Consider the following 55,612-nt stretch of genomic DNA (forward strand, 5'->3'; position numbering starts at 1 on the left):
TTTCGACTTCGGCGATCGTGACCGCGGCCTGTGCGCCGATGCCGTCCTTGGTGCCGTTGCCCGCGATCACCGCCCATGGCGTCAGGCCACCTCCGGCCGCGCCCTCGACGGTCGAGATTCCGTTGGTCAGCAACAGCTTGCCTCCGCCGCGCAGATCGTCGGCGTGCGCCGGCGTGACAGCGAACAGGCCGATCGCGGCGGCGGATGTGTAAATTGCGTGTTTCATCGCGACGCATCGCTATCATCGTCTGGTTAACGCCGGGTAAGCCAGCCACGCTCCGCGTCATCCCGTGGCTTCGCATTAACGCGAAGTTGAGCATTTTGTCCGATATGGCGGCAATGTTCGCCCGAATTGCGCTCGCCGCGGCCACCGCCGCCCTGTTCGCCATGCCCGCGCACGCCGGAGGTCTAATGGTCAAGCTGATCGACCAGGCAGGCCGTCCCGTTCCCGACGCGGTCATCACGGTCAAGCCGTCGGCCGGTATCCCGCGCGGGCCGATCCGCTTTCCCTGGGGCACGTCGATCGTCCAGCAGGGCATCGCGTTCAACCCGCACGTCCTGATCGTTCCGGTCGGCGCCACCGTCGCCTTTCCCAACAAGGACAAGGTGCGTCACCATGTCTACTCCTTCTCCAAACCGGCGCGGTTCGAGCTCAAGCTCTATGGCCGCGACGAAAGCCACAGCTACACGTTCAAGACCGCCGGCGCGGTCGCGATCGGCTGCAACATCCACGATTCGATGAGCGGCTTCATCAAGGTCGTCGATACGCCCTTCGCCGCCAAGTCGGCCGCCAGCGGCGTCGCCAGCATCGCCGCGATCCCTGCCGGGCCGGCGACGGTGACGGTGTGGCATCCGCGCCTGCGTGCGCGCGGCAATGAAATGACGTGGACGGTGCCCATCTCGGCTACCGGCGACGCGTCGCGCCAGGCGACGCTGCAGCTGCGATGATGCCGGTGCCGCTCCCCGAGGCGCTGCTGCGCGGCTGGAGCCGGTTTCATCCGCTCGCGTCCTTGTCGCGCAAGCTGACGATCTTTTACGCGGTGCTGTTCGGCGCTGCCGTCGCACTGATCCTGGGCGGCGCGCGTTGGGGTATCGAACGCTATGCCGAGCGGATCGTCAACGCGGAGATGGCGTCGGGTAGCGCGGTGTTCGATCGCATCACCGCGATGCGCTACACGCAATTGGGCGACGCCAGTCGCGTGCTCGCCAGCGATTTCGGCTTTCGCTCCGCCGTGGCGACCGGCGATGCTCCCACGATCGCATCGGCGCTCGACAGCCTGCAGCAGCGGCTCGGCCTCGCGCAGGCGTTCCTGGTCGGCACCGACGGCAGCGTGGTCGGCTATCGCGGGACGCTGACCGATCGCGACGCTGCGGCGCTGTTCGATGCACTCGATGCCGGCGCGCGGCGCGGCGTGCTGCGCATCGGCGATACCGATTTCAGCGCGGCGGCGACGCCGGTCAAGGCACCGGTGCTGGTCGGCTGGGTGGTGTTCGCCAACCGCCTCGACGCCGCCGAACTTGGCAGCCTCGCGCAATTGTCGGCGATCGATCTCAAGCCCAGCATCGTCTCGGCAGGCGCGCTTCCCGCCGGCGTGCCGCTCAGCACCGATGCCGACAGCCCCGCGACCGAACGGCTGGTCGATGGCGAGCGCATGCTGGCGCATGCAACGCCGATCCCGGCATTCGGCGGTGGCGAGGCGCCGGTGCTGCTGCTCGAATACAGCCTTACCCGAGCCCTTCGCGACTATGCGCCGATGCTGTGGCTGGTGCTGGCGTTCGGCATCATCGGCATCGCCGTCGCGATCGTCGGCAGCTGGTTCCTCGCCCAGGCATTGACGCGCCCGATCAAGGCGCTCGAACGCGCCGCGCGCAAGGTTTCGGCGGGCGAACATGCGCAGGTCACAGTCACCACCCGCGACGAGATCGGCACCCTCGCGACCAGCTTCAACCGGATGGTCGACGACATCGCCGAACGCGAACGCCAGATCGCGCACATGGCGTTCCATGACGATCTGACCGGCCTCGCCAATCGCACGCTGCTGCGCGAGCATCTGGCGATGGCGCTGGCGCGGCTCGGTGACGACCGCAAGCTGGCGCTGCTCTGCCTCGATCTCGATAATTTCAAGGTGGTCAACGACACCCTCGGCCATCCCACCGGCGACGCGCTGTTGTGCATGGTCGCGGAGCGGCTGGGGCAGGTCGTCGGCGACGGGTTCGTCGCGCGGCTCGGCGGCGACGAATTCGCGGTGGTTACGTCGGACGACGGCCGCCCGCTCGACCGGCTCGCGCGCGAGATCATCCAGGTCGTGTCATCACCGTGCACCGTCAATGGCCACCGCGTCGTGCCCGGCACCAGCATCGGCATCGCCATCGCCCGCCAGGACGGCGACGATCCGACCGATCTGCTCAAGAATGCCGACCTCGCGCTGTACCGTGCGAAGCAGGACGGAAAGGGCGGCTTCCGCTTTTTCGAGGCCGCGATGGACGCCGAGGCGCAGAAGCGCCGCCAGATGGAACTCGACCTCCACGACGCGATCGCCAATGGCGAACTGCACCTGATGTTTCAGCCTTTGTTCAATCTGGGCGAAGGTCGCGTCAGCGCGTTCGAAGCGCTGCTGCGCTGGAACCATCCGGTGCGCGGGCTGGTATCCCCGGTCGATTTCATCCCGCTGGCGGAGGATACCGGATTGATCCTGCCGATCGGCGAATGGGTGATCCGCGAAGCGTGCCGCGCGGCGATGCGCTGGCCCGATCACGTCCGCGTCGCCGTAAACGTCTCGGCGGTGCAGTTCCGCAACCCGGGCCTCAACGCCGTCGTCCTGCAAGCGCTGGGCGAAAGCGGCCTCGCGCCGCAGCGGCTCGAGCTCGAGATCACCGAGAGCCTGTTCATCGAGAATGTCGAAGGCGTGCTGGCGTCGCTGCATTCGCTGCGCGCGATGGGCGTGCGCGTCGCGCTCGACGATTTCGGCACCGGCTATTCGTCCTTGAGCTATCTGCGCGCCTTCCCGTTCGACAAGATCAAGATCGACCGCAGCTTCATCATCGACCTGATGTCGTCCAAGGGCGCGACCGCGATCATCAAGTCGATCACGACGCTGGCCGACGCGCTCGGCATGGAAACCACCGCGGAAGGCGTGGAGAACGAAGGCCAGCTCGACATCTTGCGCGAGCAGGGCTGCTCCCAGATCCAGGGCTTCTATTTCAGCAAGCCGTTGGTGGAGGCGGACGTCGCCGCGCTGTTCCTGCCCGGCGGCGGCGAAATGCCCGAGAGTGCGCAGGCGGCGTAGTTAGTTGAGCGGCACCGGCCCACTGCCCCACCCGGCCACCCATACAGAATATGCTAGATGGGTGGCCGGGTGGGGGGAGTGGGCCGGTGCCACTATCCGCGTGAGCGGATCAAAGGCACCGACTCCACCGCGCAAAAATGGCGGTCGGCAGTACCAGCCCGCGTGCCTCCTCGCGCACGCCCAGTTCGCCCGCCTCGACCGTCCCGCCCAGGTCGCCGAAATGCTGGCGCACCAGCTCGCCGATCGCCAGCGCGGACATCCGCACCGCATAGACCGTCAGGAACAGGAATCGCGATTCGGCATCGAGCAGCCGCCGGCAATCGCCGATCAGGTCGGGCAGCCCTTCCTCCAGCTTCCACACCTCGCCATTCGGCCCGCGGCCCCATTTCGGCGGGTCGAGAATGATCCCGTCGTATCGCCGCCCGCGCCGCACCTCGCGCGCCACGAAGCGTTCGGCGTCCTCGACCAGCCAGCGGATCGGCGCATCGGCCATCCCCGACGCCGCGGCATTGGCACGCGCCGCCTCGACCGATTTCTTCGACGCATCGACATGCACCATCCGCGCGCCCTTCGCCGCCAGCGCCAGCGTGCCGACGCCGGTATAGCCGAACAGGTTCATGCATTCGGGGGAGGGATGATCCGCAATCTTTCCCCGCATCCACTCCCACACCGGCGCCATGTCGGGAAAGAACCCCAGATGCCGGAACGGCGTGTTGCTAGCGGTGAAGCGTGCCTCGTTCCACGACAGCTCCCAGCCATCCGGCACCGGCTTGTCGAAGCGCCACTTCCCGCCGCCATCCTCGTCCGCGCCGGGCACGAACTCGCCATGCGCATCCCAGGCGTCGGACGCGGGCGCCCACAGCGCCTGCGGCTCGGGCCGGATGAAGCGATAGGGACCATAGCGTTCGAGCTTGCGGCCATGGCCGGAGTCGACCAGGCCGTAATCGGTCCATGGTTCGCCAGTAAGGGTAACAAGGTCCACAGATTATCCGTTCGTTTCGAGCGAAGTCGAGAAACCGCCACGGTGTACTGCTTGAGCGTTTCTCGACTTCGCTCGAAACGAACGGAAGGACGAATATTTCACGGCGCCACCGCCCGCTCGGCGACATAGCCGCTCACCGCCTCGAACGTCGCTGCCACGCTGTCGAACCGCTCCTCGCGCTCGAACAGGTCGCCGATCCGCGCCGGCAGTGCCGGCCGCACTCCGGTTGCGCGCTCGACCGCGTCCGGGAATTTGGCCGGATGCGCGGTCGCCAGCGTCACCACCGGTATCGTTGGATCGAGCTCCAGCTCGCGCGCCGCCGACAGGGCGATCGCGGTGTGCGGGTCGATCACCTGCCCGGCGCGCTCCGACGCCCAGCGCATCGCCTGCGCCATCGCCTCCCCGTCGACCGACGCGCTGGCGAACAGCCCGGCCGCCCCCTGCGTCTGCGCATTGGTCAGCCGCATCGCCTTGCTCGCCTCGAATCCCGCCATCTGCCCTGCCAGCGCCGCGCCGTCGCGCCCGCCGACGTCGAACAACAGCCGTTCGAAGTTCGAGCTGACCTGGATATCCATCGACGGCGTCGCGGTCGGGGTCACGCTCGCGCTCGAATAATCGCCGCTCGACAGCGCGCGGTGGAGGATGTCGTTGACGTTGGTCGCGACCAGCAGCCTGGCGATCGGCAGCCCCATCCGGGCGGCGACATGGCCTGCGAACACATCGCCGAAATTACCGGTCGGGACCGAAAAGGCGACCGTCCGCTCGGGCGCGCCCAGCCGGGCCGCGGCGTAGAAATAATAGACCACCTGCGCCATCAGCCGCGCCCAGTTGATCGAATTGACCGCCGACAGGGTGAAGCGCCCGGCGAAATCGCGATCGTTGAACATCGCCTTGACCAGCGCCTGCGCCGTATCGAAATCACCGTCGATCGCGATATTGTGGACGTTGGGCGCGAGCACCGTCGTCATCTGCCGCCGCTGCACGTCCGACACGCGGCCGGCCGGATGCAGCATGAAGATGTCGATGCCCTTGCGGCCCGCTACCGCATCGATCGCCGCCGACCCGGTATCGCCCGACGTCGCGCCGATGATGGTCAGATGCCTGTCGGTGCCGCTCAGGAAGCGTTCGAACAACTGTCCCAGCAGTTGCAGCGCGACGTCCTTGAACGCCAGCGTCGGCCCATGGAACAGCTCGAGCAGCCAGTGGCGCTGGTCGATCTGGACCAAAGGCGTCACCGCATCGTGCGCGAACCGGCCATAGGCGGCGGAGCACAGGTCGCGCAGTTCGTCCTCGGACAAGCTGCCCGCCACGAATGGCGCCATGACCCGGACGGCGGTCTCGACATAGGAAAGCCCAGCCAGCTCGGCGATTGCGTCGCGGGTAAAGCTCGGCCAGGCTTCGGGCACATACAACCCGCCATCCCCGGCAAGCCCCGCCAGCGTCGCCCCCTCGAAATCGAGGACCGCCGCATTCCCCCTGGTGCTGATGTAGCGCATGGCGCTCGCCGATAGCGGGGCGGGAAGGAGGGGGCAAGGAAGCGACGGATCACTCCCGCGCAGAATTAGGGATCGGTGACGATGTGCGCTATGCCATTGGCACCGCCGCACCATGCCCAAGCACAGCGCCGGCCGAGAGACACTGGTGCTCCCGCTTGTCCGGGAGAATGTCGCGTGCCGATTCACACCTACCACAGCCGCCGCGAACGCACGGAAATAGTGATGGCGGCCGATGCCGACAGCGCCGTCGCGCGGATCGCGCATCGCAAGCTGGCGGCGTTGCACGCGCTGTCGGCGGACCGGGCGGTGGAAGCGGCCGTCTGGCGGGCGCGGGGCGAATCGCCGATCGCCCAGCCGACCGTGTTGTGACGGTCGGCACCGATCCACCGCACGCCAGCAAGATCGCGGTCGTGGGAGTGGGTCATGTCGGCGCGACCGCGGCCTATGCGCTGATGCTGCGCGCCTTGTGCCACGAGATCGTTCTGATCGACAGCGACTCCGCGCTGGCCAGCGCCGAGGCGGCGGATCTGTCGGACGCCAATGCCTTGGCCCGCCCCACGCGGATTCGGGCGGGATCTTTTGCCGATGCGGCCGATGCGGCGATCGTGGTGCTGACGGCTGGGGCGGCATCGCATGGTGATCAGTCCCGGCTGTCGCTGGCGACCGAAAGCGCGCCGATCGTTACGCAATGCGTGCGCGATCTGGCAGCCCACGGGTTCGGCGGTATCCTGGTGGTCGCGGCGAACCCTGTGGATCTGATGACGCTGCTGGCGATCCGGCACTCAAAGCTCGAGCGCAAGCGCGTCGTCGGCACCGGCACGCTGCTCGATACCGCCCGCATCAAACAGGCGCTCGGCGCCCAGGTCGCCATCGCCCCTAGCGCGATCGAAGCCTATGTAATCGGCGAACATGGCGACAGCGAAGTGCCGGTGTTCTCCACCGTCCGGATCGGTGGCCAGCCGATCGGACGTCGCGTCAATCGCAGTCAGCGCAACGCGCTGGCAGTCGGCGTGCGCGATGCCGGATATCGCATCGTCGAGGGCAAGGGCTTCACCTCCTTCGGCATCGCCACCGCGATCGTCCGCATCTGCGAAGCGATTCTGCGCGACGAGCGGTCCGTACTTCCGGTCAGCAGCTGGGTCGGCAAGACCTATGGCCCGATCGACCTGTGCCTCAGCCTGCCCTGCGTCATCGGCGCGGACGGTATCAAGGAAATCCTGTTCCCGATGCTCGATGACGAGGAACAGGTCGCACTGGTGGCTTCGGCGGCGCAACTTGCGGACGCGCTGGCCGTGCTCGACCGGGTGGTGTGAACCCAGTTCGGCTTTAGCGACCACCCCGCCGCCGAACCGCCAGCAGGTAGATCACCCCCGCGATCCCCGCGAACAGAAACCACTGCACCGCGTACGCCAGGTGGTTGTTCGGTATCCCCGATGGATCGGGCCGCCTGCTCGCTTTCAGCCCCGCGACCGGTTCGGTCGCGACCAGCATCAGCCGCCGTTCGCTGCCGCCGCCCAGCATCCGCTGGACCACCGGGGTGGGGTCGGGGGCGTAGGTGATCGTGCCGGTCACCACTCCGCCCGGCCAGTCGGGTGCGGGCTGGCTTGGGTCGCTCGCCACGCCCAGTTCGACCACCGCACCGTTGGCGCAGGTCGCCAGGTGGCGGTATCCGTTGCTGCCGTCCGCCGCACGGCCGCCCTCGCGGCGCCAGTCGCCGGGGGATCGGCAGTCCAGCCGGGCGGTGCGGAACAGCACGCTCTCGTCGGCCGCGCCAAGCGGAAACGCGATCGCCGGCAGCGCGTCATTGCTGGCATAGCGCGCGAGCAGCGCTTCCTTGCCCGCGCGGCGGTCGAGTTGCCACACGCCCAGCGCGATCATCAGCGCGATCGCCGCGACAACGACGATCGTGGACAGGATCGGCAGTCGCCTCATTGCCCGTCACTCCGGTGCTCGCGCGCCTCGTTGCGCCATTCCAGCGCGAGCAGCGCCCCCTTGGCGGCGCGCAGCGAGAGCAGCACGCCGATCGCGGTCAGCGGCAGCCACAGCAGCACATGCACCCACCATGGCGGCCCCACCGCCAGCTCCAGCCAGATCGCCAGCACGGTGATGATCGTGCCGATGCCCAATGTCAGGAACGCCGCCGGTCCGTCGCCGACGTTGAAGCTCGCGAAATCGAGGCCGCATTTGCTGCACGCCGGCGCGAACCGCGCCCACCCGTCGAACAGGGTCGGCGCACCGCAGCGCGGGCACAGCCCCCGAAATGCGACTTGGGCGGGAGTGGGGGTGCCCACTCCCGCCCGTGCGGCATCCGAAGGATCGGTCGGGTCAGCCACCGTGAATGGGTGCGCCCCAGCTGCCCCAGACATAGACGGTGACGAACAGGAACAGCCACACCACGTCGACGAAATGCCAGTACCAGGCGGCCGCTTCGAAGCCGAAATGCTGGCGCGGGGTGAAATCGCCGCGATAGGCGCGGACCAGGCAGACGATCAGGAAGATCGTGCCGATCGCGACGTGGAAGCCGTGGAAGCCCGTCGACATGTAGAAGGCCGCGGCATAGTTGGTGCCGGTGAAGGCGAACGGCGCGTGCGCATATTCATATGCCTGGATGCTCGAGAACAGCAGTCCGAGCAGGATCGTCGCCCACAGCCCCTTGAGCACACCGTCATTCTCGCCGACGCCGATCAGGCCCCATGCCCCGCGCTTGGCACCGCCGCGCTGACCGTGGATCAGCGCATGATGCGCCCAGGTCACGGTGGTCCCCGACAGCAGCAGGATGAAGGTGTTGAGCAGCGGGAAGCTGAACGGATCGATCACCTCGATGCCCTTGGGCGGCCATTGCGCCACCGCATCGGCGACGACGGTCGCCGCCCCGTCGGCGACTTCGAGCGGGACCGGGAACAGGCTGAAATCGAACCACGACCAGAACCAGCCGACGAAGAACATCACTTCCGACGCGATGAACAGGATCATGCCATAGCGCAGGTGGAGCTGGACCACTGGCGTGTGGTCGCCCGAATTCGCCTCACGCACCACATCGGCCCACCACGAATACATGGTGAACAGCACGCCTGCGAGCCCGGCGAGGAAGATCCAGCCACCGCCATTGGCCTCGCGCATCCACATGATGCCGCCCGCCGCCATCGCCAGCGACGACATCGATCCGACCAGCGGCCAGATGCTGGGGGGAAGAATATGATATTCGTGGTTCTTGGCACCGGCCATCGTCGTCGCTTCCTGCTTGGTCTGTCGCAAAGGGCTCTAGCTTGCGGCCTTCGCGGAATCCACTGGGTAAAATGTGTACGAGAGCGTGATCTCTTCGATCCGGCTGGCTTCCTCGTCCTCCAGGATCGAGGGATCGACGTAGAACACCACCGGCATGCGCACTTCCTCGCCGGGCTGCAGCGTCTGCTCGGTGAAGCAGAAGCACTGGATCTTGGTGAAATACGATCCCGCCAGCGCCGGCGTCACGTTGAACGTCGCGGTGCCGGTGATCGGCTTGTCCGAAAGGTTCTTGGCGGTGAAGAACGCCATGTCGCGCGCGCCGATGGCGATGCGCTGCGCGCGCTGCTCGGGCTTGAACGCCCATGGCAGCGCGGTGCTGGTGTTGGTGTCGAACGCCACCGTGACTTGGCGATCGATCGCGCCGGGCGCGGCATCGGCGACCTGGGTGGTGCCGTTCAATCCGGTGACCTGGCAGAACATGCGGTACAGCGGCACGCTGGCGAAGCCGACCCCGCCCATGAAGAACACGAACGCGAAACCGAGCAAGGCGGTGCGAAGGTTACGGCTCATCCGAAGCCCGCCTTGATCTTGGCGATGGTGATCGCGAACATCAGCACCACGAACGCTGCCAGCAGCAGTGCCAGCACCTTCGATCGCGACTTCTGCCGCGCGCGAACCAGATCCTGGTCGTCGGGGGTCATGCGAACACCAGCCGGTCGGTGGCAAGCCCGCCGAACAGCAGGAACAGGTACAGGATCGAAAAGGCGAACAGCGATTTCTCGGGTTTCATCGCGTCGTTCTCGCCGCGCGTGCGGGTCGCGACGCGCAGCGCCAGCACGGCGAAGATCGCACTGCCGACGATCGCGGTCAGGCCGTACGCATCGCCGGCAAGGCCGAGCGCCCATGGCGCGACCGCGCAGGCGGCCATCGCGATCGTATACAGGCCGATCTGGGTCCGCGTCGTGCGCTCGCCCGCCACCACCGGCAGCATCGGCACGCCTGCGGCCGAGTAGTCGGCCTTCATGAACAGCGCGAGCGCCCAGAAATGCGGCGGCGTCCACAGAAAGATCAGCCCGAACAGCAACAGCGGCAGCGCGGTGACGTCGCCGGTCGCCGCGGCCCAGCCGATGATCGGCGGAAACGCGCCTGCCGCGCCGCCGATGACGATATTCTGCGGCGTGCGGCGCTTGAGCCACACGGTATAGATGAGCACGTAGAACAGGATCGACCCGAGCAGGATCGCCGCCGACAGCCAGTTGACCGCAAGCCCCATCAGCAGCACCGAAAACGCCGACAACCCGACGCCGAAGTGGAGCGCCGCCTGCGCGTCCATCCGCCCGGCCGGCAGGGGGCGCTTCGCGGTACGCTTCATCACCGCGTCGATATCGGCCTCGTACCACTGGTTGAGCGCGCCCGACGCGCCTGCGCCCAGCGCGATGCACAGGATCGCGGTGAACCCGATGACGGGGTCGATCGCCACCGGCGCCGCCAGCATCCCGCACAACGCGGTGAACACGACCAGCGTCATCACACGGGGCTTGGTCAGCGCCAGGAAGTCGCGCCAGTCGGCTGGCAGCGGATACGCGGCAACGGATATAGTCGTGGCGTTCATCGGTTCGCTCGCATGTGGCCAGGCGCGACCGCTCGTCGCACGCGGGCCGGGGGGCGGCTCGGGATGGTCTCGCGATGCGAGCCGCAAGGAAAGCGTCGCTGGTCGGCAGCGGCGCTTGCCTTGCGGCCCATCCGGCGCGGGGCCGGATGGGCGCGAAAGGTGCCTCAATCGATCTTGGGCAGCGTCTCGAACTGGTGGAACGGCGGCGGGCTGGACAGCGTCCATTCCAGCGTCGTCGCGCCTTCGCCCCACGGGTTGCCTTCGGCCTTCTTGCCCGCTGCCATCGACCAGAACAGGTTGATGAAGAACGCGACCATGCCCAGCGCCATGATGACATAGCCCCAGCTCGCAATCTCGTTCCAGTGCGCATAGGCGTCGGGATAGTCGGGATAGCGCCGCGGCATGCCCTGCAGACCCAGGAAATGCATCGGGAAGAACAGCACGTTCACGCCGATGAAGAACACCCAGAAGTGCACCTGGCCGAGGAACTCGTTGTACATCTTGCCCGACATCTTCGGGAACCAGTAGTAGAAGCCGGCGAACAGCCCGAACACCGCGCCCAGCGACAGCACATAGTGAAAATGCGCCACCACGTAGTAGGTGTCGTGCATATAGTCGTCGACCCCGCCGTTCGCGAGCACGACGCCGGTTACGCCGCCGACCGTGAACATGAAGATGAACCCGATCGCCCACAGCATCGGCGTCTTGAAGCTGATCGAACCGCCCCACATCGTCGCGATCCACGAGAAGATCTTGACGCCCGTCGGGACCGCGATGACCATCGTCGCCGCGGTGAAATACATCTTGGTATTCACGCTGAGGCCGGTGGTGAACATGTGGTGCGCCCACACCACGAACCCGACCACGCCGATCGCGACCATCGCGTACGCCATGCCGAGATAGCCGAACACCGGCTTGCGGCTGAAGGTCGCGACGATCTGGCTGACGATGCCGAAGCCCGGCAGGATCATGATGTAGACTTCGGGATGGCCGAAGAACCAGAACAGATGCTGGTAGAGCACCGGATCGCCGCCGCCGGCCGGATCGAAGAAGGTGGTGCCGAAATTACGGTCGGTCAGCAGCATGGTGATCGCCGCGGCCAGTACGGGAAGCGCGAGCAGCAGGAGGAATGCGGTGACCAGTACCGACCATACGAACAGCGGCATCTTGTGCAGCGTCATGCCCGGAGCGCGCATGTTGAAGATGGTGGTGATGAAGTTGATCGCGCCCAGGATCGAGCTCGCCCCGGCCAGATGCAGCGACAGGATCGACATGTCGACGGCCGGCGAGGTCTCGCCATAGGTCGACAGCGTCGGATACACCGTCCAGCCGGTACCCGCGCCGCCGAAGAACGGCGAGGCGAGCAGCAGCGTGAAGGCGGGGACCAGCAGCCAGAACGACACGTTGTTCATGCGCGGGAACGCCATGTCGGGCGCGCCGATCATGATCGGCACGAACCAGTTGCCGAACCCGCCGATCATCGCCGGCATCACCATGAAGAACACCATGATCAGGCCATGCGCGGTAATCAGCACGTTCCACAGGTGCAGCGCCTCGTCGAACGACGCTTCGCCGCCCGCAAGATACGCGGCCCATACCGGCAGATGCTGGATGCCCGGCTCGGCCAGTTCCATGCGCATCAGGCCGGAGATCGCCCCGCCGATGATCCCCGCGACGATCGCGAAGATCAGGTACAGCGTGCCGATGTCCTTGTGGTTGGTCGACATGAACCAGCGTGCGAAGAACGCCGGCTTGTGATCGGCGTCATGATGATGGTCATGCGCGCCATGCGCTTCGAAGGCGCTGGGGGTAAGGGCGGTGTCGGTCATGGCTTATTGATCCGCATTGCCGAGCGCACCGGCATTACCGGTGGCGGCCTGGTTCGAAACGGGGGACGTGGCGGCGCCGTTCACCAGCGCATCGTCGCTGGCCGGGACCGCGGCGTTCGCCGGGGTCGCGGTGTCGTCGGCGGGGGTACCCGCGGCGGCGGGGGCGGCGGCAGGCGCTTCCTCGCCCGGCATCGTGCCGCCCTTGGCGCGGATCCACTGCGCGAACACCGCGGGCGACACCGCCTCAACCGCGATCGGCATATAGGCGTGGCGCGCGCCGCACAGTTCGCTGCACTGGCCGAAATACAGACCCGGCTTGTCGATGGTGAAGCTGGTCTCGTTGAGGCGACCGGGAACCGCGTCGAGCTTGATCCAGAATGCCGGCATCGCCCAGCTGTGGATGACGTCGTTGCCGGTGGTGATCAGGCGGATCGGAACGCCGACCGGCAGCACCACGCGGTTGTCGACCGCCAGCAGGCGCGGGCCGTCGGCATCGGTGCGTGCGCGCTGGCCCGGCTGGACCTCGCTTGGCTCGCGCAGCATGTTGGCGGTCAGCGCGACGCCGCCATGATCGGGATATTCGTAGGACCAATACCATTGGTTGCCGATCGCCTTGAGCGTCACGGCATTGTCGGGTGCAGGCTTGTACTGGCGCGCCAGCAGCCCGATCGACGGCACCGCGATCGCCACCAGGATCAGCACCGGCGCCAGCGTCCAGACGACCTCGATGAACGTGTTGTGCGACGTCTTCGACGGCACCGGGTTGGCGGCGCGGCGATAGCGAACGATCGTCCACACCAGCAGCACCAGAACGAAGATCGAGATGATCGTGATCAGCGGCACCAGGATCACATTGTGGAACCATGCCGCCTGTTCGCCGGTCGCGGTGACCTGCGGCTGGACACCCAGGCGTCCGTCGACCGGCTGGCCGATGCCCGCGGTCGGGGTCAGGATCGGCGTGCCATCGGCATTGAGCGTCGGATCGGCGGGTGTCGCTTCGGCCGCGGGCGCCGCACCGGTCGGAACCGCGGCAGCCGGGTCGGCGGTGCCGGCGGCAGGCGCGGCCGCCGCGGGTTGCGCCGCGGCCGGTTGCGGCACTTCGCCGGCAGTCTGCGCGGACACACCCGTCCCGGCGAGCATCAGGCCCGCGGCAAGGACGATCGACTTCAACCCAGGCATTCGCATCGTGTCGTTTCACCCGTGATTCTGGCCGCGCGCCGCGGTCGGGCGCGCAGGCGGGACCAACCCCGTCGCCGCGCCTATAGGCCGCACTGCCGCTTGTCTCAAGCTGTGGACAGTGTTTTTGTACGCAGTTGCGGCAAGGCCGGTGCATAGTTATTTCGATCACACTGCACGCCGATACGGGGGCCATCGTGACCGACGACGAGATTCTCGCGGAATTCCGCGCGGCCGACGCGCTGCTCGAAGGGCATTTCATCCTGTCTTCAGGGCTGCGCTCGTCCCGCTACCTGCAATGCGCGCGGGTGTTGATGGACCCGGTACGCGGCGCGCGGCTGGCGAACGCGCTGGTAGCGCGGCTGCCCGCCGACATCCGCGCGCGAGTCGAAGCGGTGGTATCCCCGGCGATGGGCGGCGTCATCGCCGGGCATGAAATGGGCCGCGCGCTGGGCGTGTCCGCGATGTTCCTTGAGCGTCCCGAGGGGGTGTTCGAACTGCGCCGCGGCTTCCGGCTCGACCCCGGTACCCGAGTCTTGATGATGGAAGACGTCGTCACCACCGGGCTCAGCTCGCGCGAAGCCATCGCCGCGATCGGCCGTGCGGGCGGCGAAGTCGTCGCGGCGGCGGCGCTGGTCGACCGCTCGGGCGGCACGGCCGACCTCGGCGTGCCGTTCTTCCCGCTGATCGCGCTTGATGTGCCGACCTACGAGGCGGATGCGGTTCCGCCCGAACTGGCGGCGATACCGGCGGTGAAGCCCGGCAGCCGGGTGGCGGCATGATCGCGCTGGCGCTGGCGCTTGCGGCGCAGGATGCGGGCGCGCTGGAGGGGCTGATTCGGAAGAGCGGGTTCGACCACGGCTATGCATTGATCGCCCGAGAAGACGCCATTTTGCTGGAAAAAACGATCGTCGATTGCACGCCGCCGAATGATGGCAAGGAGCATTTCTGCAACGACCATCCATTGCCCCCCGATCCTCGGTTTCCGTTCGCGTCGATCAGCAAGCAGATGGCGGCCGTGGTGACGATGCAGGCGATCGATGCCGGCAGGATCGCGCTCGAAGCGCCGATCGACCGCTATCTCGGCACGCTTGCAGGCAACGCCGCGGCCCCGACCGTGCGGCAATTGCTCCAGCACCAGTCGGGCCTGCGCAACTCGAACGACTCCGCTGCCGATGCGAAGGGCGATCCCTCCTTCTATTCCACCGGTCCGAACGGCGCGGATTGGTGCCTGACCGATCGCAAGGAGCCGGGCGGCGACTGGTCGTACAATAATTGCGACACCATCGTGCTCGAGGCGGTGCTGCAGAAGGCGACGGGCAAGTCGATCAAGCACCTGTTCGAAGAAGGCGTGGCGCAGCCGCTGGGACTGACGCGGACCTATTATCTGCCGGGCAGCGATCCGGACGAGCTGCTCGGCAGCCTGACCGCGCGCGCCTTTGCCGGCTACGGCGCGGCCGGCAGCTTGACCGGCACTCCGCGCGAATTGCTGGCGATCGACCGCGCGCTGCTGGCCGGCACGCTGCTTTCGGCGAAATCGCGCGCGGTGCTGTGGGACGGCGATCCGCGGCTCGGCTACATGGCGATTGGCCAATGGGTATTCGATGCCCCGCTCACGGGTTGTGCCAGGCCGGTTCGGATCGTCGAGCGGCGCGGCGATATCGGCGGCAACCAGGCGCGCAACATCCTGCTGCCCGACAGCGGCACGGTGGTGATCCTGTTCACCAGCGATGGCGATTTCGACTTTGGCGAAATCTGGCAGGGCAAGGGGCTGAGCCACGACCTGCTCGCCGCGGTGGCCTGCCCATGACGCACCACCTCCGCCTCGGCGTCAACATCGACCATGTCGCGACGGTGCGGAATGCGCGCGGTTCGGGCTATCCCGATCCGGTGCGCGCGGCGCTGCTGGCGGCGGAGGCGGGGGCTGACGGGATCACCGCTCATCTGCGCGAGGATCGCCGCCACATCACCGACGCCGACATTGCTCGGCTGTCGCAGGAACTGACCATTCCGCTCAATCTCGAAATGGCCGCGACCGACGAGATGCTGGCGATCGCGCTCAAGCATCGCCCCCACGCAGCGTGCATCGTCCCGGAAAAGCGGGAGGAACGCACCACCGAGGGCGGGCTCGACGCCGCCGGCCAGCACAGCCACCTGGCGCCGATGGTGTCCGAACTGGCGGGCGCGAACATCCGCGTATCGCTGTTCATCGAACCCGACCCGCGCCAGATCGAGGCGGCGCTGCGCATGGGCGTACCCGTCGTCGAACTCCACACCGGCCGCTATTGCGAGCTGGACGGCGAAGCGCAGACCGCCGAGCTGCGCCGCATCGCCGACGCCGCGGCACTGGCGGCGAAGAACGGCATCGAGGTCCATGCCGGCCACGGCCTGACCTTCGACAATGTCGTGCCCATCGCCGCGATCCCGCAGGTCCGCGAGCTCAACATCGGCCATTTCCTGATCGGCGAGGCGATCTTCGACGGGCTGGGTCCGGTGGTGCGGCGGATGCGCGACCTGATGGATTCGGCGCGGTGATCCTCGGGCTTGGCTCCGACCTGTGCAACATCGAGCGCATCCAGGCGTCGCTCGACCGTTTCGGCGACCGCTTCCTCCACCGCGTCTTCACCGAGACCGAGCGGGCCAAGGCGGCGCGTCGCCCGCACACCGTCGCCGGAACGCTTGCGAAACGCTTTGCCGCGAAGGAGGCGTTTTCCAAGGCGGTCGGCACCGGCTTCAACCAGGGCGTGTTCATGCGCGACATCGGCGTGGTCAACGCTCGCTCGGGCGCGCCGACGCTGGCGCTTACCGGAGGTGCGGCAGCGAGGGTTGACGCGATGACGCCCGATGGCCACGTCACCCGCATCCATGTGACGCTTACCGACGATCATCCCTGGGCACAGGCATTCGTGATCCTTGAAGCGATACCCAAGTGACGAGGATGGCTGGATGGCTGCCGACGACCTGGCGTTGAAGAACGAAGACGGAGTCGCGGCAGGCGCGCCCAAGAAGCGCGAGGCGACCGACTGGTGGGCCGAGGCGCGCGGACTGGTCTGGCTGGTGCTGGCGGTGCTCGGCTTCCACAGCTTCATCGCCAAGCCCTTCTACATTCCCAGCGAATCGATGCTGCCCGGGCTGCTGGTCGGTGACCGGCTGGTCGTCACCAAATATCCCTACGGCTATTCGTACATCTCGCCGACCTTCCACGTCATGCCGTTCACCCCGGGACGCCTGTTCGGCGCGCTGCCCGAGCGCGGCGATGTCGTTATCGTCACCCCGCCGGGATCGCGCACCGATTACATCAAGCGCGTGATCGGCTTGCCCGGCGATGTCATCGAGGTGCGCTCGGGCACGGTGTTCCTCGACGGTCAGGCGGTGCGGCGCCGCGCGATGGGCGATCGGCTGGTCCCGGTCGATGCCAACACCCGCTGCGAGCCCGAACATTATGCCGGTCGCCGTATCGAAGGCGAGGACGGGCGCCTGTATTGCAGCCTGCCGATCTTTCGCGAAACGCTGCCCGGCGGGCGCGCCTACGACACCGTCGATCTCGGCTGGAGCGAAGGCGACGACTATGCTCCGGTGCGGGTCCCCGCCGGGCACGTCTTCCTGATGGGCGACAACCGCGACAACAGTGCCGACAGCCGCTTTTCGGTCGCGCGCAACGGTCTGGGCGGGCCGGTGCCGTGGGAGAATGTCGGCGGTCGGGCGGAATTCATCACCTTCTCGCTCGACGGCACCGCGACGTGGAACCCGCTGAGCTGGTTCCAGTCGCTGCGCCCCGGCCGTGCCGGGACCTCGCTCCACCCGCAGCGCGGCGGCGATTGACGATGGCGTTCCAGCTCTATGACTATTTCCGTTCGTCGGCGTCGTACCGCGTGCGGATCGCGCTCAATCTCAAGGCGTGCGATTATGTCCGCCATGATATCTCGCTGGTTGAGGGGCAGCAGCGCTCACCCGAGCATCTCGCGCGCAATCCGCAGGGCTATGTCCCCGCGCTCGACATCGGCGAAGCGGTGCTTACCCAGTCGCTGGCGATCGTCGAATGGCTCGACGCGACCTTTCCGGAACCCCGGCTGATCCCCGCCGAGCCGCTGGCGCGCGCCCGGACGATGGCGCAGGCATTGCTGATCGCGTGCGATATCCACCCGCTCAACAACCTGGGCGTGCTGCGGCGCCTGAAGGACCAGTTCGACGCCGATCAGGCCGGGCGTGACGACTGGTATCGCCACTGGGTGACCCAGGGGTTCACCGCATTGGAGGCGCAGGCAGGCGACGGCGCATATCTGGGCGGCGACGCGCCCGGCATCGCCGACGTGTTCCTGGTGCCGCAGATGTTCAACGCCCGCCGACTGGAGACGCCGCTCGAGGCATTTCCGAAGCTGGTCGCGATCGATGCGCGGGCGTGTGCCATCCCTGCATTCGCGGCGGCGCATCCCGATCGGGTGGGGCCCGACTTACCCTGACCCGTTCGTTTCGAGCGTAGTCGAGAAACCGCCAAGTAGCGCGCGATAACCGTTTCTCGACTTCGCTCGAAACGAACGAGGTTGGGATCAATCCGGCAACTGAAACCGGAAAGCTGGACCGCTGATCACCTCGTCGAACAGCGCCAGATACGCATCGATCGAATCTTCCTCTCTCCCAACCGGCACCTCCGGCCGCGGCCGCTCGAGCCATTCGCCGATTGCCGCCACCAGCCCCGCTGCGTCCTCGCGCGCCACCACGCTGCCCTGATCGGGGCCGACGATCTCGCGCACCGCGACGCTGGCATCGGTGGCGACCACGGGGGTGCCGAGCGCGATCGCTTCGCGCAGCACGCCCGGAACGCCTTCGAAATCGCTGGTCAGCAGCACCAGCGCCGCAGCCCGCATCGCCGGCAATGGATCGGCGACATAGCCGGGCAGCGTTACGCGGTCTGCGATTCCCAGGGTTCTCGCTTGTGCTTCGAGCGCGCCGCGCGCGTCACCCTCGCCGGCGATCAGCAGGGAGAGGTCGCGATCGGGGAGCAATGCGAATGCCGCCAGCGCCCGGTCCCAGCGCTTCTGCCGCGCCAGCCGGCCCACGCCAAGGACGAAGCGCCCCTGCGGCAGCGCGATCGGCGCGGCGTCCGACAGCGCAGTAGGCGGCGGATTGGCGATCACCGCGATCCGGTCGTGCGGCATCGCCATCGCCGCCTCCGCCTCCCGCGCCATGCCCGGCGTCATCGCCACCAGTGCGTCGAGGAAGCGCGGATGCAGCTTGAGCCAGCGGCGATAGCCCCAGGCGACGGGGGCGGGCTGGTCGCCGCGAACCAGCGCGTTGGACAGCTTGCCGACGATCGGCGGACACTTGCGTCCCAACCGCAGCCGCAGCATCGCCGCGATCGCGCTGTAGTGATTGCCGGGACAAAAGATCAGGTCGGGTGCCGCTGCCCGCACGCGCTCGGCGATCGCCAGCAGCGCGGTGTAGCGCGCGTCGCCCAGCTCGACCGTCTCGACCGAAGGCGGCACTTCGCCGGCCAGCGGCCCGCTGGCATCGCCGATCAGCAGCGTCACCCGGCGGCCGCGCCCCGCCCAGCCGCCCGCCATGCGCAGCAGCGCACGTTCGACACCGCCGCCGTCGAGGCTCTGCGCGAACGACAGGATGTGCCGCGCCTGGGGGGAAGGGATCGCAGTCATGGCTTGCACCGCGCCTTGCTTAGGCCCAAATTCGCGCATCAAGAAACCATATTGCGGGCCGATCGCACCGGGTGAAAGAGTGCGATCCTCGCGCGACGGGCGGATTTGCGGGTGTGACTGCGTTACCGTAATACGCTGAAATTGCTGGATCACACGGGGCGCGGAAACCAAATCACGTGAAACAAGCCGATCGCGGGGCGCACGCTGCCGCCAGCGCCATCGAAGCGCCGATCCCCGGGGCCAGCGATCTGACCGGTCTCGAGCCCATCGAACGTATCCGCAAGCGCTGGCCCACCGTGCTTGGTGCGCTGCTGAGCGCGGCGATGATCGTCGGGCTGGCACGCGAGCTGTTCGGCGAAGGGCTTGTCGCGCTCCAGAATTCGGTGCCGACCAGCGCCGGCTTCTACATCGCCTTCGTGATCCTGTATCTGTCGCCGCCGACCTTCGATTACGTCATCTTCCGCCGATTGTGGGGCATTCCGCTCGCCGGCATGGCCGCGCTGCACAAGAAGCGGATCGCCAACGAAGTCGTGCTCGGATATTCGGGCGAAGCGTTCTTCTATGCCTGGGCGCGGCAGCGCATGAAGATGGTCGCCGCGCCGTTTGGCGCGGTCAAGGACGTCGGCATCCTGTCGGCGATGGCTGGCAACGGCATCACCCTGGCAATGATCGCAATCGCGCTGCCGTTCGCGGGCGGGCTGCTGACCGACGACCAGTTCGACAAGCTGCTGATCTCGACCGGCGTGATCTTCGCCATGTCGGTGCCGTTCCTGATCTTTTCGAAGCGCGTCTTCTCGCTCGATCGCGGCACCTTGTGGTGGGTGTTCGGGATCCACTGCCTCCGGCTGGTCGTGGGCTCGACGATGATCGCGCTGGCGTGGCATTTCGCGATGCCCGATATCGGCGTCGGCACCTGGCTCATCCTGGCCGCCGGGCGCCTGCTGGTGTCGCGCCTGCCGCTGGTGCCTTCCAAGGACCTTCTTTTCGCCAATTTCGCGATTATTTTAATAGGACAGGGCGAGGCGCTTTCCGAACTGATGGCCGTGACCGCAGCATTGGTATTGCTGCTTCACATCATCCTGATCGCGGCGTTCAGCCTGCACGCAATTACGAGGAAACAGCAATGACGGCGAAGATGATCTTCACGGCCGCCGCGCTCGTCGCTTCGTCGGCGGCGGTCCCTGCGGCGGCACAGGCGGCGGCACTCGGCCCCGACGGTCAGGCCTGCGCGCAAGGCGATGGCCCCGCCATCCGGGTCAACGTGTTCGGTCTCAAGGACCGCAGCGGACGTCTGAAGCTCGAACTATATCCCGCGAACGAAGACGATTTTCTCAAGGACGACACGAAGCTCAAGGCCGAGGGCAAGACCTTCCGTCGGATCTGGGCCGACATGCCGGCTTCGGGCGCTGTCAGCCTGTGCATCAAGGCGCCGGCGCCGGGCAAATACGCGCTGCTGTTCACGCACGACCGCGACGGCAAGAACAAGTTCAATTTCTGGAAGGACGGCGCCGGCTTTCCCAGCAACACCAAGCTCGGACGCAGCCGCCCCGATCTCGGCCAGGCGGTGATCGCGGTCGGCCGCGGCGTGACCACCACCAACATCACCGCGCAATATCTGCGCGGACTCGGCGGGTTCAGCCCGCTCGGCAGCTGATCCGATGCGCGTCGTCGACGTCAACGAGTTCTACTCGCCGACCGGCGGCGGCGTGCGCACCTATATCGACCGCAAGATGTCGATCATGGCCGATCTCGGCCACGAGCTGGTCGTTCTGGCGCCGACGCGCGACGATGATTGGATCGAAGAGCGTCCCGGCGGCGGCACCATCCACTGGATCAAGGCGCCGCCGCTGGTCGTCGACAAGAATTACGGCATGTTCTGGGATGCCGAGCCGATCACGTCGCGGCTCGATGCACTCGGCGCAGACGTGGTCGAGGCCAGCTCGCCGTGGCGCCCGGCAACGATCGTCGCCGACTGGCAGGGCGATGCCGTCAAGATCCTGTTCGCCCATGGCGACAACATGGCCGCCTATCCGCTGCGCTGGTTCGAAGGGCTGGCCTCGCCCGCGACGATCGAGCGGGCGTTCGGCTGGTACACCCGGCGCATGGACGATCGGCTCGAACATTACGACGCCTTCGTCACCAACGGCCCGGCGCTGGCCAAGCGTTTTGCCGCGCGCGGCCACCGCGTCGATGCGTCGATGGCCCTGGGCATCCAGCGCGGCACTTTCTCTCCCGATCTGCGCGACGAGGGTCTGCGCGCTGCCTTGCTGGCGCAGGTCGGACTGCCGCCGCAAGCGCATCTCCTGCTGGGGATGGGGCGGCATCACCCCGAAAAGCGCTGGCCGATGGTGATCGACGCGGTCGAGCGCGCCGGGGCCGATCTGCCGGTGGGCCTGATCCTGCTCGGCGACGGCATCGAGCGCCGCGCGCTGGCGCGGCGAGTCGAGGGCAGCCCGCACATCCGCCTGTTCCGCCCGGTCTACGACCGCGATCGCTTCACCCGCATCGTGGCGAGCGCGGACGCGCTGATCCACGGATCCGACGTCGAGCCGTTCGGGCTGGTCGCCGCCGAAGCGCTTGCATCGGGGCTGCCGCTGATCGTCCCCGACGAAGGCGGCTGCTTCGAACTGGCCGAGCCGCAATTCGCGGAAACCTACAAGGCGCGCGACGCGAAATCGGCAGCCGAGGCGATCCACCGCCTGTTCGCCCGCGAACCCCGCATCCTGCGCGCCGCTGCCCGCCATGCCGCGGCGCAGGTACGCACCGACGTCGACCATGCCCGCGACCTGATGGCATATTACCAGACGCTGATCGACGCGCGCGGCGGGGGTGTGGCAAGAACGGGGTGAAATTTCTCCGTCCGTTCGTTTCAAGCAAAGTCGAGAAACGTGGACCGGGCGCTACGTTGCGGTTTCTCGACTTCGCTGGAAACGAACGTGCCTCAAGGCATGATGCAAAAGACAGTGATTCGCTTGGTCCCGAGCGCGTATGTGCCAATCGGCCGATAGTTTTGTCCAAGCACTTGTTCCAATCTCCGCCGGATGTCGGGCCGCTCTCCGCGATACCCGGCTTCGGCGACCACCCACGCAGGGCGCGTCGCCAGTGCCGCAGCCAGTGCCGCGCGCTGATCGACCCCGACCGCTCCGGCCTCGCGGGTGCGGCTCAGGTGGCTGGGGAACACCAGCGCGCTTACCCGGCAGCGGCCTGTGGCCGGGTACAGCATCGTCGGGCCGGAATAGATCAGCAGGCAGCCATTGCCCCTCCCCACTGCGCGCGTCAGCGCCGCAAACTCGGCTGCGGTACCGCGCTCGTGGCGCTTGAGCGCCAGCACCGCTTGCCCGCCGACGAACGTCGCGATCAGGAAAACCGTAACTGCGCGCCTGCTGCGCCGTTCGCTCGCGAAGAAGCCGGCCGAGCAGGTGCAGGCGGCGGCGATCGCGGGCAGTGCATAATGGTCGAACCATCCCCCGAACCCGATCAGTGCGGTTATTGCCGCGGCCAGCCACAGCCGGATCAGGCTGCGCGGCGTACCCGCTGCCCCCTCGCTGCGTCCAGCGAAGGCCAGCGCGACGAGAGGCGCGAGGATCAGCGCCACGATCGCCAGATTGCCGGCCTGCTCGCCGACTGGATCGCCGGCTCTATCGAGGATCGACCAAAAATTGGCGAACAGGAACCGGTCGGCGTGTCCTAAGACCGCATAGCCACCAAGCGCCGCCGCCGTCGGCAGCAGCGCGGCTGCGATCATCGCCGCCGCCAGCCCCGCAAGCGCGAGCGGCGGATCGCGTCGCCGTTGCCAAAGCACCCAGCATCCCAGCGCGATGCCTTCGAACACCACCGAGTATTTAATCTGCAGCGCCAGCCCGAACAGCGCCATCGCCGCCACTGCGCGACCCCGGCTGGCCCCGCCGCTCAACACCAGCACCGCCCCGGCGACCGGCAGATTGTAAAACACCGGCGCCTGTCCGCCTTGCCCCTCGGCAAAGTTCAGCCACAGCAGGTAGAGGATGCCGGCTGCCAGCGCGCCGCGTTCCCAACCGACACGGCGGGCGATCGCGCCGATCACCCCCGCCGTCGCCACCGCAAACGCCAGCGCCAGCGCCTGATACGCCAGGATGCCCAGCGGCCAGCCAAGTGCTGCGGCGGGCAGGTAAAGCGCGAACAATCCGATCGGCTTGCGATCCCAGATATCGACAAAGGGCAGCGCCCCTTTTGCCATCGCGTCGGCAACGACGAAGTAGAATTGCTCGTCGACATGAAGGATCGGGTTGCCAAAGGTCGTTGCTCGCGCGGCGATCGCTGCTGCCAGCAGGATCAGCCAGCGCATCGCGGCGGACGGTATGGCGGTACGCACGCTTCGGCGCGTATCAGGGTGGTCGTCAGGTGTCACGACACCGCCATCGAGGGACGGCACAGGATGACCGACAAGGGAGAATGCCATGACGCTTCTGATCGATCGCCGCTCGCTCCTGTTGACCGGCACGCTCGGGCTGGGCGCGTTTGCGGTTCCGGGCTTCGCGCAGCTTGCCGGTGTTCCAGGCGCGCGCGGGTTCACGCATGGCGTGGCGAGCGGTGAACCCGGCGCGCATTCGATGCTGCTGTGGACGCGCTATGTCCCGGCGGACGGCGATGCGGTCAAGCTGCGCGCGGAGATCGCCGAAACGCCCGACTTCGCCCGGGTGATCCGCGGCGGCGAGATGATCACGGGGCCGTGGCGCGACCATAGCGCCAAGATCACGGTCGCCGGGCTGGAGCCGGGACGCCGCTATCACTATCGCTTCGTCGCGCCCGACGGCAGTGTCTCTGCGACGGGGCGCACGCGGACCTTGCCGGAGGGGGCAGCCGAGCGCTTCACCGCGGCAGTGTTCTCGTGTTCGAATATCGGCTTTGGCTATTTCAACGCCTATGCCCACGCGGCGGCGCGGGGCGATCTCGACCTGACGATCCATCTTGGCGATTATTTCTATGAATATGCGCCCGACAACTATCCCGCGGCGGACCAGCTCGTCGGCAATCGGGTGCCGCAGCCGATGAAGGAGATCGTCGCGCTCGCCGATTACCGGCTGCGCTATGCCAGCTACCGTGCCGATCCCGACCTCCAGGCGATCCACGCCGCCGCGCCGATGGTCGTGCAATGGGACGATCACGAATCGGCGAACGACAGCTGGGAAGGCGGCGCGCAGAATCATCAGGACGGCGAAGGCGACTGGCTGGCGCGCAAGGCGGCGGCGATGCAGGCGTTTCGCGAATGGCTGCCGGTCAGCGACGAGCCGTGGGCGGAGTATCGCATCGGCACGCTCGCGTCGCTGTTCCGCACCGAGACCCGGCTGCTCGGCCGCAGCAAGCCGCCCGAACTGGCGCCGCTGTTCGTGGGCGGAGGCGATCCCGTCGCGGCGCTGACCGCGTTCCGGGACGGTGCGTGGCAGGATCCGGCCGCGACGATGATGGGGTCGGTGCAGGAAGCGTGGCTGGACGGAGCGATGGCCCGGTCGGTGCGCGACGGCGTCGCGTGGCAGGTGGTCGGCTTCGGCACGATCATGGGCAACACCCGCGCCCCCGAGGAGGCGCTGGGCTGGATCAAGGCCGATGCTCCGGAACGCACCAAGGCCTATGTCACCGCCGGCGTCACCGCGTCGAAACTGGGGCTGCCGTCGAACCTCGACAATTGGGGCGGATACCCCGCGGCGCGCGCGCGCTTCCTGAAATCGGCGCAGGCGCTGGGCGGCAGCACGATCGTGCTGGCGGGCGACAGTCACAATGCCTGGGCCTACGACCTCGCGCAGGACGGCCGTCCCGCCGCGACCGAGTTCGCGGGGCAGGGTGTGACCTCGCCCGGCTATGAAAGCGCGGTCGCGATCGATCCGAAACAGGTCGCCGCCGCGCTGGTCCGCACCAATCCCGAGCTCAAATGGTGCGACACCTCGCGCCGCGGGTACATGGCGCTGACGCTGACCCCGGGTGAGGCGCGCAACGACTGGGTGTTCGTCGATACCGTGCGGATGCGCGGCACCGGGGCATCGGTCGGCCACACCGCGACAGTCGAACGCGGCCGCAACGTGATGGCGTAAAGCGCTAGTCCAGGCTCTTGCCCGCCTGCTCGAGCATGTCCTTGCTGAGGCCGGCGCTGGCGACGATGCGCTCGAGTTCGCCGCGCATCATCGCGGCGCGATCGTCATCGAAGCGCTTCCAGCGGCCGAGCGGCGGGACCAGCTTGGCGGCGGTCTGCGGATTGAGCTTGTCGAGCGCCAGCAGCTGGTCCGCAACGAAGCGGTAGCCGCGCCCCGACGGGTGATGGAACGCGCGCTGGTTGACGCTGAACATGCCGACCAGTGCCCGCGCGCGATTGGGATTGGCGAGCGTGAAATCGCGGTGCTTCGCCAGTTCCTCGACCTGATCGACGGCATCGTCGCGCGCCGACAGCGCCTGCACCGAAAACCATTTGTCGAGCACCAGCGGATTGTCGCGATAGCGGTTGTAGAAAATGTCGAGCGCGGCGATGCGCTTGTCCGACGTTCCGTTGACCAGCGTCGCCAGCGCGCCGTGCCGGTCGGTCATGTTGTCGGCGCCCTCGAACTGCGCAAAAGCGAGGTCGGCGGCGTCGGGCGCCCCCGAAGCCGCGAGATAGCCGAGCGCGACGTTGCGCAGGCGGCGCAGCCCCTTGGCGGCGGGCGTATATTCGAAGCGGTTGGCGGCGGCGCCGTCATAGGCGTCGCGCCATTGCTCGCCGAGCCGGGTCGCCAGATCGCGGCGCAGCGCTTCGCGTGCGCGGAACACGGCGTCGGGATCGACCACGCTCAACTGGTCGCCGATGAAGCTCTCCGACGGCAGCAGCACCGCTTCGCCGACGAACGCCTTGTCGAGATCGGGCGAGGCCAGCGTCCGGGCGACCGCCGCGATCACCGCGTCATGGTCGGCGCGCCCGTGGGTTACCGCCGTCACCAGCGTGTCGAGCATCAGCTGCTGCATCGCTTCGTAGCGCGCGAACGGATCGTCGTCGTGCGCCGACAGGAACGCCAGGTCGGCGGCGGTGCGGTTGGTGTCGAGGATCACCGGCGCGGAAAAGCCGCGATTGATCGACAGCACCGGCGTCTCGGCCACCCCGTCGAACGCGATATCGGCGCTGGTGTCGCCGAGCAGCACCAGCCGTTCCTCGCCCAGCGGCTTGCCCGTTTCCGATCCGAACAGCTTGATCCGCAGCGGCAGCAGCATCGGCGCCTTGTCGGGCTGGCCGGGGGTGGGCGGCACGAGCTGGCGCAGCGCGATCCGCGCGCGGCCGTCCCCGGGCGCATGCGAAAGCTGCGCCGACACGCGCGGCGTCCCCGCCTGGCTGTACCACAAGCGGAACTGCGTCAGGTCTGCGCCGCTGGCATCTTCCATCGCGCAGGCGAAATCCTCGACCGTCGCGGCGGTGCCGTCGTGGCGGTCGAAATATAGGTCCGATCCCGCGCGGAACGCCGCTTCGCCCAGCATGGTGTGCATCATTCGGATGACTTCGGCGCCCTTGTTGTAGATCGTCGCGGTGTAGAAGTTGCTGATCTCCAAATATTCGTCGGGACGCACCGGATGCGCCAGCGGTCCGGCATCCTCGGGGAACTGCGCGGCGCGCAGTCCCCGCACATCCTCGATCCGCTTGACCGCGGGCGATCCCTGGTCGGCGCTGAACTGCTGGTCGCGGAACACGGTGAAGCCTTCCTTGAGCGAAAGCTGGAACCAGTCGCGGCAGGTGACGCGATTGCCCGACCAGTTGTGGAAATATTCGTGCGCGACCACTGCGGCGACCGCGTCATAGTCGTAATCGGTGGCGGTATCGGGATCGGCGAGGATGTAGCGGCTGTTGAAGATATTCAGCCCCTTGTTCTCCATCGCGCCGAAATTGAAATCGTCGACCGCGACGATGTTGAAGACATCGAGGTCGTATTCCCGGCCATAGACCTTTTCGTCCCACGCCATCGCGGTCTTGAGCGCCGACAAGGCGTGGTCGGTCTTGGCAAGGTCGCTTTCGCGCACCCAGATGCCCAGCTGCACCTCGCGCCCCGACATCGTCGTGAAGCTGCCCGTATTGGCGACGAGGTCGCCCGCGACCAATGCGAACAGATAGCTTGGCTTGGGAAACGGATCGTCCCATTCCGCCCAGTGGCGGCCGTCGCCCGCGTCGCCCGAGCCGACCGGATCGCCATTGGCGAGCAGCACCGGATAGCGCGTGCTGTCGGCGGTCATCCGCACGCGATAGCGGGTGAGCACGTCGGGGCGGTCGGGGAACGGCAGGATGCGGCGGAACCCCTGCGCCTCGCACTGTGTGCACAGCAGCCCGCCCGATGCATAGAGCCCCATCAGCTGGGTGTTGCGATCGGGATGCAGCGTCACCGCGATCTCGATGCTGTGCGCGTCGCCGGGCAGCGTGACCTCGATCGCATCGTCCAGTTGCGACCAGTCGGCCTCGACCCCGTCGATGCGCACGCTGTCGGGTACGATACCGTCGCGATCCAGCCGAAGCGGGCGATCGTGCGCGCCGCTGCGCACCGCCGACAGCGAGCCGGTCACCCGCGTCTCGCCGGCGCCAAGCTCGAAGTCGAGCGCCAGTTCGGGCACCAGCCAGTCGGGTGGACGATAATCGGCGCGGCGGATCGGCTGGGCCTTCGCGGCGGGCGTGGCGATCGAGGAACGGATGTCGAGCATGGATGTCCTTATCGCGAAACGCCGCGCGGCCGGTAGCGAATTGTCGAGGCAGCATATTCGGCCGGGCAGGGTTTGCGCGCAGGCGTCCTATGCTGCTAATCCACCGGCCAACCTGCGAACGAAATGAGGATGTTCATGTTCCGACCCCTGTTGCTGATCGGCCTGTTGTCGACCGCCGCCGCCGCTACCGCCCAAACCGCCCCCGCGATGACACCCGCGCAAGAGAATGCACAGGCCAACGCCGTGCTGCCGCCCGAACAGGCGGCGATGAAGGCGCATGTCATGTTCCTGGCGTCCGACGAAATGCGCGGGCGCGAAGCCGGATCGCCCGAATATGACATCGCCGCCAACTATGTCGCCTCGCAATTCTATTCCGCCGGCCTGCGGCCGATGGGCACCGACGGCAGCTATCTGCAGACGGTGCCGCTGGTCAGCTACAAGGCGGCGGGGCAGGGCAGCTTCGTGCTCAGTCGCTCGGGCGCCCAGCCGCTGGCGTTCGGCACCGACTATGTGCCGTCGCCCAATCCGGCCAGCGCCGCGACCGATATCACCGCGCCGGTGGTGTTCGTCGGCTATGGCATCGACGCGCCCAGCGAAGGCCGCAACGACTATGCCGGCGTCGATGTGAAGGGCAAGATCGTCGCGTTTTTCGGCGGAGCCCCCGCGGCGCTCAACGGTGAAATCCGCGCGCACCTGGGCAGCCCGGCAACCAAGGCGGCGATGGCCGCTGCCAAGGGTGCGGTCGGCGTCATCCAGCTCGAATCGCCGGTCACGGCGAAGGTCCGGCCATTCGCCCGGCTGGCCGACAGCTACGATCATTCGCGCATGACCTGGGCCAATGCTGACGGAACCGGCCATCTGTCGGCGCCCGGCACACCCGCGCTGGGCACGCTGAGCCTGGCGGGGGCCGAAAAGCTGTTCGCCGGCGCGCGGACACCGTGGGCGACGGTCGTAGCGCTCGCCGACGACGATGCCGCCAGGTTCAAGGCCGAGCAACTGCCCGGCACGATGACGGTCAAGCTCCAGACCGAGATCAAGCCGGTGACGAGCTATAACGTCGCCGGGCTGCTCGAGGGCAGCGATCCCAAGCTTAAGTCCGAGACCGTCGTGCTGACCGCGCATCTCGACCATGTCGGCGTCGGCAAGGCCGTCAATGGCGACACCATCTACAACGGCGCGATGGACAATGCCGTCGGCATCGCCTCGCTGATCGAGGAGGCCAAGCGCTTCAAGGCATCGGGCACCGCGCCCAAGCGTTCGATCCTGTTCCTGGCGGTGACGGCCGAGGAAAAGGGGCTGGTGGGCGCCGACTATTTCGCCAACAACCCGACCATCCCCAAGGACCGGCTGGTCGCCAACGTCAATCTCGACATGCCGATCATCACCTACAAGTTCGACGACGTGATCGCGTTCGGCGCGGCACGCTCGACGCTGGGGCCGATCGTCGAGCGCGCGGCGCAGAAGCTGGGTGTGACCTTCTCGCCCGATCCGATGCCCGAACAGGGGCTGTTCGTGCGTTCCGACCATTATCGCTTCGTCCAGCAGGGGATTCCGTCGGTGTTCCTGTGGCCGGGCACGGCCGGGCCGGGCAAGGCCGCGGTCGATGCGTTCTTCGCCAGCCATTATCACCAGCCGTCGGACGAGATCGTTCAGGGTCCGCCGATCAACTGGGAATCGGGCGCGCGCTTCATCGAGGCGAACTACATGATCGCTCGCGAGATCGCCGACGCGCCGCAGCGTCCGGCGTGGAACAAGGGCGATTTCTTCGGTACGCTGTATGAAGGGTACGGCGCGAAATAGCCGGTGGTCGGCATTTCCCGCGCGCGTCGGGAAATGCCGCACGACATCGGTTGCGCGACGGGTATCGTGGCGCTGTCCTACATGTGTTTGTTCTGCTAATGTTCCGATATGCGCCGTGTCTTTCCGCTTTTGTTGCATCGGCCTCACCGCCGCGTTGCTGAAGTGGAGAACACCGCGCGAGACTCTCCACTTTCTCCACTTCACGATTGGAACTGCATCATGAAGTCCGCGCTGCTCGCCCTGCCGCTGGTTGCCCTGACGCTAGCGCCCGCCGCGGCGCAGCAGACCGCAAGCCCCGAGGAAGCCGAACTCAAGGCGCATATCGCCTATCTCTCGTCGGACGCGATGGCGGGGCGTGCGCCGTTCACGCCGCAATATCGCACCGCCGCCGACTATGTCGCCAAGCAGTTCGCCGCGGCGGGAGCGGTCGCGGGCGGGGAGGACGACAGCTTTTTCCAGCCGGTGCCGCTGGTCCGCGTCGTCCCGGACGGCCGCGGGACGATGGAGCTGGGTCGCGGCGGCAAGACCACGGCCCTCGTGTTCGGTGAGGATTTCGTGTCGCTGGGATCGCCCCTGCCCGGCAAGTCGGCGGTGACCGGCGACGTCGTGTTCGCAGGCTATGGCGTGGTCGACGCAGGCAGCGGTATCGACGATTATGCCGGGCTGGACGTCTCGGGCCGGATCGTCGCGGTGCTGGGTGGTGCGCCTAAGGGGCTGCACAGCGAGGTCGCGGCGCATTTCGGGTCGCTCCAGGCCAAGGCGATGCTGGCGGCCGCGCGCGGTGCCAAGGGTGTGCTGGTGCTGATCCCGCCCGCGCAGGAAAAGAAGATGTCGGTGTCCAGGCTTCTCGCGCAGTGGGAACGCGGGGCCACGACCTGGGCAAAGGACGGCGTGCCGGCAACGTCCACGCGCGACACGCCGTTGGTCGGCTTCATGGGTGCTACGGGCGCGCGCAAGCTGTTCGCGGGCTCACCGCTCGACCTGGAGGCGATCGCCGCCGCGGCCGAGGCGGGTACGCCGGTCCCGCGCGGACCGCTCGGCACCAGCCTGTCGGTTGCGCAGAAGTTCACCGTGCAGCCACTCGGCACCAGCGACAATGTCGTCGGCGTGATCGAGGGCAGCGATCCCGCGCTCAAGGACGAATATGTCGTGCTGTCGGCGCATCTCGACCATATCGGCGTCGACGAGGATGCCAAGCCGGGCGCGGACGCGATCAACAACGGCGCGATGGACAATGCGCTGGGCGTCGGATCGCTGATCGAGGTCGCGCGCGAATTTCAGCGCTCGGGCAAGCGACCGCGGCGCAGCGTCATGCTGCTGGCGGTCACGGCAGAAGAGATCGGGCTGCTCGGATCCGACTATTTCGCGCGCAATCCCACGGTGCCCCGGCAATCGCTGGTGGCGGAAATCAATCTCGACATGCCGGTGATGACCTTCGATTTCGTCGATCTGGTGGCGCTGGGCGGCGATCGCTCGTCGATCGGTCCGGTCGCGGCCAAGGTCGCGGGCGATCTGGGGTTCAAGCTGGTGCCCGATCCCAGCCCCGAACTCGCCTTCTTCGTGCGCACCGATCACTACAGCTTCGTCAAGCAGGGCGTGCCGTCGATCTCGCTCGACACCGGCCCCGGCGGTCCCGGGCAGGCGGCAATCACGGATTTCCTCGAGAAGCATTATCACCAGCCTTCGGACGAGGTCGGGCTGATCGATATGAGCGCAGCGCGGGACTTCGTGCGGGTCAATTACGGCATTGCCCGCGCGATCGCCGATGCCGACGCGCGGCCGGTGTGGAACAAGGGCGATTTCTTCGGGGAGATGTTCGGCGCGGACGCGAAGTGATCCTGTCGCATCTGCGCCGGGATAGGAAGGGTGCAGCGTGCGATTGCTGATCTTCGGGTTCGGATACACCGCTCGCCGTATCGCTGCCGCGCTTCGAAATCGGGATTGGTCGGTGATCGGCACCACCCGCGACGGTCGCGACGGCACGATCGCCTTCGCCGACGCCGACCGCGTCCGCAGCGAGATCGCACAGGCGACGCACATCCTGTCGTCGGTGCCGCCCGACGGCGACGCCGATCCGGTGCTGGCCACCTATGGCGGAGACTTGCGCGGCACGCTTGCCTATCTTTCCTCGACCGGCGTCTATGGCGACGCCGATGGCGCGTGGGTCGATGAAGGCGCACCGACCGGCACCGGCCGCCGTACCGCTCGGGCGCAGGCCGATGCCGAATGGCTGGCCCGCGGTGCGCGTGTGTTTCGCTTGCCCGGCATCTACGGTCCCGGCCGCTCGCCGCTCGATCGTGTCGCGGCGGGGACCGCGCACCGTGTCGATCTACCGGGACAGGTGTTCAGCCGATGCCATGTCGACGACATCGCCAGCGGCGTGATCGCCGGGCTGGACGCGCCGCCCGGCGCCTATAACCTGGCCGATGACCTGCCCTGTTCGCAGAACATCGTCATGGCATATGCCGCCGCGCTGCTCGGTCTCCCGCCGCCGCGCTTCGTATCGCTGGACAGCCTGTCGCCGATGGCGCGCGGTTTCTATGCCGAGAACCGACGCGTGGCAAATGGCAAGGCAAAGCGCGTGCTGCGCTGGCAGCCCGCCTATCCCGACTATCGGTTCGGCCTGCGTGCCCTCAGCGCGATCACCAGCCCGGCCATCGCCAGCACTCCGCCCGCAGCCGCCAGCAGCGACCAGCGATAGCCTTCGAACAGGGTCGACAGCAGCATCGCGATCACCGGCACGATCACGCTCGAATAGGCCGCCTTGGCCGGACCGATCACCCGGATCACCCCGAAATAGAGCGTGAAGGCGAGCGCCGATGCGAACAGGCCAAGATACAGGACACCCGCGATATAGCCTGCGCGCCATTCGAACACCGGCGGGCCGGTGGTGGCATAGGCGAACAGCGCGTTGAGCGCGGTGCCGATCAGCATCGCCGCCGCCAGCGTCGTCGACATCGGATAGCGCCGTGCCGTCGCCGATGCCGACATCACGTTCGAGATCGATGCCGACAAGACGCCTGCCAGAGTGATGGCGACGCCGGTAAGTACGGTGGCAACTCCCGAGGGATCGACTCGCGATTCATGGACGAACAGCAACGCCACCCCCGCCATCGCGATTGCCGATCCGACCAGCAATTGCCGCCCCAGCCGCTGCCCCAGGAAAATGCGTCCGAACATTGCGTTGGGTATCAGCAGCAATGCGAACACCACCGCGACCAGACCGGAGGTGATGTAGAGTTCGGCGCGGTAGACGAAGTTGAAATTGAGCACGAACTGGAACGACCCCAGCGTGGCGGCATAGCCCCAGCCTCGCGCATCCATCGCAATCGAATCGCGGCGGACCAGCGCCCACGCCAGCATCGCGATCCCGGCGACGAGGAAACGGTACGTCACCGACCAGCTGGGCGGAACGGTGCCGAGCTGGTCGCGGATCACGATCCACGTCGATCCCCAGATCAGCGTGACGATGCCGAACGGGATCAGGATCGCCAGCCGCGCCGATTGCGGCGCCGGGGTTGTGCTCACGCCGCGCGCTTCACAGCGTGGCGATCGCTTGCGCGAGCGGGCGGATATCGGCCTCGCTCTGATCCCACGCCGTCACGAACCGCGCCGCGCCGGTCCCCCAGTCGTAGAAGTCGAAGCCCTGTTCGCGCAGCGCCGCCGCTTCCTCGGCCGTCAGGCGCAGGAACAGCTCGTTCGCCTCGACCGGATGCATCAGGCGTTCACCCGCCGCCGCGGCGAGTTCGGCGGCGCCGGCATTGGCGGCGCGGGCATTGTCGAGCCACACATCGTCCTCCAGCATGGCCAGCAGCTGCGCCGCCAGGAAGCGGCCCTTCGATGCCAGCAGCCCTGCGCGCTTGCGGCGATACGGCGCGGCGGCGGCGATCTCGGAATTGAAGAAGATCAGCGCCTCGGCATTCATTCCGCCATTCTTGACAAAGCCGAAGCTGAGCGCGTCGACGCCGGCCTTCCACGTAGCCTCGGCCGGGGAACAGCCCAGATGAGCGACGGCATTGGCGAAACGCGCGCCGTCCATATGCAGCCCCAGCTTGCGCCGCGTCGCCACCCGGCCGATCGCCGCGACTTCGTCGGGGGTGTAGACGCGGCCATATTCGCTGGCGTTGGTGATCGAGATCGCGTGCGGCTGGACCTGATGCACGTCGTCGCGGATGGCGCTGCAATATCCGTCGATGGTCGCGGCCTCGAGCTTGGCGCCCTCGCCATCGAGCAGCAGCAGCTTGGCACCGTGGGTGTAGAATTCGGGGGCGCCGCCCTCGTCGACCTGGATATGCGCTTCGCGGTGGCACAGGATGCCGCCATGCGGCGGGCACATGGCAGTCAGCGCCAGGCAGTTCGCGGCGGTTCCGGTCGGCACCCACAGCACGCGCACCCGCGTCGCGAACAGCTCGGAGAAGCGCTGGTCGAGCTGCTGGCTGAGCGCATCCCCATCATAGGCGGTATCGAGCGTGTTGGCCGCGGCGATCGCGTCCATGACCTGCGGACAGACGGCGGCGGCGTTGTCGGAAAAGAAGCGCATGGTCCACGCCCATGCGTGGGCCAGCTTCAGCCGTCAACGCCTGTGATGCCGTGGGTCGCGCCGGAAAGACGGCAGCGATCAGAACTCCTCGATCAGCTCCGGATCGGGCGGCACTTCCTCGAGCGGGGGCTCCTCGCGGCGGGGATCGCGGTCGATCACCTCGAGCGTGCCGTCGGGAGCGACCCGGACGGCGAGCCCGCGGCCGCCGAACTCGCCCTCGAACTCGATCGGCGGGACCTCAAGTCCTTCGACGCTGTTGTCGATCAGCGCGTCGAGAGCGTCCTCGTCGGACACTTCGGCGACTGGCGGGGCTTCCCGGGCCGGGCCGCTGACGCCCAGCGCGCGGGTCATGAAATCGCGCCAGATGCGCGCGGGCACGCCGCCGCCCGACAGGCCGGGATTGGGGGTGTTGTCGTCATTGCCGACCCAGACGCCGACCACCAGATCCCCCGAATAGCCGACGAACAGCGCGTCGCGATTGTCCTGCGTCGTTCCGGTCTTGCCGAACGCCTCGACCGCTAGGTTCGCGCGCGTCCCCGTGCCGCGCGTGATCGATGCATTGAGCAGCTGGCGCAGATTGGCGAGGTCGTCGCCGTCGATCGGCCCGGCCTGACCCGACAGGCGTTCGAACCAGCCGGGATTGTCGCCCTGCTCCAGCCCGCGCGGGCGCACCGGCGTTTCGCCCGCGGCGATCGCGGCATAGGCGGCAGTCAGTTCGAGCAGCGATACCGACGAGGTGCCGAGCGCGATCGATGCCTCGTTGGGGATCGGCGTCGAGATGCCGAGATCGCGCGCGGCACGGATCACCGCCTTTGGTCCGACATCGGCGGTCAACCGCGCGGCGACGACGTTTGACGAGCGTGCGAACGCTTCTTCGAGCGTGATCTCGCCGCGATAGCGGTTGTCGTTGTTCTTCGGCGACCATTCGCCGATCGTCACCGGGCTGTCGTCGACCATCGAATCGGGCGTGTAGCCCGCGCGCAGCGCCGCCAGATAGACGAACAGCTTGAACGTCGATCCCGGCTGACGCTGCGCCTGGGTGGCGCGGTTGAACGGGCTTTTCTTGTAGTCCTTGCCGCCGACCATCGCCACGACCCGCCCGTCGGGCCGCATCGCGACGATCCCGACCTGCGCCTCGCGTAGCCCGGCATTGCGGACGGCACGTTCGGCAGCTTTCTGAAGATCCATCTGCAGCGTGGTGCGCACGGTCTGGTCGTTCGAGATGCCGCCTGCCTCGTCGCGCGCAGCGGGTAGCACCCAGTCGGCGAAATAGGTGCCGCTCGGCAGTGCCTTGACCTTGTTGAGCTTCAGCCGGGCGGGCGACACGTCTTCTGCCTCGGCAGCGGTGATGACGCCGGTGTCCGCCATAGCGGCGACGACGAGTTCCTGCCGCTCGCGCGCGCCTTCGAGGTTGCTCGACGGGGCGAGCCGCGACGGCGCCTTGACCAGCCCGGCCAGCATCGCCGCCTGGCCGATCGTCAGGTCTTCCGCCTTACGGCTGAAATAATGGTTCGCCGCTGCCGACAGCCCGTAGACATTGTCGCCGAAATAGACGTTCGACAGATAGCGCGACAGGATCTCGTCCTTGGTCAGCCATGCCTCCAGCCACAGCGCGATCATCGCTTCCTGCGCCTTGCGGCCAAAGGTGCGGTCGGACGACAGGAACGCGTTCTTGGCGAGCTGCTGCGTAATCGTGCTGCCGCCCTGCGACGAATTGTCGGTGAAGGTGTTGTTGACGAAGGCGCGGGCGATACCGCGCGGGTCGATCCCCCAATGCGACTGGAAGCGGCGATCCTCGATCGCGAGGAATGCGCCGGTAACATGCTCGGGCAACGCTGCTGCATCGACCGGATCGCCGATGATCGCGCCGCGCCGCGCGATCGGCGTGCCCTCCGCGGACAGCAGGGTGATCGACGGCGGGGCGGGCGGTTCGAGCGACTTCGACAGGGGCGCGGTGATCGCCAGCCAGGCAATGGCGAGCACCAGCACGACCGGGATCACGGCGAGCAAACGCACCATCCAGCGCATCGGGCTGGCGCGCCACGCCGCTGGAAGATCGGCGCTGCGATCGTAATGCGGCGTATCGGGGGCGGGCGCGGACCCGCCGGCGCCGCCGAGCGGCACTTCGAACGGGTCGTCGTAGCGCCCGGGGGTCAGGTTCTCGTGCCGCATGTTCTCGCGCTCTCAGCGCACCGTGTTACGCACTTAATACACCAAGTGCAATCCCGTCCGCCCTACGCCCGCAGTCCAGCCCCGACAAGGATCACGTGACTGGTTCGAACGCAAGGTCGTGGAAATCATAGCTGAAATCGGCGAGGGGCGAGAGCGGTTTCATTGTCACGCCGGTGACCTTGCCGCCCGCGACCGCAAAGCTGACGACAGCATCCTCGCCTGCGCCTTTCGGGAAACGGGTGCGGAAGCTATCGGTGCCCCAGGGTTCGAGCGCGCTCTTGAACACCGGCGTCGGCACGAAATCGATCTGCAGCGCGCCGCCGCGTTCCGCCACCACGACGTCGCCATACCAGGGATCGCGATAGCGTCCGGCATAAGCAGCGAGCGGCAGGCTGGGCTTGCCGGGCGGCGCTGTGTCGATACCGCCTGCGACGCTCGCCAGGGCTTCGGCCTGCCCGGCCGAAACGCGCGCCGCATAAGCGGCCGGCCAGTCGAATGCAGACGCGCCGATCAGATGGTCGAGCAGCGCGTTGCGGATCGCCGAAGAGGGGCCGTCCTCGGTATTGGTGAAGACCGCGACACCGATGCCGCGATGCGGAAGCAGTGCGGTCTGAGTGATCTGCCCCGACAGGCCACCCGAATGATGGATCAGCCGCTCACCGCGATAATCCTGGACGAACCAGCCGAGCGCATAGGTCTGGGTGACACCGCGCTGGGGCAGGTCGTCGGTCGGTCCGGGCGTCCCGGCGACGATGGTGCGTGGCGTCCACATCTCCGCACTCGCCTCGGCAGGCCACAGCTGGCTTCCGTCCGGCAGCCTGCCCAGCGACAGCTGCACCTGGAGCCATTTGGCGATGTCGGTAACGCTGGCGTTGATCCCGCCCGCCGCATCGGTCATCGGCCCTTCGTCGGGGGCGATCACCTCGACCGCGCCCATGCCGCGCACCGGTGGTCCGAGCCGGGCATGGCGGCCCGCGACATTGTTGGTCTTGAGGAACCGCAGCGCCGGAACCGCGTCGGTCATGCCGATCGGGCGCAGCAGGCGTTCGGCGACGAAGGCGTGCCACGGCTTGCCCGATACCCGCTCGATCAGCAGGTCGGCGACGACGTAGAGGATGTTGTCATAGGCATAGCCGGTGCGAAATCCGCGCGCGAAGGGCAGGTAGGGCAACGCCTTGAGCGCATCGCTGGCGGGCCGGTCGCTGGCCGGGAACTGCATCAGGTCGCCTGCGCCCAGCGCCAGTCCGCTGTTGTGGACAAGCAGCTCGCGGACGGTGAGGTTCTCGGTCGCGACCGGGTCCTTCATGCGGAATTCGGGCAGATGCTTGCGGACGGGATCATCCCAGGCGAGCTTGCCGTCGGCGACCAGCAGCGCGATGCACGCGGCGGTAAAGCTCTTGGAATTCGACGCGATGCCGAAGCGGGTATGCGCATCGACGCGCGCCGCCTTGCCAAGCGTGCGTACGCCATATCCCTTGAGATACGGAGCGCTGCCGGGGCGCACGATCGCGATCGCGAGGCCGGGAATGTCGAAGCGCCCCAGCCAAGGCTCGACGATCGCGTCGATCGCCGTGGCGTCGTCCTGTGCCAGTGCGAGCCCGGGCCATGCCAGCGCGCCGGCTCCCGCAACTGCGTAGCCGAGCGCCGTGCGGCGCGTGACGGTCAGACGTGCCATGTCGAACTCCCCCCGATGTTCGAGGGAAATGCTATCGTAGCGCGCAGCGCCCCGCAATCAGGCTTCGAGTTCGACGTCCCAATAGAGCCAGTCGTGCCAGGTTTCGTGTAGGAAGTTGGGCGGAAAACGGCGGCCGTGTTCCTGCAGGTGCCAGCTGGTCGGGCGGATCGGTTCGATGTGCAGCGGCATCGCTGCCTGACGAGGCGTGCGGCCGCCCTTTTTGAGGTTGCACGGCGCGCAGGCGGTGCAGACATTTTCCCAGGTGGTGCGACCGCCCTGGGCGCGCGGGACGACGTGATCGAAGGTCAGGTCGTGGCCGGAGCCGCAATATTGGCACGCGAACTTGTCGCGCAGGAACAGGTTGAAGCGGGTAAAGGCGGGGAATTGCGAAGGGCGGACATATTGTTTGAGCGCGATGACGGAGGGGAGCTTCATCACCGCGCTGGGACTTCGTACCTCGCGTTCATAGAAGGAGACGATGTCGACCCGGTCGAGAAACACCGCCTTGATCGCGGTCTGCCACGGCCACACGCTGAGCGGGTAATAGCTGAGCGGCGTATAGTCGGCGTTCAGCACCAGCGTCGGGCAGCTGTCCGGATGGCGGATCAGATCGGGATGATACATCGGCTCCCTTCCCTTCGTCCCGACCGCCTTTCGCCAATCGGGATGACGGCATGATGACAGCATGGCAGGACGGCGACGGTCAACCCGTAGCTGTGGACGAAATTGTGGATAAGCTGGCGACGACGCGCTTTGCGCCAAGCCCGACCGGGCTGTTGCACCTTGGCCATGCGTGGTCGGCGGTGCAGGCGCACGACCTGGCGCGCGCGGCCAATGGCCGCTTCCTGCTGCGCATCGAGGATATCGACGCGGCGCGCAGCCGGGACGAGCATGTCGCCGCAATCCTTGCCGATCTGGCGTGGCTGGGGCTCGAGTGGGACGGACCGGTGCTGTTCCAGTCGCAGCGTCTGGCGACATATGGCAGCGCGCTCGAACGGTTGCGGCAGGCGGGCCTGGTCTATCGCTGCTTTTGCACCCGCGCCGAGATCGCGGCGAGCGCATCCGCGCCACATGGCAGCGAGGGGCCTGTCTATCCCGGAACCTGTCGTCGCCTGACCGCTGCCGAGGAACGGGCGGACGAACCGCATTGCTGGCGGATCGACATGGCCGCGGCGACCGCGCGTGCGGGGCCGCTGACCTGGCACGACGCGCACGCGGGAACCGTCAGCGCCGACCCGATGGCGGCGGGCGATGTCGTGCTGGCACGCAAGGATGCGCCGTCGAGCTATCACCTGTCGGTAGTGGTCGACGACGCCGCGCAGGGCGTCACCGATATCGTGCGCGGCACCGACCTGTTCGATGCGACCCATGTCCACCGCGTGTTGCAGGCTCTGTTGGACCTTCCGACACCGCGCTACCACCACCACGCGCTGCTCGTCGGAAGCGATGGCGAGCGGCTGGCCAAGCGCCGCGGAGCGCCGACGCTGGCGGCGATGCGAGCGGCGGGCGAGGACGGACACGCGCTGGCGCAGCGGCTTCGCCAGGGGCAACTCCCCCTTGGTTTTGCGGTCGCCGCGCCCTAGATATCGCCAATGCAAACCTTCCTGGTCATCCTGCTCATCGCCGCGATGCTGGCCACGGTCGTCGCGCTGGTGCGCGGCATCGTCATCTTCCTCAAGACTACCGAAGCCGACCTGAAAGGCGAGGGGCCGAGCGTGTCGGCCACGCGGTCGAACAAGATGATGCAGGCGCGCATCCTGTTCCAGGCGATCGCGGTGATCATCGTCGTGCTGCTGCTGATGTCGACGGGACGGGGCTGAACCGCTGGTCAAGCTCAACCGCATCTATACCCGCACCGGCGACGACGGCAGCACCGGGCTGGTCGATGGGTCGCGCGTGTCGAAGGCCGATCTGCGAATGGCGGCGATCGGCGATGTCGACGAAGCCAATTCGGCCCTGGGAGTGGCGATCGCGGTGCTGACGCCGGGCGCGCTCGCCGACCTGTTGACGAGCGTGCAGAACGATCTGTTCGACCTAGGTGCCGACATTGCCACGCCGGGGGACGACTTCGCCCCGTCCACGACCAGTCTGCGCATCGTCCAGGCGCAGGTCGATCGCATCGAGGCGGCAATCGATTTCCATAACGCCGCGCTGGAACCGCTGACGAGCTTCATCCTGCCGGGCGGTGCGCCGGCGGCCGCGGCGCTGCATCTGGCGCGATCGATCGTGCGCCGTGCGGAACGGAGCTTGGTAGCTGCCTGTAGCGCGATGCCGGTCAACCCGGTGGCGCTAACCTATGTCAATCGTCTGTCGGATTTGCTGTTCATCGCCGCACGAGCGGTGAACAAAACAGCGGATGGCGACGTTCTGTGGGTACCGGGGGCATCGCGCGCCTAGCGCGGTGCGAGGGGTTCCGGATTTCTGCTCGATCAAGGCGGTTGCCTCTTGCCGTCGTATTCTGGTATCGGAGAACAGAATGCGAACGAAATTGAGCCTTCATGCGCATCCTGTCGGTCTCGCGGATCGCTTCCGCAGCGTCCGCGATCTCAGCGCGGCGCTGGTCTCCCGTCTGTCCGATGCGGATGCCAGCGTGCAGTCGATGGCGGATGCGTCACCGGCCAAGTGGCACCTTGCGCACACGACGTGGTTTTTCGAGACGTTCGTGCTGCGTGACCATGTCCCGGGCTATGTGCTCCACGACGCGCGCTTTCCGTTCCTGTTCAACAGCTATTACGAGGCCGAGGGACAGCGGCACGCGCGCGACCGTCGCGGCATGATCACGCGGCCGCACCTGGACGAGGTGCTCGGCTATCGCGCTGCGGTCGATGCGGCGGTACTCGATGCGCTCGACGCGCTTCCCGATGTGGCGCGCGATCTGGTGGCGCTAGGTTGCCATCACGAAGAGCAGCACCAGGAATTGCTGCTGACCGATATCCTGCACCTGTTCGCGCAGAACCCGATCGCGCCCGCGATCTGGGAAGGCGCGCGCAAGGTGCCGGTGCAGATGCCAGGACCGATGGGCTGGATCGAGTGCGGCGCGCAAGTGACCGAGATCGGCCATGATGGCGATGGTTTTGCGTTCGATTGCGAAGCTCCGCGCCATGCCACCCTGCTCAGCGCACACGCGATCGCCGACCGCACCGTGACCAACGGCGAATGGGCCGCGTTCATTGCCGATGGCGGCTATGCCGATCCGCGCCACTGGCTCGCCGATGGCTGGGCTTGGGTAAAGGCCGACGCGATTGATGCACCGCTCTATTGGGAGCGGGCAGAGGACGGCGGCTGGACGCGGTTCGGCCTCGACGGGCGCCGCGCGATCGATCCGGCGGCGCCGGTCACCCATGTCAGTTTCTTCGAAGCGGACGCCTATGCCAGCTGGGCGGGGGCGCGCCTGCCCACCGAGGCCGAATGGGAAGCGGCGGCGGCGGGGTACGACCCGGCCGTCGGAAACCTGCTCGACGCGGCCGGACCCGTCGAGCCGCGCCCGTCGGCAGACGGCCCCGCTTTCTTCGGCGATGTCTGGGAATGGACCGGCAGCGCCTATCGCCCTTATCCCGGCTTCCGCGCCGCCGAGGGCGCCGTCGGCGAATATAACGGCAAGTTCATGTCGGGCCAGTTCGTGCTGCGCGGCGGTTCGTGCGCGAGCCCGCGCGGGCATGTTCGCGCCAGCTATCGCAACTTCTTCTATCCGCACCAGCGCTGGCAGTTCACCGGCGTGCGGCTCGCAAAGGATCTCTGAAATGCTCAAGGCCGAAGCCGGGGACGGGCAGGCGTCGCTTGCCGATCCCGCATTCCGCCACGACGTGCTGACCGGACTGGCGGCGCGGCCGCGCGCCATCCAGGCACGGTGGTTCTACGACCGCCGCGGATCCGAATTGTTCGAGGACATCACCCGGGTCGAGGAATATTATCCGACCCGGACCGAGGTAGCGATCCTCGACGCGTCCGCCGCCGACATCGCCGCACGGGTTGGCACTGGGCGCGCGGTGATCGAATTCGGTTCGGGATCGTCGATGAAGACGCCGCGGCTGCTGGAGGCGGTCGCACCCGCCGCCTATGTGCCGATCGACATCTCGGGCGATTTCCTGCGCGATGCCGCCGCCGAGCTCGCGACCGCGTTTCCCGGCCTGCCGGTGCTGCCGGTCGAGGCCAATTTCATGGCGCCGGTGCCGCTGCCCGATGCGGTCGCCGACCTGCCCAAGCTGGGCTTCTTCCCCGGCTCGACGATCGGCAACATGACGCCGTTCGCCGGGATCGATGTGCTGCGCGCGATGCGCGGGTCGCTGGGCGAGGGCGCGTTGCTGCTGATCGGCATCGACCGGGTCAAGGAGGTCGGCGTGCTCGAGGCGGCCTATGACGATGCCGCCGGCGTGACCGCGGCTTTCAACCTCAACCTGCTCGAGCGGATCAATCGAGAGCTGGACGGCACCATTCCGGTCGATGCGTTCGAGCACCGCGCCGTGTGGAACGACGATGCCTCGCGGATCGAGATGCATCTGGCGGCCACGCGCGACGTCGCGTTCGGCGTCGATGGCCGCGATTTCGCGATGGCGGCGGGCGAGACGATCCACACCGAGAACAGCCACAAATATGATGCCCGCGCGGCGAACACGCTGCTGCGCGGCGGTGGCTGGACGCCGGTTGCGCAGTGGACCGACCCGAAGAACTGGTTCGCGCTGATCCTCGCCGAAGCCAGGCCGCCGGCTGCCGCGCCTTAATCGCCGCCGGTGCGCTCTACCTGCGCCCGGAAGGTAGGGATGGTATCGCTGCTGCCGCGGCATTCGGGCATTTCGGACTGTTCGACCAGGCGGAAGCGTTCGCCGTCCCATGCGAATTTCTGCGCGATGCCGCAGTCGCCCAGACCGCGCCCCTTGGCGAAGCTGTCGAAGATGCCGTTGGCGAATTCGCCGTTGGTGATCGTTGGCACCGCGCCGTCCTCCGGGCTCATCGACGGGTCGGCATCGAACGGCGCGGGGCGCGCTTCGCCATCCTCGATCAGGAACACGGCATTGATCGCGTTGTACGCGCCGCGCGCACAGGGCAGCGACACCATCGTCACCACATCGGACAGCGCATGGATGCGCGGCGCGCCATATTCGTCGTCATAGGCTTCGCAGTCACCCTGCGTGCGCATCGACGCCAGCAGCTCGGATGTCACTGCCGCGGGGGTTCCACCGATCGCCGGAACCTGAACGACCGGCAGCGCCGGTGCGGGAGCGGCAGTGGCGGATGCCGGACCGCGCGCGACGATCGCGCTTTGTGTGCCTGCGCGACCTTGCTCGGCGTCGATATAGCGCAGCGCCGCCGAGGCTCCTGCCAGTGACACGGTCTCGCGCGTACCCGCGCCCGCGGTCAGGGTCGCCTGCTGCCCGTTGACCAGCGCCGCCGCGATCCGCTGCGCGTCGGGGCCGGTGATATAGGCGCCCGCCGGGGTGGTCATCCCGCCGCTCGCGACCACGCGGCCGTCGACCTCGACGGTGAACGGCGGCGTCACTTCACCGTCGCGTCCGGAAAAGCCGATGCGGATCGGGCCGAGCGGGCCGGCCTTGCGCTCGACCGCAAGGGTGATGAGTGGAAAATCACCCGCCTCCGTCCCGAGCACGGTGGCCTTGCAGTCGAGGACATTGTCGCAGCCGACCACCCAGTCGCGGAACACGTCGATCGCGCCGGGCCGCGACGTGTCGGGCGGGGGAGCGGCCGAACTGGGCGGCAGCGCGGTCTCCTGGATCGAGGAATTGGACGGGGGCGCGGTGTCTTGCGGCGCCCGGTCGGAACAGGCGGCGGCGAGAAGCAGCGGGATCAGGATCATGCGATGGACCATAGCGTGCAAGCGTCCGCCTCGATAGGGAATGCCGCAAGCGAGAACCGACGAGGAGAGTGTTGGATGCAGACGATCGGCGTGATCGGGGCGGGGCAGATGGGCGCTGGTATCGCGCAGGTGTCGGCGCAAGCGGGATATCGCGTGCTGCTGTCTGACGTGTCGGCGGAACGCGCAGATGCGGGCAAGGCGGGGATCGCCAGGGCGCTGGCGCGGCTGGTCGACAAGGAGAAGATCGGCGCGGGCGCGCGCGACGATGCGCTCGTCAGGATCGACACCGTGGGCGACGTGGCGGCGATGGGTACGTGCGACCTGGTGATCGAGGCGGCGACCGAGCGCGAAAGCGTCAAGCGTCAGATTTTCTAGACCGTGGGAAAGGTGCTTGGCAACAGCGCCATCCTGGCGTCGAATACCTCGTCGATCCCGATCACCCGGCTGGCGCAGGCGGCGCCGGACGCGGCGCGGTTCGTCGGGGTGCATTTCTTCAATCCGGTGCCGGTAATGGGGCTGATCGAGTTGATCCGCGGGCTGGCCACGTCGGACGACACCGTCTCCCTGGTCGAGGCGTTCGGGCAGAAGCTGGGCAAGCGCATCGTCCACGCCAACGACGCCCCCGGCTTCATCGTCAACCGCGTCCTGATGCCGATGCTCAACGAAGCGTGCTTCGCGCTGGGCGAAGGCGTCGCGACGATCGCCGATATCGATGCGGCGTGCCAGCTGGGCCTCAACCACCCGATGGGGCCGTTCACGCTGGCCGATTTCATCGGGCTAGACACCTGCCTCGAAATCACGCGGGTGCTGTTCGAGGGCACCGGCGACCCCAAGTTCCGCCCCGCGCCGCTGTTGGTGAAATATGTCGAGGCGGGCTGGTTCGGGCGCAAGACCAAGCGCGGCTTCTACGACTATTCGGGCGCGGAGCCGGTACCGACGCGTTAGTGTCGGGTGCAGCCGGCCAGTGCCGATCCAGCGTCGCTGAAAGGCGCTAGGAGGCTTCGGCGAGCAACTCGCGTGCGCTGGAATTTGTCCAGTCCATCGATCCGGTCATCCGCCACACCTCCCGCCCGGCAGCATCGTAGAGCACGGTGGTCGGCAAATTGGCGGCGTAGGCGACCGACAGCGCGGCCTGATCGTCGAGATAGGGCTGGAGCCGCGCGAAATCCGCCTGTTCGAAATAGGCGGCGACCTTTTCGGGACCGGTGATGTCCTGGCTGACCGCCAGCACCTGCAGCGCATCGCCCTCGCGCGCCGCCAAGGCGTCGAGCGTCGGCATCTCCTTGATGCACGGCGCGCACCAGGTCGCCCACAGATTGACGAGCAGCGGCTTGCCCTTGAACGCCGATAGCGCAGTCGGGCTTCCCCCCGGCTCCTTGAACGCGGCGGTCGGCATCGGCTCGCCGGCATGGCTGCGGTCGAGCATGCCGATCTCCTCGGTCACGGCCTCGCCCTGCGCATCCGCCGCCGCGGGCGCGGCACTCGCGACGTTGCCTTGTGCCGGGGCTTGCGATTGCCTATCGCAGCCGCCGACCAGCAGCGTGAGCACCCCGAGGAGAAGAGCGGTTTCGGATCGCAAGACAGGCTCCAACAGCATGTGGGGCGGGCGCTTCGCCGAAGGCCCGTCCGCGGTGATGCGCGAGATCAACGCCTCGATCCCGTTCGACCAGCGCTTGTGGCAGCAGGACATCGCAGGGTCAAAGGCGCATGTCGCGATGCTGGGAGCGCAGGGCATCATCGATGCGGCCGACGCAGCGGCGATCGGCGAGGGGTTGGACACCGTGGCGGCCGACTATGCGGCCAACGGCGTGCCGATCGACCTCGCACTCGAAGATATTCACATGGTCACCGAAGCCAGGCTGGCCGAGGCGATCGGCCCGGTGGCGGGGCGGCTGCACACCGCGCGGTCGCGTAACGACCAGGTCGCGACCGATTTCCGGCTGTGGGTGCGCGATGCGATCGACGCGGTCGATGCCGGGCTGGGAGCGTTGCAGCACGCGCTGATCGCGCGCGCCGAACAACATGCCGCCGACGTGATGCCGGGCTTCACGCATCTGCAGAGTGCCCAGCCGGTGACGCTGGGGCATCACCTGATGGCGTATCACGAGATGGTCGCGCGCGACCGCGGCCGGTTCGCCGATGCGCGTCGCCGCCTGAACCTGTGCCCATTGGGGTCGGCGGCTTTGGCCGGGACGGGATTCGCGATCGATCGCGATGCCACCGCCGCCGCGCTCGGCTTCGACGGACCGACCCGCAATTCGCTCGATGCGGTCAGCGACCGCGACTTCGCGGTCGAGTATCTGACCGCCGCCGCGCAGGCCGCGCTGCATCTGTCGCGGCTGGCGGAGGAGTTCGTGATCTGGGCGAGCCAGCCGTTCGGCTTCGTGTCGCTGTCCGACCAATGGTCGACCGGCAGCTCGATCATGCCGCAAAAGCGCAATCCCGACGCCGCCGAACTGGTGCGCGGCCACTCCGGGCGGATCATCGGGTGCCTGATGGCGCTGATGATGACGATGAAGGGCCTACCGCTCGCCTATTCGAAGGACATGCAGGACGACAAGCCGCCGGTGTTCGAGGCGCACGACCTGCTGGCGCTGTCGATTGCGGCAATGACCGGGATGATCGAAAGCGCGACGTTCCGCACCGACCGCATGCGCGCCTTGGCGGAAAGCGGCTATGCGACCGCGACCGACCTCGCCGACTGGCTGGTGCGCGAGGGCGGGGTCCCGTTTCGCGAGGCGCACCATATCACCGGCGCGGTGGTCAAGCGCGCGGAGGAACAAAATTTGCCGCTCGATCAGTTGCCGATCGAGGATCTGCGCGCGATCGATGCGCGGATCGACGCGCGCGTCTATGATGTGCTGAGTGTCGACGCGTCGGTCGCGAGCCGCACCAGTTTCGGGGGCACCGCCCCGGTACGGGTGCGCGAGGCGGTCGCGGCGGCGCGGCAAGCGCGAGCTCAGGAGGCATGATGCGCTCACTCGTTCCGATCGCGCTCCTGGCGCTGCTGGCCGGCTGCGGTGCGCGCGGTGACCTCGAACCCGCCGAAGGTCGCGCCCTGCCGCCTGCCCCCTATGGCGCGGAGGAAATCCCGACGCCCGACGATCTGCTGACCCCGTCGACGCAGGCGCGTCCGACGCGCAGCGACGAACTGCTTCAGGATTCGAGCGAGCGGGATAGCGATCCGTTCGACCTGCCGCCCGACTGATGGACCATTTCGCGCTGAAGCACGGCGTGTTGCACGCCGAGGACGTGCCGCTTACCGCCATCGCGGATGCGGTGGGCACGCCGGTCTATGTCTATTCACGCGCCACGCTCGAACGGCATGCCCGCGTGTTCGCGGAAGCCGTGGCAGGGGTCGGCCCGCACCATATCGCGTTCGCGGTCAAGGCCAATCCGAACCTCGCGGTGCTGCGGGTGCTCGCCAGGGCAGGCTATGGCGCGGATGTCGTCTCACAGGGCGAGATGCGACGCGCGCTGGCGGCGGGGATGGACCCGGCGGGGATCGTCTTTTCGGGCGTCGGCAAGACCCGCGGCGAACTGGAAGCGGGGCTGCGCGCGGGGATCGGGCAATTCAACCTCGAGCTCGAGGAAGAAGGCGTCGTGCTGGGGGAGATCGCCAGCGGGTTCGGCGTGCGCGCCCCGGCGACGTTGCGCGTCAATCCCGATGTCGATGCAGGCACCCATGCCAAGATTTCAACCGGCAGGGCGGAGAACAAGTTCGGCGTGCCGATTTCCGACGCGCCGGCGATGTTCGATCGGCTGGCACGTGTCGATGGGCTCAATCTGCGGGGTGTCGCGGTGCACATCGGCAGCCAGCTCGCCGACCTCGCGCCGCTGGAGTCCGCGTATCGGCGGGTCGGTGAACTGGTCGGCGCCTTGCGCGCAGCCGGACATGTGATCAGCCATGTCGATCTGGGCGGCGGGCTTGGCGTGCCGTATCGGCCGGGCGACGTGCTGCCGACGCCTGCGGAGTTCGGGGCGATGGTCGAACGGGTCACGCGCGGCTGGGATGTGACGCTGATGTTCGAACCCGGGCGGGTCATCGCCGGCAATGCCGGGGTGCTGCTGACGCGGGTGATCTGGGTCAAGCCGGGAGTGGCGCGGCCCTATGTCATCGTCGATGCGGCGATGAACGATCTGGCGCGGCCGGCCCTGTACGAAGCCTATCACGACTTCGCGGCGGTCGAGCCGAACGGCGCGACCTTTGCCGCCAACATCGCCGGGCCGGTGTGCGAGAGCGGCGATACTTTTGCGATGGGCCGCGTGATCGACTGCGTCGGGAACGGCGATCTGGGCGTGCTGCGTACCGCCGGCGCGTACGGCGCGACGATGGCGTCCACCTATAACAGTCGCGCGCTGGTGCCGGAGGTGCTGGTCGATGGCGACCGGTTCGCGGTCGTCGCCGATCGCATCGAACCCGCGACGATCCTGGCTGCCGAACGCGTGCCCGAATGGCTGAAATGAACGGCGCCGCGCTACCCGTGACGCTCAACCTGTCGGGCATGCCGGTATTGCTGCTGGGGAAGGGCGCAGCGGCGGACGCCAAGCGGCGGCTGCTCGAAAGGGCAGGCGCGACGATCGCCGACAGCCCAGATCGCGCGCGCGTGGCGATCGTGGCGATCGACGATGCCGACGCCGCGCGCGGCGAGGCGCTGGCGCTCAAGGCGCGCGGCCTGCTGGTCAATGTCGTCGACACGCCCGAATTGTGCGATTTCACGGTTCCGGCGATCGTCGAGCGTGCGCCGCTGCTGGTCGCGGTCGCGACCGGCGGTGTGTCGGCCGGCCTCGCAGCGGCGGTGCGCCAGCGGATCGAAACGCTGCTGCCGGTGGGGCTGGGCGATCTCGCGCGGCAATTGCATGCTGCCAGATCGGAACTGCGCGCGCGCTTCCCCGATGGCGGCGAGCGCAGGCGCGCGATCGGGGCGGCATTGGCGCCGGGCGGTGCGCTCGACGTGCTGGCCGATCACGACGGCGGCGCGGTCGCTCGCTGGCTGGCCGAGGACGGGCAGGCGCCGGCCGATCGCATCGAGGCGATCACGCTCGCTTCGCCCGATCCCGACGAACTGACATTGCGGAGCGCGCGGCTGCTTGGACAGGCCGACCGCGTGTTTCACCGCGCCGACGTCCCGCTTGCGATCCTCGACCGCGCGCGCGCCGATGCCGATCGCATCGTCTGCGACGCGCTCCCGGCCGATCCGGGTTCTGGCCTGTCGATCGACCTGTCGGTGTCGGCATGAGCGGGTTCGCGTATCGCGTCGTCGGCGGCAAGGCGACCGCGATCCCCGTCGACGAAGCGCGCTGCAACGGCGGCGACCTGATCTGGGCGCATCTCCACACCCGCGACGACGAAGCCCGGCGCTGGCTTGCCGACAAGGCGTCGCTGCCCGATGTCGTCGTCGACGCGCTTACCGCGACCGAGACCCGCCCGCGCTGCGACGCGGTCGGCGACGGCGCGATCCTCAACCTGCGCGGGCTGTCGTCCGACGACATGGTGGCTTCGGACCCGCTGGCCTCGGTGCGGATCCATGCCGAGGCGAATTGCGTGATCTCGGTCACGCGCAAGTCGATGGAAGCGCTCGCGGTGGTGCGTGCGGCGATGGAGGCAGGCAGGATTGGCGATCCCGGCGACCTGATCGTCGCCTTTGCAGGCGCGATCACCGAGGAGCTCGATCCTGTCGTCGCCGATCTCGGCGACACGCTCGACAGTTGCGAGGAAGAACTGGGGCAGGAGAATGTGTTCGAGCTGCGCCGCACCGTCGCGCATACGCGCAGCGATGCGATCGGCTATCGCCGCTTCCTCAATCCCCAACGCGCCGCACTGGAGAAGCTGGCGCAGCTTCCCGCCGACTGGCTGACCGACGAGGATCGCCTGCACCTCGCCACCGCCGCCGACCGCGCCGCGCGCATGGCCGAGGAGGTCGAAAGCATCCGCGAACGTGCCGCACTGATCCACGAGGCGCTGATCGACCTGCGCGCCGAACAGATCGATCAGCGTACCTTGGTGATCTCGATCGTCGCGATGGTGTTCCTTCCGCTGACCTTCCTGACCGGGCTGCTCGGCATGAACGTCGAGGGGATACCCTTCGCCCATGCGCCCTGGGCCTTCTGGGGCGTGGTCGGAGTGTCGGCGCTGCTGTCCGTCGTCATCGCCGGTTATTTCGTCCAGCGGCACTGGTTCCGGTAATCCCGCCGCCTTTAGCTGCCGCCAGGCGTTTTATCAGGCCGCCTTGAGCTGCCGCCAGGCGTCGGCAATCTCGGCGATGTTGGCAGCGGCGATGCGCAGCGGGGCGGGGTCCTGGCCGACGCTGGCATCGATTACCGACTGGCGCGTGCCCGCATACAGCGTCGCCAGCGTGCGCGAAACTTCGCCGCCACGCTCGAAATCCAGGCCGTTTTCCAGAGCGAACAGGATCGCGATCGCGCGCGTGATTCGCTCGCCCTTGAGCTTGAAATCGCGGTGCTCGGTCGCCCAGGCAGCAACGCCCAGCGCGCGGATGAGTTCGGCATAGAGCAAATCGACCAGCGCATGCCCGTCGGCACCGCCAGTGCGGCCGGCGAGGTCGATCGAGCGGTACGTCGCCTCGGGCGAGGCGAGCAGGGCGGAAGCATAGCGCGCCATCAGTTCTGGCTGTTCCAGGCGTCGATCTGCTGTTCGAGGAAAGTCTGGGTCGATTTGTACGCGGCGACCTTGGCATCCATGCTGGCGAATTGCTGGGTCAGCCGGGTGCGCATCACCTCGGCCGCATCGCTTGCCTTCAGCTGCTGATCGACAAGCAGCGACTGCGCCTTGGTATAGCGCGCTTCGCTGGCGCCCAGTCCGAACTTGGTGCTCGTCACCTGCGCCGAGATTGCGTTGAGCGCCGCCGACAGGCCCTTTTCGCTGGCGCCCGATGATCCGGGGGCGAACATCGCCTCGACGCTGCCGGGATGGTTGGCGAGGACCTTGGCGAGCTTGCCCGTATCGACCGACAGCGTGCCGTCGCGATTGGTCGTCACACCGATCTCGGCAAGGTTGGTCGGTGCGCCGTCGGCACCGGCGGGGATCAGTTCCGTCAGCGTCAGCGCGCGCATGCTTCGCAGCATCGTCTGCGCCGCCGGGTCGCTGCGCAGCGCACCCGAGATGCTGTTGGTCTGCTCCTTCACCATCGCCAGCAATTCGTTGTAGGTCGTCACCACGTCGGTGACGGCCTGGCGCAGATTCGCGGTCGGTGCGCTGCTGCCCAGCGCGATCATCGTGCCGGGCTGCGCGGTGACGAGGTCGATCTTGACCCCGTCGATAAGGTTGTTGATCGAATTGCTCGCGCGCTTCAGTGCGACGCCATCGACCGCCACGATCGCGTCGCGCGCCGCCGAGCCGATCGTCGTCCCCGATGCGCCGACTCCCACGGTGAGCGCCGACAGCCCCGGTGCGGAGCCGTCTTCGGTCGCGGACAGCGTGAACGCCTGCGATTCGCCGGTCGCGCCCTTGAGCACCAGCCGCGCGCCGTCGGCGTCGCTCAGGATACTGGCGGTGACGCCGGCGCCCTTGGCGTTGATCGCGCGGGCGATGCCGTCGAGCGTCGAATTGCTGTCGTCGATGACGATGTCGATCGCCGCCGCGGATCCGGCCGCAAAGCCGGTCATCGCTCCGTCCGCCACGGTCGCGGTGCCGAACTGCAGCGTCAGCATGCCCTTGCCCACGACCGCGGTGCGGTCGGCGATCGGCGCGGTGCTGGCCGACTGGATCGCGGCGATCTGGCGGACTTCGATGGTCGAGTTCAGCGCGCCGGCGCTGCCGCCTGCCAGCTTGGAGACCTTGACGACGGATTCGTTCGAACTGGTCGGCTGCGTCGCCAGGCTGCCGCCGCTGACCAGCGACGCCAGCGCGGATGCGAAGCCGCTGATCCCGCTCTTGAGCGTCGAAACACCCGATATCTGGGCGGCGAGCGCTTCGCTGCGCTGGGTCAGCGTCTCGTTCTTGACCGCATATTGCGCGTCGACCAGCGAGCCGACGAGTTCGGAGATGTTGATCCCCGATCCAGATCCGAGCGTTTGCGTGATTGAATCGACCATCAGATGCTCCGGACCAGCGCTTGTCCGTCAAACGACCGCCGCGGCGAAAGGTTAAGGGGTTTCATGCCGGTTGCAGCTTGTTGCCATGCTCGTCGAAGCGCGCCGACGGCGGTACCGAGACCTGCGGCTGGGCCGCCTCGGCATTGAGGCCGAACACGAAGGCGAGCACCGTCGCGATCGCGAGGTAGAGGTCGTCGCGCACCTCCTGCCCCTCGCGGCTGGTATAATAGACCGCGCGGGCGAGTTGCGGATATTCGAGGATCGGCAGCGCCATGTCGCCGGCGAGTTCGCGGATGGCGAGCGCGGTCGCTCCGCGGCCTTTGGCGACCACCACGGGCACCTGGTCGCGCCCGGCTTCGTAGCGCAGCGCCACCGAGAAATGCGTCGGGTTGGTGAGCACGACATGCGCCTCGCCCAATGCCTTGCGAAAGCCGCGCTTCATCACCTCGCGCTGGCGCTGGCGGATCGCGCCCTTGGCCTCGGGCGAGCCTTCGCTTTCCTTGTGCTCGTCGCGGACTTCCTGCTTGGTCATCTTGAGCTTGTTGATGCGCCGGACGATCTGGATCGGCAGATCGATCCCCGCGATCAACGCCATTCCGGCCGACATCGCGATCATCAGCCCGACGAACGTGCCGCCCAGTTCGCTGACCGCGCGATCGAGATCGGACGACACCAACCCTATCGACTGGTGCGACGCCGCCATCAGCATGTACCAGCCGATGACGCCGAGCAGGATTGCCTTGAGCAGTGATTTGCCGAGCTCGATCCAGCCGGTCGGGCCGAACATCCGTTTGAGGCCGGCGCCGGGATTGATGCGGCTCGCCTTGGGCGCGAACAGCTTGCCGTTGAAGCGCAGCGCACCCAATCCGGCCTGGCTGAGGATCGCGGCGACGAACGACAGTGCCAGCAGTCCGCCAAGCGACGGTGCGAGCCGCCATCCGGCTTCCGCCAGCGGGCGGAACGGCTGAAAATCTTCGACATCGCCGCGCCCGAACGAAAAGCTCGCAGCCATGACGGCCTTGCACGCCGAAATCAGCGCGGGACCGAGCATCACCATCCATGCGCAGCCGACCAGCACCACCAGCGCCGCGGCGAAATCGCGCGAGCGAAGGACGTCGCCTTCGTCGAGCGCCTTTTGCCTGCGCTTCGGGGTTGGGCTTTCGGTTTTTTCGCCCGATTGCTCCGCCATCAGCCGAGCACCAGGCTACGCAGCGCGGACAGCGCCTCGGCAACGATGACCAGCATATAGTCGCCCATCGCCGGCATCGCGACGAACAGCGACACCACCCCGACCAGCAGGCTGGCGGGCAGGCCGACGGCGAACAGGTTGAGCGAGGGGGTCGAGCGCGACAGCATGCCGACCACAAGGTTGAGGCACAAAAGCAGGAACCCGACCGGCAATGCCAGCAGCAGTCCGGCCATGAACGCATAGCCACCGAAGAAGGCGATATCGCGCAGCTTCTCCGCCCCCAACCATGCCTGGCCCGGCGGCAGCAGCGTATAGCTGTCGACCACCAGTTCGACCAGGACGAGGTGCCCGTCGACCGACAGGAACAGCAGAATCATTAGTACCGACAGGAAGGTGCCGAGCGCGGGCGTGGCGGTGCCGTTCTGCGGATCCACCATCGCCGCAAAACCGATGCCCATCGACGATCCGATGACTTCGCTCGCCACGAACGGCGCGGCGAACGCGATCTGGAGGATGAAGCCGAGCGACAGCCCGACCAATGCTTCCGCCGCGATCGACAAAAAGGTCGTGAGCGCGAAGATCTCGGCGGGCGGGGTGATCGGCGCGACGTTCATCGCCAGGATGCCGATCGCCGCGGACAGCAGGATGCGCACCTGCACCGGCACGGCGACCGCGCCGAACACCGGCGCGGCGATGAACGCTGCGCCGACCCGCACCATCGTGAAGATCAGCGTCCACAGCTGCGGCTCGATCGCGAGGCCGAACCCGAGCATCGCCTAGCGCACCAGATCAGGAATGCGTTCGAAGATGCTGGTGGTGAAATCGCCGAGCAGGCCCAGGATCATGCCGCCGAAGATGACCAGGCTGACCGCGACGACGATCAGCTTGGGAACGAACGACAGCGTCTGTTCCTGGATCGACGTCGCCGCCTGAACCATGCCGAGGATCAGGCCCGACAACAGCGCCGGCAGCAGGATCGGCGCCGATGCCAGCGCGAGGATCCACATCGCTTCGCGCGCGACGGTCAGAAAATAGCTCGAGTCCATTGCCGCTAACTCACGAAACTGTTGGCGAGGCTGCCCATCGTCAGTGCCCAGCCATCGACCAGCACGAACAGGAGAAGCTTGAACGGCAGCGAGATGATCGTCGGCGACAGCATCATCATGCCAAGCGCCATCAGCACCGTCGCGACGACGAGGTCGATGACGATGAACGGCAGGAAGATCAGGAAGCCGATCTGGAACGCGGTCTTGAGTTCGCTGGTGATGAAGGCGGGCAGGAGCACCGAGAAGGGGACGTCTGCGGGATCGGCATATGGGCCGCTCTTGGCCATCTCGGCAAACATCGTGATGTCCTTGACCCGCGTCTGCTTCATCATGAATGCGTGCAGCGGGACGCCGGCCTGCTCGATCATCTGCGTCGCGCCGATCTGACCGGCCGAATAGGGCTGGATCGCGGTCTGGTTCATCTGGGAGATCGTCGGGGCCATCACGAACAGGCTGAGGAACAGCGACAGCCCGATCAGCACCTGGTTCGGCGGCGTCTGTTGCAGTCCCAGCGCCTGGCGCAGCACCGACAGCACGATGATGATCCGCGTGAAGCTGGTCATCATCAGCAGCAGGCTGGGCAGGATCGTCAGCAGCCCCATGATGATGAGGACCTGCAGCGACAGGCTCAATGGCGCGTCGCCGCCGCCAAGGTCGCCCAGCGCGCGATCGACCGCGTCGCCGACGCCGGGCGCAGCGGGAGCGGCGGGCGGCGCCACGGTCTGCGCGATCGCCGGCTCGGCGATCACCGCGATCATCAGCAGCAGTCCGCACAGCACTGCCATGCGGCGCAGGAGCAGGGAAATGGTCACTACTCGCCCTTGTCGATCAACGCGACGCCGCCGCGGCTGACCGATACGAGCAGCTTGCGGCCTTCGAATTCGAGTACCGCGAGCCGCGTGCCGGGCGAGATCATCATCGTCTCGCGCACCTTGAGCATCTTTTCGCCCTGGTTGCCGGGCATCCGCGTCTCGAGCTTGCGCCACAGGTAGAGGCACCCGATCAGCAGCCCGCAGACCAGCGGGAGCAGGATCACCAGTTTCAGGATATACGACCACATCATCAGCGGGCGACGCGCTTTTCCGGGCTGACCAGCTCGGTCATGCGCACGCCGAAGCGCTCGCCGACGGTGACGACTTCGCCGCGGCCGATCAGCGTGCCGTTGACGAACACGTCGAGCAGTTCGTTCGAATGGCGGTCGAGCTCGATCACGCTCGATTCGCCGAGCGCGAGCAGTTCGCGCAAGGTGAGCGAGGTCGAGCCGATCTCCACGGTCAGCTTGACGTCGACGTCCTGGAGCAGGCGGAAATTGGCGGCCACTGCCCCGTCCACCGGGAAACCGCCGGTCATGTCGTTCATTGGAAGTCCTCTTCGTCGAGACGTTCGAGCTGATGG

57 protein-coding genes and 1 pseudogene (2 of these 58 only partly in view) are annotated in these 55,612 nt (G+C 67.4%); 28 read left to right on the plus strand and 30 right to left on the minus strand.

The features are described from left to right. Positions 1–226, minus strand: the beginning of a protein-coding gene (locus tag FHY50_RS13190; protein WP_140231381.1) for a DUF3034 family protein. It extends 647 nt beyond the left edge of the window; 226 of the gene's 873 nt are visible here — the first part of the coding sequence; its start codon is at positions 224–226; the stop codon falls past the left edge of the window. Positions 227–339: 113 nt separating this feature from the next. Between FHY50_RS13190 and FHY50_RS13195 the strand changes: the two genes are divergently transcribed. Then, positions 340–948: a cupredoxin domain-containing protein gene (locus FHY50_RS13195; RefSeq protein ID WP_140231382.1), complete on the plus strand. Its 609-nt coding sequence runs from the start codon at positions 340–342 to the stop codon at positions 946–948. Beyond that, positions 885–3,287 (plus strand): putative bifunctional diguanylate cyclase/phosphodiesterase, encoded by a 2,403-nt coding sequence (locus tag FHY50_RS13200; protein WP_244935374.1) that lies wholly within the window; start codon positions 885–887, stop codon positions 3,285–3,287. The genes FHY50_RS13195 and FHY50_RS13200 overlap by 64 nt, the downstream gene beginning before the upstream one ends. Before the next feature lie 109 nt (positions 3,288–3,396). Here FHY50_RS13200 and FHY50_RS13205 read toward each other — a convergent pair whose 3' ends face one another. Then, a complete protein-coding gene (locus FHY50_RS13205) occupies positions 3,397–4,269 on the minus strand; it encodes a class I SAM-dependent rRNA methyltransferase (protein ID WP_140231383.1) in 873 nt (290 codons plus the stop codon). 98 nt (positions 4,270–4,367) lie between these two features. Beyond that, complete coding sequence (thrC, locus tag FHY50_RS13210) at positions 4,368–5,765, minus strand: threonine synthase (RefSeq protein WP_140231384.1); 1,398 nt, start codon at positions 5,763–5,765, stop codon at positions 4,368–4,370. A gap of 222 nt (positions 5,766–5,987) precedes the next feature. On the opposite strand from thrC, the gene FHY50_RS14420 reads away from it, so the two are divergent. Next, positions 5,988–6,134, plus strand: a complete 147-nt coding sequence (locus FHY50_RS14420) for a hypothetical protein (RefSeq protein ID WP_243846649.1) — start codon at positions 5,988–5,990, stop codon at positions 6,132–6,134. Beyond that, complete coding sequence (locus FHY50_RS13215) at positions 6,131–7,078, plus strand: L-lactate dehydrogenase (RefSeq protein WP_244935375.1); 948 nt, start codon at positions 6,131–6,133, stop codon at positions 7,076–7,078. Before FHY50_RS14420 ends, FHY50_RS13215 begins: the two co-directional genes overlap by 4 nt. Positions 7,079–7,091: 13 nt before the next feature. Here the strand turns inward: FHY50_RS13215 and FHY50_RS13220 are convergent, their stop codons facing one another. The 8 genes from FHY50_RS13220 to coxB all read right to left on the minus strand — a co-directional run bounded on the left by FHY50_RS13220 (position 7,092) and on the right by coxB (position 13,610). Next, entirely contained in the window at positions 7,092–7,697 is a 606-nt protein-coding gene (locus tag FHY50_RS13220) for an SURF1 family protein (protein ID WP_140231386.1), read from the minus strand. Next, positions 7,694–8,131 (minus strand): DUF983 domain-containing protein, encoded by a 438-nt coding sequence (locus FHY50_RS13225; RefSeq protein ID WP_140231387.1) that lies wholly within the window; start codon positions 8,129–8,131, stop codon positions 7,694–7,696. Before FHY50_RS13225 ends, FHY50_RS13220 begins: the two co-directional genes overlap by 4 nt. Next, positions 8,091–8,990, minus strand: coding sequence for a cytochrome c oxidase subunit 3 (locus FHY50_RS13230; protein ID WP_140231468.1), 900 nt, complete (start codon positions 8,988–8,990; stop codon positions 8,091–8,093). Before FHY50_RS13230 ends, FHY50_RS13225 begins: the two co-directional genes overlap by 41 nt. A gap of 36 nt (positions 8,991–9,026) precedes the next feature. Beyond that, positions 9,027–9,560 (minus strand): cytochrome c oxidase assembly protein, encoded by a 534-nt coding sequence (locus tag FHY50_RS13235; RefSeq protein ID WP_140231388.1) that lies wholly within the window; start codon positions 9,558–9,560, stop codon positions 9,027–9,029. Continuing rightward, entirely contained in the window at positions 9,557–9,691 is a 135-nt protein-coding gene (locus tag FHY50_RS14495; protein ID WP_279588132.1) for a hypothetical protein, read from the minus strand. The genes FHY50_RS13235 and FHY50_RS14495 overlap by 4 nt, the downstream gene beginning before the upstream one ends. After that, positions 9,688–10,602, minus strand: coding sequence for a heme o synthase (locus tag FHY50_RS13240; RefSeq protein ID WP_140231389.1), 915 nt, complete (start codon positions 10,600–10,602; stop codon positions 9,688–9,690). The genes FHY50_RS14495 and FHY50_RS13240 overlap by 4 nt, the downstream gene beginning before the upstream one ends. Positions 10,603–10,766: 164 nt before the next feature. Beyond that, on the minus strand, positions 10,767–12,431 hold the full coding sequence (gene ctaD, locus FHY50_RS13245; RefSeq protein ID WP_140231390.1) for a cytochrome c oxidase subunit I: 1,665 nt from the start codon (positions 12,429–12,431) through the stop codon (positions 10,767–10,769). Positions 12,432–12,434: 3 nt separating this feature from the next. Continuing rightward, the gene (coxB, locus tag FHY50_RS13250; protein WP_166745449.1) at positions 12,435–13,610 is read right to left on the minus strand and encodes a cytochrome c oxidase subunit II; all 1,176 of its coding nucleotides are present in this window, start codon (positions 13,608–13,610) and stop codon (positions 12,435–12,437) included. A 194-nt stretch (positions 13,611–13,804) separates the two neighbouring features. Between coxB and pyrE the strand changes: the two genes are divergently transcribed. From pyrE to maiA, 6 genes are read left to right on the plus strand one after another with little or no spacing between them, the layout of a single operon-like run. Beyond that, complete coding sequence (gene pyrE, locus FHY50_RS13255) at positions 13,805–14,389, plus strand: orotate phosphoribosyltransferase (RefSeq protein WP_140231392.1); 585 nt, start codon at positions 13,805–13,807, stop codon at positions 14,387–14,389. Then, positions 14,386–15,417: a serine hydrolase domain-containing protein gene (locus FHY50_RS13260; protein ID WP_140231393.1), complete on the plus strand. Its 1,032-nt coding sequence runs from the start codon at positions 14,386–14,388 to the stop codon at positions 15,415–15,417. Before pyrE ends, FHY50_RS13260 begins: the two co-directional genes overlap by 4 nt. Continuing rightward, positions 15,414–16,142, plus strand: a complete 729-nt coding sequence (locus tag FHY50_RS13265) for a pyridoxine 5'-phosphate synthase (RefSeq protein ID WP_140231394.1) — start codon at positions 15,414–15,416, stop codon at positions 16,140–16,142. Before FHY50_RS13260 ends, FHY50_RS13265 begins: the two co-directional genes overlap by 4 nt. After that, complete coding sequence (gene acpS / locus FHY50_RS13270; RefSeq protein WP_140231395.1) at positions 16,139–16,540, plus strand: holo-ACP synthase; 402 nt, start codon at positions 16,139–16,141, stop codon at positions 16,538–16,540. The genes FHY50_RS13265 and acpS overlap by 4 nt, the downstream gene beginning before the upstream one ends. Positions 16,541–16,553: 13 nt before the next feature. Further along, positions 16,554–17,429, plus strand: a complete 876-nt coding sequence (lepB, locus tag FHY50_RS13275) for a signal peptidase I (RefSeq protein ID WP_140231396.1) — start codon at positions 16,554–16,556, stop codon at positions 17,427–17,429. Between the two features lie 2 nt (positions 17,430–17,431). Then, positions 17,432–18,067: a maleylacetoacetate isomerase gene (gene maiA / locus FHY50_RS13280; protein WP_140231397.1), complete on the plus strand. Its 636-nt coding sequence runs from the start codon at positions 17,432–17,434 to the stop codon at positions 18,065–18,067. 87 nt (positions 18,068–18,154) lie between these two features. Here maiA and FHY50_RS13285 read toward each other — a convergent pair whose 3' ends face one another. Beyond that, positions 18,155–19,258 (minus strand): glycosyltransferase, encoded by a 1,104-nt coding sequence (locus FHY50_RS13285; RefSeq protein ID WP_140231398.1) that lies wholly within the window; start codon positions 19,256–19,258, stop codon positions 18,155–18,157. A 176-nt stretch (positions 19,259–19,434) separates the two neighbouring features. Here FHY50_RS13285 and FHY50_RS13290 point away from each other — a divergent pair, with 176 nt between their 5' ends. The 3 genes from FHY50_RS13290 to FHY50_RS13300 are packed head-to-tail and all read left to right on the plus strand — an operon-like array spanning position 19,435 to position 22,107. Continuing rightward, positions 19,435–20,385, plus strand: a complete 951-nt coding sequence (locus FHY50_RS13290) for a hypothetical protein (protein ID WP_244935376.1) — start codon at positions 19,435–19,437, stop codon at positions 20,383–20,385. After that, entirely contained in the window at positions 20,382–20,912 is a 531-nt protein-coding gene (locus FHY50_RS13295; RefSeq protein ID WP_140231399.1) for a DUF2141 domain-containing protein, read from the plus strand. The genes FHY50_RS13290 and FHY50_RS13295 overlap by 4 nt, the downstream gene beginning before the upstream one ends. A gap of 4 nt (positions 20,913–20,916) precedes the next feature. After that, on the plus strand, positions 20,917–22,107 hold the full coding sequence (locus FHY50_RS13300; protein WP_140231400.1) for a glycosyltransferase: 1,191 nt from the start codon (positions 20,917–20,919) through the stop codon (positions 22,105–22,107). A gap of 92 nt (positions 22,108–22,199) precedes the next feature. Here the strand turns inward: FHY50_RS13300 and FHY50_RS13305 are convergent, their stop codons facing one another. Further along, on the minus strand, positions 22,200–23,609 hold the full coding sequence (locus FHY50_RS13305) for a hypothetical protein (RefSeq protein WP_208402851.1): 1,410 nt from the start codon (positions 23,607–23,609) through the stop codon (positions 22,200–22,202). Between the two features lie 85 nt (positions 23,610–23,694). Between FHY50_RS13305 and FHY50_RS13310 the strand changes: the two genes are divergently transcribed. Beyond that, positions 23,695–25,323 (plus strand): alkaline phosphatase D family protein, encoded by a 1,629-nt coding sequence (locus FHY50_RS13310; protein ID WP_140231402.1) that lies wholly within the window; start codon positions 23,695–23,697, stop codon positions 25,321–25,323. A 4-nt stretch (positions 25,324–25,327) separates the two neighbouring features. Here the strand turns inward: FHY50_RS13310 and pepN are convergent, their stop codons facing one another. Beyond that, the gene (gene pepN / locus FHY50_RS13315; protein WP_140231403.1) at positions 25,328–27,931 is read right to left on the minus strand and encodes an aminopeptidase N; all 2,604 of its coding nucleotides are present in this window, start codon (positions 27,929–27,931) and stop codon (positions 25,328–25,330) included. Positions 27,932–28,066: 135 nt separating this feature from the next. Here pepN and FHY50_RS13320 point away from each other — a divergent pair, with 135 nt between their 5' ends. From FHY50_RS13320 to FHY50_RS13330, 3 genes are all read left to right on the plus strand, one after another. Next, positions 28,067–29,731: a M28 family metallopeptidase gene (locus tag FHY50_RS13320; protein WP_140231404.1), complete on the plus strand. Its 1,665-nt coding sequence runs from the start codon at positions 28,067–28,069 to the stop codon at positions 29,729–29,731. Between the two features lie 219 nt (positions 29,732–29,950). Then, positions 29,951–31,567, plus strand: coding sequence for a M20/M25/M40 family metallo-hydrolase (locus tag FHY50_RS13325; RefSeq protein WP_140231405.1), 1,617 nt, complete (start codon positions 29,951–29,953; stop codon positions 31,565–31,567). 37 nt (positions 31,568–31,604) lie between these two features. Then, on the plus strand, positions 31,605–32,432 hold the full coding sequence (locus FHY50_RS13330; RefSeq protein ID WP_140231406.1) for a Rossmann-fold NAD(P)-binding domain-containing protein: 828 nt from the start codon (positions 31,605–31,607) through the stop codon (positions 32,430–32,432). On the opposite strand, the gene FHY50_RS13335 is transcribed toward FHY50_RS13330, so the two are convergent. From FHY50_RS13335 to FHY50_RS13355, 5 genes are all read right to left on the minus strand, one after another. Further along, positions 32,342–33,259 (minus strand): DMT family transporter, encoded by a 918-nt coding sequence (locus tag FHY50_RS13335; RefSeq protein ID WP_140231407.1) that lies wholly within the window; start codon positions 33,257–33,259, stop codon positions 32,342–32,344. The two genes, FHY50_RS13330 and FHY50_RS13335, sit on opposite strands and share 91 nt — an antisense overlap. A 10-nt stretch (positions 33,260–33,269) precedes the next feature. Continuing rightward, complete coding sequence (locus FHY50_RS13340; protein ID WP_140231408.1) at positions 33,270–34,271, minus strand: threonine aldolase family protein; 1,002 nt, start codon at positions 34,269–34,271, stop codon at positions 33,270–33,272. Between the two features lie 78 nt (positions 34,272–34,349). Continuing rightward, positions 34,350–36,443 carry a transglycosylase domain-containing protein gene (locus FHY50_RS13345; protein ID WP_140231409.1) on the minus strand — a complete coding sequence of 698 codons (2,094 nt, stop codon included), beginning with the start codon at positions 36,441–36,443 and terminating at the stop codon, positions 34,350–34,352. Positions 36,444–36,534: 91 nt separating this feature from the next. Then, positions 36,535–38,118 carry a serine hydrolase gene (locus FHY50_RS13350; protein ID WP_140231410.1) on the minus strand — a complete coding sequence of 528 codons (1,584 nt, stop codon included), beginning with the start codon at positions 38,116–38,118 and terminating at the stop codon, positions 36,535–36,537. A gap of 57 nt (positions 38,119–38,175) precedes the next feature. After that, complete coding sequence (locus FHY50_RS13355) at positions 38,176–38,742, minus strand: HNH endonuclease (RefSeq protein WP_140231411.1); 567 nt, start codon at positions 38,740–38,742, stop codon at positions 38,176–38,178. A 50-nt stretch (positions 38,743–38,792) separates the two neighbouring features. On the opposite strand from FHY50_RS13355, the gene gluQRS reads away from it, so the two are divergent. From gluQRS to egtD, 5 genes are all read left to right on the plus strand, one after another. Beyond that, positions 38,793–39,701, plus strand: a complete 909-nt coding sequence (gene gluQRS / locus FHY50_RS13360; RefSeq protein WP_243846650.1) for a tRNA glutamyl-Q(34) synthetase GluQRS — start codon at positions 38,793–38,795, stop codon at positions 39,699–39,701. A gap of 9 nt (positions 39,702–39,710) precedes the next feature. Next, complete coding sequence (locus FHY50_RS13365) at positions 39,711–39,938, plus strand: twin transmembrane helix small protein (protein WP_140231412.1); 228 nt, start codon at positions 39,711–39,713, stop codon at positions 39,936–39,938. A gap of 4 nt (positions 39,939–39,942) precedes the next feature. Beyond that, positions 39,943–40,515, plus strand: a complete 573-nt coding sequence (locus FHY50_RS13370) for a cob(I)yrinic acid a,c-diamide adenosyltransferase (protein ID WP_140231413.1) — start codon at positions 39,943–39,945, stop codon at positions 40,513–40,515. A 79-nt stretch (positions 40,516–40,594) separates the two neighbouring features. Beyond that, on the plus strand, positions 40,595–41,857 hold the full coding sequence (egtB, locus tag FHY50_RS13375; RefSeq protein WP_140231414.1) for an ergothioneine biosynthesis protein EgtB: 1,263 nt from the start codon (positions 40,595–40,597) through the stop codon (positions 41,855–41,857). Between the two features lies 1 nt (position 41,858). Beyond that, on the plus strand, positions 41,859–42,836 hold the full coding sequence (gene egtD / locus FHY50_RS13380) for an L-histidine N(alpha)-methyltransferase (RefSeq protein WP_140231415.1): 978 nt from the start codon (positions 41,859–41,861) through the stop codon (positions 42,834–42,836). Here egtD and FHY50_RS13385 read toward each other — a convergent pair. Then, entirely contained in the window at positions 42,833–43,927 is a 1,095-nt protein-coding gene (locus FHY50_RS13385) for a DUF1176 domain-containing protein (protein WP_140231416.1), read from the minus strand. The two genes, egtD and FHY50_RS13385, sit on opposite strands and share 4 nt — an antisense overlap. A gap of 75 nt (positions 43,928–44,002) precedes the next feature. On the opposite strand from FHY50_RS13385, the pseudogene FHY50_RS13390 reads away from it, so the two are divergent. After that, a pseudogene (locus FHY50_RS13390) lies at positions 44,003–44,872 on the plus strand (3-hydroxyacyl-CoA dehydrogenase NAD-binding domain-containing protein). Positions 44,873–44,918: 46 nt separating this feature from the next. Here the strand turns inward: FHY50_RS13390 and FHY50_RS13395 are convergent. Continuing rightward, a complete protein-coding gene (locus FHY50_RS13395) occupies positions 44,919–45,506 on the minus strand; it encodes a TlpA family protein disulfide reductase (RefSeq protein WP_244935377.1) in 588 nt (195 codons plus the stop codon). Positions 45,507–45,522: 16 nt separating this feature from the next. On the opposite strand from FHY50_RS13395, the gene argH reads away from it, so the two are divergent. Genes argH through FHY50_RS13420 form a run of 5 tightly spaced genes read left to right on the plus strand, consistent with a single transcriptional unit; the run spans position 45,523 to position 50,114 of the window. Further along, complete coding sequence (gene argH / locus FHY50_RS13400; RefSeq protein ID WP_140231418.1) at positions 45,523–46,899, plus strand: argininosuccinate lyase; 1,377 nt, start codon at positions 45,523–45,525, stop codon at positions 46,897–46,899. Beyond that, positions 46,899–47,135 carry a hypothetical protein gene (locus tag FHY50_RS13405; RefSeq protein ID WP_420030890.1) on the plus strand — a complete coding sequence of 79 codons (237 nt, stop codon included), beginning with the start codon at positions 46,899–46,901 and terminating at the stop codon, positions 47,133–47,135. Before argH ends, FHY50_RS13405 begins: the two co-directional genes overlap by 1 nt. Continuing rightward, positions 47,135–48,394, plus strand: a complete 1,260-nt coding sequence (gene lysA, locus FHY50_RS13410; RefSeq protein ID WP_140231420.1) for a diaminopimelate decarboxylase — start codon at positions 47,135–47,137, stop codon at positions 48,392–48,394. Before FHY50_RS13405 ends, lysA begins: the two co-directional genes overlap by 1 nt. Continuing rightward, entirely contained in the window at positions 48,391–49,167 is a 777-nt protein-coding gene (locus FHY50_RS13415; RefSeq protein WP_140231471.1) for a precorrin-2 dehydrogenase/sirohydrochlorin ferrochelatase family protein, read from the plus strand. Before lysA ends, FHY50_RS13415 begins: the two co-directional genes overlap by 4 nt. Beyond that, a complete protein-coding gene (locus tag FHY50_RS13420) occupies positions 49,164–50,114 on the plus strand; it encodes a zinc transporter ZntB (RefSeq protein WP_140231421.1) in 951 nt (316 codons plus the stop codon). Before FHY50_RS13415 ends, FHY50_RS13420 begins: the two co-directional genes overlap by 4 nt. A 33-nt stretch (positions 50,115–50,147) precedes the next feature. Here the strand turns inward: FHY50_RS13420 and FHY50_RS13425 are convergent, their stop codons facing one another. The 9 genes from FHY50_RS13425 to FHY50_RS13465 all read right to left on the minus strand — a co-directional run. Then, positions 50,148–50,549, minus strand: coding sequence for a flagellar export chaperone FliS (locus tag FHY50_RS13425; protein ID WP_140231422.1), 402 nt, complete (start codon positions 50,547–50,549; stop codon positions 50,148–50,150). Then, on the minus strand, positions 50,549–51,982 hold the full coding sequence (fliD, locus tag FHY50_RS13430) for a flagellar filament capping protein FliD (RefSeq protein WP_140231423.1): 1,434 nt from the start codon (positions 51,980–51,982) through the stop codon (positions 50,549–50,551). The genes FHY50_RS13425 and fliD overlap by 1 nt, the downstream gene beginning before the upstream one ends. A 61-nt stretch (positions 51,983–52,043) precedes the next feature. Next, a complete protein-coding gene (flhB, locus tag FHY50_RS13435) occupies positions 52,044–53,171 on the minus strand; it encodes a flagellar type III secretion system protein FlhB (protein WP_140231424.1) in 1,128 nt (375 codons plus the stop codon). Continuing rightward, positions 53,171–53,944 (minus strand): flagellar biosynthetic protein FliR, encoded by a 774-nt coding sequence (fliR, locus tag FHY50_RS13440; RefSeq protein WP_140231425.1) that lies wholly within the window; start codon positions 53,942–53,944, stop codon positions 53,171–53,173. Before fliR ends, flhB begins: the two co-directional genes overlap by 1 nt. Positions 53,945–53,947: 3 nt before the next feature. Further along, positions 53,948–54,217, minus strand: coding sequence for a flagellar biosynthesis protein FliQ (gene fliQ, locus FHY50_RS13445; RefSeq protein WP_140231426.1), 270 nt, complete (start codon positions 54,215–54,217; stop codon positions 53,948–53,950). A gap of 5 nt (positions 54,218–54,222) precedes the next feature. Continuing rightward, the gene (gene fliP / locus FHY50_RS13450; protein WP_140231472.1) at positions 54,223–55,002 is read right to left on the minus strand and encodes a flagellar type III secretion system pore protein FliP; all 780 of its coding nucleotides are present in this window, start codon (positions 55,000–55,002) and stop codon (positions 54,223–54,225) included. Between the two features lie 26 nt (positions 55,003–55,028). After that, positions 55,029–55,280, minus strand: coding sequence for a flagellar biosynthetic protein FliO (locus tag FHY50_RS13455; protein WP_140231427.1), 252 nt, complete (start codon positions 55,278–55,280; stop codon positions 55,029–55,031). Beyond that, entirely contained in the window at positions 55,280–55,576 is a 297-nt protein-coding gene (gene fliN, locus FHY50_RS13460; RefSeq protein ID WP_140231428.1) for a flagellar motor switch protein FliN, read from the minus strand. The genes FHY50_RS13455 and fliN overlap by 1 nt, the downstream gene beginning before the upstream one ends. Continuing rightward, on the minus strand, positions 55,573–55,612 hold the 3' portion of the coding sequence (locus FHY50_RS13465; protein WP_140231429.1) for a flagellar motor switch protein FliM. The gene runs 911 nt beyond the window's last position; the window shows 40 of its 951 coding nt (coding positions 912–951); its start codon lies off the right edge, out of view — the gene reads right to left on this strand; the stop codon is at positions 55,573–55,575. The genes fliN and FHY50_RS13465 overlap by 4 nt, the downstream gene beginning before the upstream one ends.

This window comes from Sphingomonas japonica, assembly GCF_006346325.1.
GTDB lineage: Bacteria > Pseudomonadota > Alphaproteobacteria > Sphingomonadales > Sphingomonadaceae > Sphingomonas > Sphingomonas japonica.

Excerpts from the sequence above, each read along its gene's own strand:
- FHY50_RS13195 (WP_140231382.1), top strand. The coding sequence starts at position 340 with ATGTTCGCCCGAATTGCGCTCGCCGCGGCCACCGCCGCCCTGTTCGCC.
- FHY50_RS13295 (WP_140231399.1), top strand. The coding sequence starts at position 20,382 with ATGACGGCGAAGATGATCTTCACGGCCGCCGCGCTCGTCGCTTCGTCG.
- FHY50_RS13265 (WP_140231394.1), top strand. The coding sequence starts at position 15,414 with ATGACGCACCACCTCCGCCTCGGCGTCAACATCGACCATGTCGCGACG.
- FHY50_RS13260 (WP_140231393.1), top strand. The coding sequence starts at position 14,386 with ATGATCGCGCTGGCGCTGGCGCTTGCGGCGCAGGATGCGGGCGCGCTG.
- FHY50_RS13225 (WP_140231387.1), bottom strand. The coding sequence starts at position 8,131 with ATGTCTGGGGCAGCTGGGGCGCACCCATTCACGGTGGCTGACCCGACC.
- ctaD (WP_140231390.1), bottom strand. The coding sequence starts at position 12,431 with ATGACCGACACCGCCCTTACCCCCAGCGCCTTCGAAGCGCATGGCGCG.
- lepB (WP_140231396.1), top strand. The coding sequence starts at position 16,554 with ATGGCTGCCGACGACCTGGCGTTGAAGAACGAAGACGGAGTCGCGGCA.
- FHY50_RS13235 (WP_140231388.1), bottom strand. The coding sequence starts at position 9,560 with ATGAGCCGTAACCTTCGCACCGCCTTGCTCGGTTTCGCGTTCGTGTTC.
- FHY50_RS13230 (WP_140231468.1), bottom strand. The coding sequence starts at position 8,990 with ATGGCCGGTGCCAAGAACCACGAATATCATATTCTTCCCCCCAGCATC.
- coxB (WP_166745449.1), bottom strand. The coding sequence starts at position 13,610 with ATGCCTGGGTTGAAGTCGATCGTCCTTGCCGCGGGCCTGATGCTCGCC.
- FHY50_RS13455 (WP_140231427.1), bottom strand. The coding sequence starts at position 55,280 with ATGATGTGGTCGTATATCCTGAAACTGGTGATCCTGCTCCCGCTGGTC.
- gluQRS (WP_243846650.1), top strand. The coding sequence starts at position 38,793 with ATGATGACAGCATGGCAGGACGGCGACGGTCAACCCGTAGCTGTGGAC.
- FHY50_RS13365 (WP_140231412.1), top strand. The coding sequence starts at position 39,711 with ATGCAAACCTTCCTGGTCATCCTGCTCATCGCCGCGATGCTGGCCACG.
- lysA (WP_140231420.1), top strand. The coding sequence starts at position 47,135 with ATGGACCATTTCGCGCTGAAGCACGGCGTGTTGCACGCCGAGGACGTG.
- FHY50_RS13325 (WP_140231405.1), top strand. The coding sequence starts at position 29,951 with ATGAAGTCCGCGCTGCTCGCCCTGCCGCTGGTTGCCCTGACGCTAGCG.
- FHY50_RS13405 (WP_420030890.1), top strand. The coding sequence starts at position 46,899 with ATGCGCTCACTCGTTCCGATCGCGCTCCTGGCGCTGCTGGCCGGCTGC.
- FHY50_RS13300 (WP_140231400.1), top strand. The coding sequence starts at position 20,917 with ATGCGCGTCGTCGACGTCAACGAGTTCTACTCGCCGACCGGCGGCGGC.
- FHY50_RS14495 (WP_279588132.1), bottom strand. The coding sequence starts at position 9,691 with ATGACCCCCGACGACCAGGATCTGGTTCGCGCGCGGCAGAAGTCGCGA.
- FHY50_RS13220 (WP_140231386.1), bottom strand. The coding sequence starts at position 7,697 with ATGAGGCGACTGCCGATCCTGTCCACGATCGTCGTTGTCGCGGCGATC.
- fliP (WP_140231472.1), bottom strand. The coding sequence starts at position 55,002 with ATGGCAGTGCTGTGCGGACTGCTGCTGATGATCGCGGTGATCGCCGAG.
- FHY50_RS13240 (WP_140231389.1), bottom strand. The coding sequence starts at position 10,602 with ATGAACGCCACGACTATATCCGTTGCCGCGTATCCGCTGCCAGCCGAC.
- FHY50_RS13350 (WP_140231410.1), bottom strand. The coding sequence starts at position 38,118 with ATGGCACGTCTGACCGTCACGCGCCGCACGGCGCTCGGCTACGCAGTT.
- FHY50_RS13415 (WP_140231471.1), top strand. The coding sequence starts at position 48,391 with ATGAACGGCGCCGCGCTACCCGTGACGCTCAACCTGTCGGGCATGCCG.
- FHY50_RS13320 (WP_140231404.1), top strand. The coding sequence starts at position 28,067 with ATGTTCCGACCCCTGTTGCTGATCGGCCTGTTGTCGACCGCCGCCGCC.
- argH (WP_140231418.1), top strand. The coding sequence starts at position 45,523 with ATGTGGGGCGGGCGCTTCGCCGAAGGCCCGTCCGCGGTGATGCGCGAG.
- pepN (WP_140231403.1), bottom strand. The coding sequence starts at position 27,931 with ATGCTCGACATCCGTTCCTCGATCGCCACGCCCGCCGCGAAGGCCCAG.
- FHY50_RS14420 (WP_243846649.1), top strand. The coding sequence starts at position 5,988 with ATGGCGGCCGATGCCGACAGCGCCGTCGCGCGGATCGCGCATCGCAAG.
- maiA (WP_140231397.1), top strand. The coding sequence starts at position 17,432 with ATGGCGTTCCAGCTCTATGACTATTTCCGTTCGTCGGCGTCGTACCGC.
- FHY50_RS13420 (WP_140231421.1), top strand. The coding sequence starts at position 49,164 with ATGAGCGGGTTCGCGTATCGCGTCGTCGGCGGCAAGGCGACCGCGATC.
- fliN (WP_140231428.1), bottom strand. The coding sequence starts at position 55,576 with ATGAACGACATGACCGGCGGTTTCCCGGTGGACGGGGCAGTGGCCGCC.
- FHY50_RS13285 (WP_140231398.1), bottom strand. The coding sequence starts at position 19,258 with ATGACTGCGATCCCTTCCCCCCAGGCGCGGCACATCCTGTCGTTCGCG.
- fliR (WP_140231425.1), bottom strand. The coding sequence starts at position 53,944 with ATGCTCGGGTTCGGCCTCGCGATCGAGCCGCAGCTGTGGACGCTGATC.
- fliQ (WP_140231426.1), bottom strand. The coding sequence starts at position 54,217 with ATGGACTCGAGCTATTTTCTGACCGTCGCGCGCGAAGCGATGTGGATC.
- FHY50_RS13345 (WP_140231409.1), bottom strand. The coding sequence starts at position 36,443 with ATGCGGCACGAGAACCTGACCCCCGGGCGCTACGACGACCCGTTCGAA.
- FHY50_RS13425 (WP_140231422.1), bottom strand. The coding sequence starts at position 50,549 with ATGGCGCGCTATGCTTCCGCCCTGCTCGCCTCGCCCGAGGCGACGTAC.
- fliD (WP_140231423.1), bottom strand. The coding sequence starts at position 51,982 with ATGGTCGATTCAATCACGCAAACGCTCGGATCTGGATCGGGGATCAAC.
- egtD (WP_140231415.1), top strand. The coding sequence starts at position 41,859 with ATGCTCAAGGCCGAAGCCGGGGACGGGCAGGCGTCGCTTGCCGATCCC.
- egtB (WP_140231414.1), top strand. The coding sequence starts at position 40,595 with ATGCGAACGAAATTGAGCCTTCATGCGCATCCTGTCGGTCTCGCGGAT.
- FHY50_RS13355 (WP_140231411.1), bottom strand. The coding sequence starts at position 38,742 with ATGTATCATCCCGATCTGATCCGCCATCCGGACAGCTGCCCGACGCTG.
- FHY50_RS13310 (WP_140231402.1), top strand. The coding sequence starts at position 23,695 with ATGACGCTTCTGATCGATCGCCGCTCGCTCCTGTTGACCGGCACGCTC.
- FHY50_RS13385 (WP_140231416.1), bottom strand. The coding sequence starts at position 43,927 with ATGATCCTGATCCCGCTGCTTCTCGCCGCCGCCTGTTCCGACCGGGCG.
- FHY50_RS13340 (WP_140231408.1), bottom strand. The coding sequence starts at position 34,271 with ATGCGCTTCTTTTCCGACAACGCCGCCGCCGTCTGTCCGCAGGTCATG.
- thrC (WP_140231384.1), bottom strand. The coding sequence starts at position 5,765 with ATGCGCTACATCAGCACCAGGGGGAATGCGGCGGTCCTCGATTTCGAG.
- flhB (WP_140231424.1), bottom strand. The coding sequence starts at position 53,171 with ATGGCGGAGCAATCGGGCGAAAAAACCGAAAGCCCAACCCCGAAGCGC.